Here is a 57,671-nt window from a genome sequence, read left to right as displayed (position 1 = left end):
CTTGAATAGCTGGAGGAACCCCAGTTCCGTTATCTGTGAAAGTAATCCGAACAAAGTTATCTAGGCGATAACTAGAGATTTGAATGGAAAGAGGTCTTTCGCCTCGAGCATCGATAGCATTTTGAAATAAATTTAAAAAAACTTGCACAAGTTCATGACGATCGATATTGACAAGTACACCATCTAATTCCGTAGAAAATTCATAGTCAATAGAAATATTGTGTAAAAAAACTTCACTAGCAAGTAGTTGTTGAATATATTCGCGTAAAAACGTATTGATGGGAAAAGGTTCTCTAGTAAATTCACGTGTTTTTGAAATGGCTAAAAATTTTGTGATAATACTATTTGCACGATCTAGTTCAGGAATGAGTAGACTTTTAAACAATTCTTTATTGGATGGAGAAACGTTATCTTGTAGAAATTGCAAGTATCCACGTACCGTTGTAAGGGGATTTCGTACTTCATGAGCAATCCCAGCTGCGATTCGTCCTGCTAATGAAAATTTTTCTGCATCACGTTCTGTGTTTAAATAATGGAAGACACTAATAACTCTAAAAATCTCTCCGTTATAATCCCGAATAATTCGATTGTTTAAAATACCATAGTTTTTGTCTAACACTTCTTCATTATATATTTCTGTTCCTGTTCTTAATGTTTCAATCGCTTTAATTTGTTCTTCTGGCAAGTTTAGTAATTGTTGAATTGGCTTTCCAATTATATCATTTCGTACTACACCAAAATCATCTGCTGCAGCTTGATTACATAAAGTTATATTTCCTTTACTATCAACAAAGGTGACATGATGTGAAAAAGCATCAAAAATATGAACAAAGTATGTTTCAAGTTGTTCAAATAAAAATAATGAATCGCAAGTAAGTTGAAAATCAGCCTTTTTATTCTCTTTTTGTATGTTTTGAATGGAGTGAGTCGTTCTCGTTTTCTTTATTTGTAAACCAATATGTGGATTTTTGTATGTGAAATGATGTGGTAATTGATTCACAAGCTCTTCATATAACCGCACTTTATTTTCTAGTTCTTCTATTCGTTTTTCATGAGATACAATATCATCGTTTGGAAGCATAAATAAATAACCCCTCAATTTAAAAATTCTTCCATTTAGTATATCATATTTTTATACGGATACTCTTAAAGAAGGGGCTACTTAATGAAATTGATTAGCTGAAATGTCCGGGAAGTGAGTAGAATGGATAGAAGGTGAAGTTAAAAAGGGAGGGATATATTTGCTTTTCATTGGAGTGACAGGGTGGGGAGATCATGATTCTTTATATATAAATCCCTATGAAAATAGAAATAAATTGCGAACTTATAGTGAACATTTTCCCATTGTGGAAGTAGATAGTTCATTTTATGCGATACAACCTGCGCGGAATTATACAAAATGGGCGATGGAAACGCCGAAAGATTTTTCTTTTATAGTAAAAGCCTATCAAGGAATGACAGGACATATGAAAGGGGAAATCCCTTTTTCTACGTTCGATGAGATGTTTGATGTGTATAAACAATCCATTCTTCCTTTAATAGAAACAAATAAATTAAAAATGATTTTATTTCAATATCCACCATGGTTTGATTGTAAAGTGAAAAATGTAGATTTACTTCGATACACGAAAGAAAAAATGGAAGATTTACCATGTGCAATAGAATTTCGAAATCAAACATGGTTTTATCCAGAAATGAGAGATAAGACGTTACAGTTTTTAGAAAAAGAAAACTGGATTCATACAATTTGCGATGAGCCTCAGGCTGGAATAGGATCAGTACCGCTTATATTAGATGCAACAAACTCGGACATGGCGTTAATACGTTTTCATGGCCGAAATGTTCATGGTTGGCTGGATAAAGGAGAAAATTGGAGATCGGTTCGCTGTTTATATCGTTATAATAGTAAAGAATTGGCGGAATGGGTAGAACGATTAGAGCGATTGAAAAAGAAGACGAAGGATATATTTGTATTGTTTAATAATAATTCGGGTGGAGATGCAGCGGATAATGCGAAACAGCTTATGAAAATGATGAACATTACATATGGTGAGCCGAAGCCTGAGCAATTAAATTTGTTTGAATGATGATAAACAAGAAAGGCACTGTACAAACAGGGGGAATGTACAGTGCCTTTCTATATGAAAAAGAGGGGTAACAATGTTACTGAGCGTTTGGTTGATTCATCAATTGTTGGCTTCATAATAAATGATAATGGTTATCATTATCATTGTCAATGGTTTTTCGGAAAATAAGTAAAAAAATTTTTATCCCGCTATTTGCGGCAGTAAAACCCCCACTGATTAAAGTTTCATTTTATATTTTAAATAGTAATAAAAAAAGAACAGCAATTACTGCTGTTCTTTTCCATTGATGATTTGTTGTAAATCAAAAGGAGTTATCGCTTGGATAAATTCCTTTGAGATAAGTGTTTGAACGAGAGTGCTTTCAGAAATTGTAGCACCTGTTTTCTTTTCATAAGATTTCTTTAATAAATCAAGTTTTTCAGCCGTTTCTTTCGGTAATTCAATTGTTAATGTGTTCATAATTTCTCCCCCTTACTATTAGAGTACCACTACAGTATAGGAGAGACAAGACAAGAAAAGAGAATATGAAACATAAAAAAGGTTACCAAATTTACAAATGGTAACCTTTTTATGTATAAGAGTTATTAAGCAATACCGATATACTTTAAAGTTTTGGATGGAGTACTGTGATCAAAGAAGTGTTGTAAAAATGCAATATCAACACCTGATTTGTATGCACAATAGCCCCAAGTTTTTCGAAGTGTATGTGAGCTAATCCCTTCTAATCCAACTTCTTTTGCAGCTTTGTTTAAAATGTACCATGCATGTTGTCTCGTAATAGACTTTGTTCCTTTTTGAGACTTTAATAATGGTTCATTACGTTTCCAAGTTTTACGTTCTTTCATGTAGTCTTCGATTGCGTGCTGTAAGTCTTCATTTACAGCAAACCATTTATGTTTCTTTACTTTTTCATTGTAAAATAAAATGGAATGGCGAACATTTTCGTCTTCATCGATTACATCACTAACTTTTAATTGTAAGATTTCACTTACTTTTAAGCCAGAATTTACAGCTAATACGAATAATAAGCCATCACGTTTCGAAGATTGTAAAAGTATATTTTTGATAGTTTCTAATTGTTTTTCATTTTGAATAGGTTGTCCTGCTTGTTTCATTTCACGCACTCTCCTCTTTTATATGTGTAAAGGAAAGGATTAACTTGTTTCTTACTATAAAGGGAGAGTGTGAATTTCATGTGAACTCCTAGTGAAATTAAGACAAATTATTTGACTTCTTTTACTTTTTGTAAATTAAAATAAAATACAACGCTATTAGTGGTATTATACACGCCGTATTCAGCGTGATGGAGATCTAAAATGTTTTTCACAATGGATAACCCAAGGCCAGTACCTCCAGTATGACGGCTACGAGAAGCGTCTAAACGGTAGAAGCGATCCCAAATTTTTTCAAGGCTTTCTTCTGGAATAGGATTACCTGTGTTTTCAATTTTGATTTTCACTGTATCTTCCGTTTCTATAATAGAGACGTGTATTTTTTCACCATCTGGAGTATATCGAATTGCATTGCTAAGTAAGTTTACAACGACTTGCTCAATACGGCTACGATTTGCTTTAACAAATAGAGAAGAGTCAGCATGGATGTCTACTTGTAAATGTTTTTCCTCCATGCTAAATAATAATTTTGTATAGACTTGTTGAATTAATTCACCAATCGAGAATGTCGACATTTCTAGTTTGTACGTACCTGATTCTAGTTTTGCTAATTCTAACATTTCAACAATGAGCCTGTTCATATTATCTGTCTCTTCCAAAATAACATTTGTATAATATGTCGTATCTTTACTTACGCCATCTTGAATACCTTCAGCGAAGCTACGAATAACACTAAGTGGTGTTTTTAATTCATGAGATACACCAGAAATGAATTCTTTTCTCGTTTTTTCCAATTGACGTTCGCGTTCAATATCTTGTTGTAATTTTGTATTGGCAACATTTAATCGGTCGATTCGATCTTTTAAATTTACAGAGAGTGTATTAATACCACTTGATAACCCGCCAATTTCATCGTCTGCCGTAACAGGTAACTTCTCGCTAAAATCAAAGTTTGCCATTTTTTTTGTAACACGATTTATCTTAATTAATGGTTTAACAATGATTTTTGAGTAGTAGAAGGATAACAAAATAATAACGAGAAACACGATAATTAAGGCATAGACATAATAATCTTTTAAAACGAGCATCGCTTCATTAACAGGTTGTAAAGATGCTATCACAAAAGCGTACTCCTTAGTTTTTCCGTTTTCCATAATAGGCTTTACAAAGACACTGTTTTTTATATTTTCCCCACTATCTAAAATATACGTGTTTAATTGATTTGAATTAGAAGTACCTTGTCTAATAGTGCTTGCAAAATATTCAACAGCTTGTAATGTTTCAAAATCATTTGCAAGGCGAACCTCAGATTTGGAAGGGATATGTAATTTAGATATCACACCGGTAAAACTGATCTGAGACGTAGTTTTATATCGATTTGTGAGTCTATTTTTAGAGGGGTTACCACTAATTGTTTGAAAATCCGAATTGACATTTTCATTTCGCCATCGATTATAATTAGTCGTCAGTTCTAGTGGCGTTATTATATTATCTTGTAAAAATCCCTCTACGTGAATCATGCCCTCTTTTTTTAAGCCTAAATTTTCGAATTTATTATATTCTTCGGGTGTTAAAAGATTATTAAGTGGGATGGAATAGGTTTTATTGTTATTAGGGTTAATTACCTCAATGTAGTAATTGTTTTCACTTTTAATAATGCCGTTAGAATCTAAAAATTGCATTTCAGCATTCGTTTTATCGTGAAATTCTTGTTTTAGCTTTCTGATTTCCTCAAAACTTTTGTCGCTTTTTTCATAATTATCTACGAATTTTTCAAAAGCCGTTTGAACGGTTTTTACTTTTTTATTAATATAAAACTTCTCTAAAAATAGAGATTGTCCAAGGAAAAAAAGGAGAAATATGATTGTAAATAAAGTTGATGTTAATAAAAATAGTTTAAAGACGATGCTTCTGTTCTTCACTGTTTCACCTCGTATGAAAAATACTGTAATATAAATGATTTCTTAATTATAACAAAGGTTACAAAAAAGTAGAGGGGATAAATCTGTCTCTCTCTAAAGTAGTTTTTTATAGAAAGTCACATAAAGAGAAGGTGCAGTGACTATAGAAGTATTTTAGCATAAAAAAGAACTCGCCAGACGTATGACGAGTTCTTTAGTGTACTATTGCTGAATTGCTGCATCTAAAGCGATTTCAATCATTTCGTTAAATGTAGTTTGACGCTCTTCAGATGTAGTTTCTTCACCAGTGAAGATATGGTCGCTTACTGTTAATACAGATAATGCATTTACACCATATTTAGCTGCTAATGTGTAAAGAGCAGTCGTTTCCATCTCTACTGCTAATACACCGTAATCTGCAAGTTTTTTAACCATGTCCATGCTCTCACGATAAAATACATCTGCTGTTAATACGTTACCAACACGAACGTGTAATCCTTTTTCTGTTCCAGCATCGTAGGCTTTCTTTAAAAGATCAAAGTTTGCAGCAGGAGCAAAATCAAAACCCGGGAATGTTAAGCGATTCATATTAGAATCTGTACAAGCCGTCATCGCAATAATAACGTCACGTACCTTAACATCTTTTTGAATTGCACCACATGTCCCAACACGAATTAAATTTTTCACTCCGTAGCTTTGAATTAATTCGTTTACATAAATAGAAATAGAAGGAACACCCATGCCTGTACCTTGAACAGATACACGCTTTCCTTTGTAAGTTCCAGTGAAACCTAACATGCCACGCACGTTATTATAACAAGTAACATCCTCTAAAAATGTTTCAGCAATATATTTTGCACGTAATGGATCACCAGGTAATAGAATAGATTCAGCAATTTCGCCTTGTTTTGCTTCAATATGTACACTCATGAAAAATCCTCCTTATAATGTATTGATAGAAATCAATATCATTTGCATTATACACTACGACTCCTTTCAATTAAAATCTTTTTTATTTGTAATATGTGCAAAAGAGGAGGATTTCATAAATCATAATCTAGAATATATATTTAAGAGGTTTTGCATGGATAAAGAAAATAAAAATGGTAGGTGATATTTTGAAAAATCTTGTCATTGGGCTTATTGCACTAGTACTTATTGTGGCAGGAGGATTTTACATAAAAAAATATCAAGAAACTGTAGAAACGACCGGAGATGTTCAAGAAGTGAAATGGGATGTGAAGAATAAAGAAGGAAATGAAAAAGTCGATATTTCGTTTCAATTGCTAAATAAAATGAATAATGAAGTTCGTGGTGTGAACGATCAAATTCGAGCAGTGATAGTGGATGGGAATTTGAAAAACATACAACAAACGAAGCCTATATTTGCTGGAAATGGATCGTATAAGCTATCTTCAGATGTAGCAAAAGGTGAAGAGCACACGATATTTTTGTATGAAGATGAAAACAAGTCCGTGGAATCATTTTCTAAGCAAGATTTTGGTGAAGAAAAAAAGGAGAAAAACAAGGACAAGAATAAAAAGAAGCTACCTGTCGATACTGTACTTACAAAAAATATAGGAGAGCATCAAGTGTCTCTTTTATTTGGTGCATTACATCCGAATGAGGCAACGACATTAACCTTTCAGTTTCAAGCGAAAAAGGGAGAAAAACTGAAATTAAATTCAGGGAGAGGTGAAGTTAACGCGCTGTATATCGTTGATGAAACGAGGGGACATTTTTTATATGCCATTCCTGTTGATACGGATGAGCAATTACAATATCGTATTACATTTCCAGAAGAAGGAACATATAAAATATGGGGGGATTTCTATATAAATGGTAAGAAGTATGAAAAGGAGTTTAGTATACAAGTGCAAAAACGAAAAAACAGCTAAGTACTTAGCTGTTTTTTCGTTTTCCTATTAATTTTGTTACAGAGAGCATTGTAATTGGTAAAGAATGATTCTTTCGAAATGCTAAATACTTTCCACTCCATGCAGGTTTGTATTTTTCTTTAAAATGTCGTAAACCGCTGAAGCTATATGTGTAACGAACGTTATTAAATATTGCAGCAGCAACTCGTTCAGACCAGAACGATTGCGTTGATAAACCGACATTTGAGAGTGGTGCCATACCAATATTAAAGGAATGGTATTCATTTTCTTTTGCCCAGTGGAATAAGTGGATAAAAATTGCATCCATAATTCCGCTAGGGGCATCTGGATAATAACGCATTAAATCAACAGATAATATGCCACTTTGATATACTGGCATAAAGGTTGTGAATGCAATGATTTTTCCTTCTGCATCAGATAATGTAGCGATAGGGGCACGACTAATATACTCACGATCGAAGTACCCAAGTGAAAATCCTTTCTCTTTTTTTCCGCCGAGCCAAGCATCAGAAACTTTCTTTAATTCCTCGTATAATTCGTCTGAGAATGGTGGCTGATGAATAGAGAATGTATAACCTTCTCGTTCAAAACGGTTGAAAGTGGCTCGCATACCAGCACGTTTCTTTCCTGTTATTGTAAACGTATTTAAATCAACGACAGCCTCTTCACCAAGTTTAAAGAAGTTGTAGCCAAAATCGTGGTATAAGCTCATCCATTTGCTTTCAATTTGATAGAATACGCAAATATACCCAAATCGATCAGCTTCAGTTAAAAATTCTTGCAACACAGTGCGGTAGGAGGATGGATCACCAATTGGATCACCTAGTACAACAAGACGTTTTCCAGTAATTGAAAAGAGAAGAAGTGCTTTTCCGTCACTACTGAAGAAGAACTGTTTATCTCCTAAAAAACCTAAATGACTAAGTACATTCCCGCCATGTTCATCTAAGAAGTTTTCTAACCTTTTATCATTAGCTGGTTGCCCGGGAAATTGACTACGGTAACGATTGGCAATTAGTGAGCCGATAAGTAAAAAAGTAGGAACGAAAAAGGCTGCTGCTAATGCACTTCGTTTAACTTGTGTAATATTTCGAACGACAAAATCAGGTTGGAACGCTTCTTTTGCACCCGCAAATAAAATACCTAAGTTTTTATATAAATATAGCGTAAGTAATAAGAAGATAAATACTTTTACGATATCAGAAAGTGAGACTTCCATTTTCTCGCGTATAAATCTTTTACGAAGCATATACAACACAGCAAGTACGATTAATAAAATAAAGGTTTCTTCAATGTCAATTCCTTTTAGGGTATTAAAGATTGCTGCTCCAATTAAAGAAACAATGGTCATATAGTAAGAACGCTTTGTTCCATAATATATGCCTCGCGAAAGAATCAGGAGGAGAATACCGAATGTTAATGATAAGCTAAAAGAAAATTGAATAAGGTGCTTTGGAGCTAAAATATGTAAGGCGTGAGCTCGATTTATACTAGTCGGTAAAATTGTTGATAGAATAACCATTAAGCCAGCGAATACTGTTAAAGCGGCGGATGCCCATGAACCTAATTTCCCTAAAAAATCACGTTGTAAAGTCCAAATTACACCAGTTGTTTCTAACGCAGGTGCAATAAATGGTTTATCTTCAATTTTTTTTATGGCAGCTCCTGTCATTTCAAAGGCTGCAAAAATGAGACCTAGGCAGAATGGTAAGATGTAATAGACAAGTCGGTATAATAACATAGCAGGTAGTAATACGCCTGTATCAACGCCGTATTGTCCTAGTCCAGTTAAGAAAACAAGGTCAAATGAACCAAGGCCACCAGGAACAAGACTTACGACACCAGCTAAAGCAGCAATTACGTAAACACCTAAAAACTTTTGAAATTCGATATCAATTCCAAACAATATTAAAATGACGTACATAACGATACCGGCAGATACCCACTCGACTAATGAAACTAATGAATATAAAACAGTTGGATTTTTCTCTTCTTCTTCTTCCTCTTGTCCGTCTAGCTGTTTTGTTTTTCTATTTTTAATTTTAGAAAACCCAATATATATAGGAACGAAAAGGGCAAAGAAGATAAGAACAGGCCATAACCACGGTTTTTCGTGCAGAATAAAACTAGTGTCTAATATTCCAATAAGGCCGAGGAATGACAGAATGGCTAATCCATTAATAAAAGCGGTTGTCATCCAAGCAATACTTTTAATAAGTTTTCCATTATCTTTTATATGCGGACGATATAGCATTGTACGTACACCGGCACCAACAAGACCACCAAAACCGATAAATCCATTTAAAGTGTTGGCAATCCATGAGATGCGGAAGATCTTTTGTACAGGTATATCTGCTTTTAAGTAACGAAGCATAACAAAGTCATAAAAGAACATTGTTGAAACGGCAAATGCACCGAGTGTAATCGCTAAAAATACCCCACCAGTTGGAATGTTTTTAATTGTTTCAATTGCTTCTAAAAAAGAAATGCCTGCTAATTCTTTTTTAGCTTGAAAGAAAACAATTGTTAAGACAACAAATGGGAAGATTATTTTCCCGATTTGTAAGAAACGTTTCCATGAAAACGACATAAATACAACTCTCCTTGTGTAAGAAAACTGAGACAATAATATTATTATGACAAACTTCAAGAAAAATAAAAAGGTAAATTCCTGTATAGGGAAGCTATTTTTTATATAGGTTATATTTAAAAGAATATTTTGTTTATTAGAAAATTGAGTTAAGATAAGGTGAAAGAAGGAAGAGAGGGGAAGTAGATGATTATAATAGGTTATGCAGGATATGAGTTAGAAAAAGCAAAACCGAATACATCAGAAGATTTTTTTAATAGATCTGAAGTAACATATATATTAAATAATCAAGAGAAAACCTTTTCTGTCTTATATGTTCGATATTTTGAAGAAATTTTACAAGAAATTATCCCTTTTGAAGGAAATCCAGTTTATAAAGTAGAAGAACAAGACGTATATTTACGAGATATTGTAGCGATCGCTTGTTTAGTGAAAGATAAAGAGCTACGCGCGCAGAAGCGCTTGTATCTCAATGAAGTAACAGACTTTCAACGATACTTTGATGAGGGAACAGTGGTGAAAGTACAAGAAATATTAGCTGAATTACATAAAAATAAAAGAGTAGAAATATCGTAAAACGGCAAAGGAGAGAGAAGCCATGTCTAATTTGATGGTTGAAAATCAAACAGAACAAGTTTCTATATTTTTAGAAGATGTAATTTCCTTGATAACTAATTATGTGAATTATCATACGTTACCTTCTTTATTGGAGGAGACACCAACAGGAAACGAGCAATACTATAAAGGGATATTAGCATCAATAAGAAGACTTCTTGTTTTTTGTGAAGAAGGACTTGATGCATGTTTTGTTTTGTTGAATAGCCAACCATTTCGAAAGACCGCAGCTGAAACAGTTTTATATAAGATTTACCATCAAGTAATTGCAGAGTTTTTTTCGCCAAAGAATGATCATTGGTATGAAAATAGTCGTTCTGCTTATACAGGGAAAAATTCTATTGTTTTTCAGCAAATCCCCCCTGGATCTATAGAACGAATGATGAAGGATTTAGAAGGGAAATTTCAATTGATGCGTGAAGAACTAGAATATTATGAGACAGATTACCAAACAAAAATGTTGCACAAATATTAATTAAGGAAAAGAAGCTAAGGATACTTAGCTTCTTTTCCTTTTGTCCAGTTATATAAGGGATTTTAATTGAATATAGTTAAAGTGGATAGCATCAAGGAGGTGTGACATGAGTCAGCAAGGTGTATTTACAGATTACTTTCATGAAGTAGAAAGCTGGTGTGAAAGTGTTCTTCAAGTATTAGATAGCCGTGCAATGGAAGTGTATGATGTCCATATGCTTGCTTATAAAATTCAAACGTTATTAGAGCGTATGAAAGAGCATGAATACGACACAGATGCCGAGTTTATGTATGAAATAAGTGATGATGTAGAACATATTCAACACCATTTACAGGAAGTATTTATGCAAGAAGGAGAGGAATATGAACTATGTGAAAGAGGGGATAGCGAACGAGCTGTTCCGATTGGGGGGCATACCCTTCCGCCATTACCTTATCCATATAATGCGCTAGAACCGTACATTTCACGAGAAATTATGATGTTACACCATGATAAACACCATCGTAGTTACGTGGAAGGATTAAATAAAGCAGAGAAGATGATGGAAGAAGCGAGAAAAACAAATCAATTTGATTTAATTAAGCATTGGGAAAGAGAAGCGGCTTTTCATGGATCAGGTCATTACTTACACACGATATTTTGGAATAACATGAAAAAAGATGGTGGTGGAAGTCCGAGAGGGGCTTTTTCACAACAAATTGAGCAAGATTTCGGAAGTTTTTTACGTTTTCAAAAGCATTTCACGGAAGCCGCTTCTAAAGTGGAAGGTTCAGGATGGGCAATTCTTGTATGGGTACCCCGTTCAGGAAGGTTAGAAATTTTGCAAAGCACGCTTCATCAATTGTTTACACAGTGGGATACGATACCACTCCTTGTACTGGATGTATGGGAACATGCGTATTATTTACAATATCAAAATCGAAAAGATGAATATATTAAAAATTGGTGGAATGTTGTAAATTGGCCAGATGTAGAAAAGAGATTTGAAAGTGCGAAGCAAATTGAATGGACACCGTATTAGACGCATATCTCATGCGTCTTTTTTAGTGGAGGTGGAAGGAAGATTTCGTTCATATTTTAAAAGGCCAAGCATACACTTGTACAAAAAGTGCCAAAAGGACGTGGGGGGGAAATATGAGACGAATTTGTATAATAATTACGCTAATTATAATGTACGCAAGCGTTATGCCAATTCCTGCATATGCAAAAATGAACGGTGGTGTCAGTGCTCGTAACGCAGTCTTAATGGAACAACAATCCGGTCGTGTGCTATATGGGAAATTAGAACATGAGCCACAAAAAATTGCTAGTATAACAAAAATTATGACAGCATTGTTAGCTGCTGAATCAGGAAAAATGAAAGAATTAGTATCGGTTAGTAATGAAGCGGTACGAGTAGAAGGATCGGCAATTTATTTAAAACCTGGACAAAAAGTTAAGTTAGAAGATTTAGTTTACGGATTAATGCTTAGATCTGGTAATGATGCAGCACAAGTAATTGCTGAAAATGTGGGAGGGAGTATAGAAGGATTTGTATATTTAATGAATGAAAAGGCGAAAGAAATCGGAATGAAAGATACGCATTTCTCAAACCCGCATGGCTTGGATGGGGATGGATCGCATTATTCGTCGGCTTATGACATGGCATTATTAACGAAATATGCAATGGGGAACGAGACCTTTAAGAAAATTTTTGGAACAAAAACGTATAAATCAGATTCTTGGGATTATCCGTGGAAAAATAAACATAAGCTTGTGACATCTTATTATGAATTTGCAACAGGGGGAAAGACAGGTTTTACGAAGAAAGCAGGACGGACGCTTGTCACAACAGCTTCCAAAGATGGACTAGATTTAATTGTCGTAACTTTGAGTGCTTCTAGTGACTGGGATGATCATATGAATTTGTTTGATAAAGGCTTTGAACGCTATAAGCAAGCGAAAGTTTTAGGACAAGGCGCACTCGCTGAAATAAATGAAAAGAAATATGCCAATCATGTTTATACGAAAAATAGTTTTTCTGTACCTTTAACTGAAGAGGAAAGAAAGAGCGTGTTATTGAAAGTTGAGCTCGATAAAAGTGCAAAACTTACGGATGGAGTAAAGATTGGGAAGACAGAAATTTATGTAGGGAACGAGAAAGTTGGAGAACGAAATTTGTTTTACAGTAAACGAAAGTTAGTAGCTACAACGGGAATGTATTGGAATAACGTAAAAGAAATCTTCTCTTACATGATAGGTGTTGGGATAGATGGTTAATCTCGTATGGGCAGCGATGGCAGTTATAGGGATTGTGTATGCCATGATAAATGGAACGATGGAAGAAGTGACCAAAGCAGTGTTTGAAGGGTCAAAAGATGCTGTAACGATTTGTATTGGACTTATTAGTGTTTTAGTATTTTGGCTCGGTTTAATGAAAATTGCTGAGGAAGCTGGATTGTTAAAGAAGTTAGTATCACTTTTTATGCCGATAGTAAAAAGATTATTTCCAGAAATACCGAAGGATCACCCGTCAATGGGATTCATTTTATCAAATATGATGGCGAACTTTTTTGGGTTAGGTAATGCAGCAACACCTTTAGGTATTAAAGCAATGGAACAACTGAAAGAGTTAAATGGTGGAAAGGATTCAGCAAGTCGTTCTATGGTGACGTTTCTAGCATTAAATACTTCAGCGATTACATTAATTCCGACTACTGTCATTTCGATTCGAATGACTTATGAATCAGCAAACCCTACTGAAATCGTTGGCGTAACATTTATAGCACAAGTGTTATCGATGATTGGAGCGATTTGGATTGACCGCTATTTTTACCGGAGAAGGAGTAGAAAGGGGCGGAAAAAATGAGTATTGTAAATACAATTTCATTATGGATAATTCCTTGTGTAATTGGTTTTATCCTTTTGTATGGCACGATAAAGAAAGTTCCAACGTACGAATCGTTCGTTGAGGGCGGAAAAGAAGGGATTCAAATTGCGGTTTCCATTTTGCCGTTTATGGTTGGAATGCTTGTATCTATTTCTATTTTCCGGGCATCAGGTGCTTTAGATGCGATGATATCGGTAATGAAGCCGATGTTAGACTTTATTCATGTACCAGCCGAAATCGTTCCACTTGCACTTATACGTCCGATTTCGGGATCTGCTGGTTTAAGTATTACGACCGACTTAATCGCTACATATGGGCCAGACTCGTTTATTGGTAGGTTAGCTTCAACGATGCAAGGTAGCACAGATACGACTTTTTATATATTAACAGTATACTTTGGGGCTGTCGGTATTAGAAAAATGGGAGATGCATTAAAGGTAGGACTTTTTGCAGATTTAATCGGAATTATTTGTTCAATTGTGTTTGTTTCCCTATTGTTTCGGTAATGCTATTCATTTTTTGCGCTATTTAGCTTATAATACGTATACGACCACTATTAACGTGTAGTTTAATAGTGGTTTTTTTATGCGGTGTTTTTGACAAAATGATGAACTTTTATCGTGGACAACATGAAAAAGTGTAAACAATAATAAAGGGTGAAAACGTGATATGCCTTTAGACGTTTATCATCATTGCTATGTTGTTAAAGATAGGCGAAGTAAATGGCATAAAGCTTAGGCGGTTGCCAAGTCTTTCTAATGTAAGGTAAGATAAATTTGAGGTGAAAAAAAGAAATGGAACGATTACAAAAAGTGATTGCGCAAGCAGGTATTGCATCGAGAAGAAAGGCTGAGGAATTAATTCAGCAAGGGAAAGTGAAAGTTAATGGGAAAATAGTGAAGGAGTTAGGAACAAAAGTAACTCCTCAAGATAAAGTGGAAGTAAATAACATCCCTCTTGAAAAAGAAGAACCTGTTTATTTTTTACTATATAAACCAACTGGTGTAATTTCAAGTGTATCAGATGATAAAGGAAGAAATGTTGTAACAGACTTTTTCCCTGAAATTAGACAACGTTTATTCCCAATCGGACGCTTAGATTATGATACGTCTGGCGTATTATTGATGACAAATGATGGTGAATTTGCAAATGTATTAATGCATCCGAGATATAAAGTTGAAAAAACGTATGTTGCGAAAATTAAAGGGCCATTAACAGGTGAGAAAATTCGCATGTTAGAACGAGGTGTTGCATTAGAAGATGGGAAAACAGCACCAGCACAAGCGAAAATTATTTCTTGGGACAAGCGTAAAGAGATGGCAATTGTACAATTAACGATTCATGAAGGACGTAACCGTCAAGTACGCCGCATGTTTGAAGCGTTAGATTGTAAAGTAATGAAATTAAAACGTGAACGGTATGCCTTTTTAGAAGTGGGTAGTTTGCGTCCTGGCGATGCGAGAGAATTGACACCACATGAGGTGAAACAATTACGTGCATTGGCTTCTACAAAGCCTCGCTAATCTATATTGTGAAACTTTCACCAGTGGAATGCTCCGCTGGTGATTTATTAAAAAATACATATATTTATCACTCGTCGAAGAGAGGGGAGACAACATGAAAAAAAATCGCTTATTATTTCGTGTTATCATTTTGCTCATTTTAAGCGGTGCGGTAGGGTTTACGCTATATCAAGGATTTTTTACTGATAAAGAGAAAATGCAAATTGGAAAAGAAGCACCTAACTTTGTTGTAACTGATTTAGAAGGAAAGAATATTGAATTAAAAGATTTAAAGGGAAAAGGTGTATTTTTAAATTTTTGGGGAACTTGGTGTAAACCTTGTGAAAAAGAAATGCCTTATATGAATGAGTTATATCCGAAATATAAAGAAAAAGGCGTTGAAATTATTGCCTTAGATGCAGATGAAACGGATATCGCAGTGAAGAACTTTGTGCAACAATATGATTTGAAATTCCCAGTTGCAATTGATAAAGGGCAAAAAATCATAGGTACATATGGAGTGGGACCATTACCAACAACCTTTTTAATTGATAAAGAAGGCAAAGTAGTAGAGCAAATTATAGGTGAGCAAACGAAGGAACAATTGGAAGAGTACTTAAAGAAAATCACTCCATAATTAAGAAAGCCTTTACATAAGAGGTGCTTACGTATAGCGCCTTCGCTTTAAAAATTCTGAGTATTGCGGTAACTCTAAGATAGAATATACAATAGTACATATAGATAAAAGGGCGGTGAGAGCTTTGAAAGAAATTAAGTGTGAATGTGGACATGTTAATCCGATAGGAACCATTTTTTGTGAAGCATGTGGGAAACCATTTGAAAGTAATGAAAATATAAAATTATTGGATATGAGATATGAGGGGAGTGCTCGGAGATCTCTCACACATACAAAAACGATAGTCGATAAAATTTGGAGTTTTTTCTCTTCTGTAAAAGTAGGTGTATGGTTAATCGTAATAACTTTAGCTTCATCGGCAATAGGAACTATCTTTCCCCAAGAAATGTACATAACTCCAGGAATCGAACCAGCTGAATATTATAAGACCGAGTATGGATTTTTAGGACAATTATACTACCAATTAGGATTTAATAATTTATATGGATCATGGTGGTACATGATTTTAATTGCTTCCATTGGTATTTCACTTGTTATATGTAGTTTAGACCGTGTCATTCCTCTTTATAAAGCTTTAAAAAAACAAGGGGTGAAAAGACACCCAAGTTTTTTGAAAAGACAGAGAGTGCACGGGACTGGTACGCCGCATGAAGGTGACTTAGAGCGAGTTCAAATTAATTTAAAGAAACGTAATTATAATGTAAAAGTGGAAGACGGGAACGTTTTAGCGGAAAAGGGACGTTTTTCACGTTGGGGTCCATATGTAAACCATATTGGTCTTATTATCTTTCTATTCGGTGCAATGCTACGTTTTTTACCGAGTATGTATGTAGATGAAGCACTTTGGTTACGTGACGGTGAAACGAAAGAAATACCAGGAACAGATGGTCAATACTATTTGAAAAACGAAAAGTTTATCAAGGAAGTTTATGATAAGAGTAAGGATAAAGAAGTTTTTGATGAAGCAATTGATCGTGTTGGTGATAAAATGATTGCGAAAAACTTCCAAACAAATGCTGTATTATATAAAGCGGTAGGAGAAAATATAGCGGGTCAAAAACCAAAATTAGAAAAGGTAAAAGAAGCTGAAATTCGAGTGAATGAGCCACTGAAATTTGATCAATTTGCTGTTTATCAAGTGGATTACAAAGAAAGTGAATTTAAAAGCATGTCTTTCCATTTGCAAAACAAAGAAAATAATCAAAAGTTGGGACCGATTAAAGTAGATTTAGCGAATCCTACAGAAAAATATGATTTAGGAAATGGGTATTCTCTAGAACTATTAAGCTATTTTCCAGATTTTTATTTTGATGAGAATGGAAGGCCGAATACGAAAACAAAATTACCGAATAATCCTGCATTCGTCTTTAAAATGTTTACCCCGGAAACACCAGATGGTGAAGTTAGTTTCGTCGGTATTCAGCAAAACATAGAGCCTGACGGGAATAATAAATATAAAATGTCATTTGCAGGTGTGGAAATGCAAAATGCAACAGCTCTTACAGTAAGAAAAGATTTGACGCTTTGGATTCTCGGTATTGGAGGATTTATATTTATGGTTGGTGTGATTCAAGGTATGTATTGGAACCATCGCCGTATTTGGATACAACGTGTTAATGATGAATGGTGGGTTGCAGGCCATACGAATAAAAATTGGTTCGGCTTAAAAAAAGATATTGAAAGAGTACTAGAAGGAACAGCGATTCCACAACCACACGATAAAATGAATGAAAAAAATTAGTTAAGGTGGGGAAACGATATGGTACAAATAAGTAGTAATTTTCTGTTCGCGGCGTTTATCTTATATTTAATTGCAACTTTATTTTTTGGAGGAGCAATTAAAGAAAAAGGTAACAAGTGGGCAAATATAGGTATAACTATAACAATTTTAGGATTTATTGCACAAATAGTATATTTTGTTACAAGATGGATCGCATCAGGACATGCACCGGTTAGTAACTTTTTTGAATTTGGTACATTTTTTGGCATGATGCTTGTGGGAGCATTTATTGTCATGTATTTTATGTACCGCGTAAGTATAATTGGACTCTTTGCATTACCAGTTGCACTTTTATTAATTGCATATGCGAGTATGTTTCCGAGGGAAATATCTCCGCTTATTCCATCTTTAAAAAGTAATTGGTTACATATTCACGTGACGACTGCAGCAGCAGGACAAGCAATTTTAGCAATTAGTTTTATTACGGGCGTTATGTATTTATTGAAGAATGTAGATCAATCAACGAGAAGCAAACGTACATTTTGGTTAGAGACAGTAGTTTTCACACTTGTTTGTACAGTTGGGTTTATTGGAATAACAACGGTATTTTCTAGTATGAAATACGAAGCGAAGTTTCAATGGATTGATAAAAATGAACAACAAGTTGAAATGAAGTATAATCTCCCTGCTTTAGTTGGACCGCATGAAGGGAAGTTAATGACAGAAAATAAATTAGAGCCAACAGTTGAAGTTCCAGCGATTGTAAATGCGAAAAAATTAAATACTGTTATTTGGTCAGTGTTAGTGGGAACGCTACTTTATATTGTATTAAGACTTGTTTTACGTAAGCGAGTGTCAGCGGCACTTCAGCCGTTAGTAAAGAATACGAATAGTGATTTATTAGATGAAATCGGATATCGTTCTATTGCGATAGGATTCCCGGTGTTTACATTAGGAGCATTAATCTTTGCAATGATCTGGGCTCAAATCGCTTGGACGCGCTTTTGGGGTTGGGATCCAAAAGAAGTTTGGGCGCTTATTACTTGGCTCTTTTATGCTGCGGTATTACATTTACGTTTATCTAAAGGATGGCATGGAGAAAAATCCGCCTGGCTTGCAGTGATTGGTTTTGCAATCATTATGTTTAACTTTATTGTAGTAAACTTAATTATCGCGGGTTTACATTCATATGCATAGAGAAATAAAATAGGAAAGTGTATGTCACTTTCCTATTTTATTTTTGTCAAATTTTCTTCTTTTTTGAGAAAAACATGACAAAGTAGCGGTTGATTCTGTAAAATGATGTCGAGGACCAAATATACTGTTCAAAAAAAATACATAGTTTTGGAAAAAAAATGAACAAACTTTATTATTCTTGTGAAGCATAATATGGGAAGTGGAACGTTAAAAAATGCTTAATTAAACGAGGATAGGTGCAACATTATATTGTAGAAGGGTAGGTGTAAACCGTTGTGGTAAAAGTACGCAGCGGGTAGAAATGGAAAATGAATCAAGAATTTTAATTGTAGACGATGAGGATCGTATTCGTCGTTTATTAAAGATGTATTTAGAAAGAGAGCAATACACAATTGAAGAAGCGGATAATGGTGATACAGCTTTAGAAATGGCGTTACAAAATGATTATGATTTAATCCTACTGGATATTATGATGCCTGGTAAAGATGGTATCGAAGTGTGTAAAGGGATTCGTGAGAAGAAAGCGACGCCAATTATTATGCTGACAGCAAAAGGTGAAGAAGTAAATAGGGTACAAGGGTTTGAAGTTGGAACTGATGATTATATTGTAAAGCCGTTTAGCCCGCGTGAAGTAGTACTTCGTGTGAAAGCGGTATTACGCCGCGCTGTACCAACGACATTCTTTACACAAGATACAACGACGAAAGATGTTACTGTTTTCCCTCATTTAACAATTGATAATGATGCGCACCGCGTTACAGCGGATGGTAATGAAGTAAACTTAACACCGAAAGAATATGAATTACTATTATTCTTAGCGAAATCCCCGGATAAAGTTTTTGACCGTGAGCAATTGTTAAAAGAAGTATGGCAATATGAGTTCTTCGGAGATTTACGTACAGTTGATACGCATGTAAAGCGTTTACGTGAAAAGTTAAGTAAACAATCACCAGATGCAGCGAAAATGATTGTTACCGTTTGGGGCGTAGGTTACAAGTTTGAGGTTGTGAACGACTGATGCTTTGGAGAAGTGTAGTAGGGAAGTTATGGATGACCATATTACTTCTCGTTTCGTTTGTTCTTGGATTTGTTGCTATTTTACTTTCACAGTTTTTTAGAACGTATTATGTTGATATGAGTGAAGCTAGGCTTCAGAAAGTTGCAACAAGTGTCACGGAATTAATTGAAGAAGGTGCCGATGTAAAAACGATTGAGGATATTGCTTACAAATTTTCTGATCCACTTTCAAGGATTATCATTGTAGAAGACGGTAAGGAAATTTCTTCTTCGCCGAAACAAGAAGGATTAGTTACTCTTACAATAGATGATTTGAAAAATGATAAAGAATTAGCAGCTGTTTTTACAGATAAAAAGGATATTAAGAATAATATTAGAAAAGCTTCTAATAGTAGGAAGAATAAAAATACTGAAAATGATATTATGATCGTCGGGAAACCAGTACAGTCAAAAAATCAAAGTGCAGTGTTTGTATATGAATCATTGCAAGTTCCAATACAAGGTATGGAGAGAACGACTGATTTTATTTTCTTATCAGCCGGGATTGCGATTATTTTAACAACTTTCTTTGCATTTTTCTTATCTACTCGAATTACGGCACCGCTTCGTAAAATGCGTGAGGTTGCATTTGAGGTAGCGCGCGGGAAATTTGATACGAAAGCCCCTATGGTGTCGCAGGACGAAATTGGTGAGCTTGCAACTGCTTTAAATCAAATGGGGAAACAGTTGAAGTTTAATATGAATGCCCTGCAGCAAGAAAAAGAACAGTTAGCTAGCATTTTGAGTAGTATGGCAGATGGTGTTGTTACGTTAAATCAAGAAGGTGAAGTCGTTGTTATCAACCCACCGGCAGAACACTTCTTACAAGTTTGGCAAGAAGAAAAAGAAGTAGAGTTAATTAAAAAACTGCCTTCTGAACTTGTTGAACTATTCCATCTCGTTGTAGCAAGTGAGCAACAACAAGTTGTTGAAATTAATTTGCAAAAAGGTAACTACGTAGTTCTTATGACACCGCTTTACAATCAAACAAAAATTCGTGGAGCTGTAGCAGTATTGCGAGATATGACGGAGGAGCGTCGTCTTGAGAAAATGCGTCAAGACTTTATTGCGAATGTATCACATGAACTTCGTACACCGATGGTAATGCTTCAAGGATATAGTGAAGCAATTTTAGATGATATTGTGCAAACGAAAGAAGAAATTAATGAGTTTGTTCAAATTATTTATGATGAATCTGTTCGTTTAGGTAAACTTGTAAATGAGTTATTAGATTTAGCCCGTATGGAAAGTGGACATGTAGAGTTACATATAGGTGAAGTAGATATTCATCCATTTGTCGAAAAAATTGGCCGTAAATTCCAGGGGATTGCAAAGGATAAAGAAGTCCAATTAACAGTGGATTTCCAAAGTCCAATTGAACAATATCCGTTTGATGCAGACCGTATGGAACAGGTACTGACGAATTTAATTGATAATGCAATCCGTCATACAAATGCAGGTGGACATGTTACACTTGTAATTAATACGAAAAATAGTGGCCTTACTTTCGAAGTGCAAGATTCAGGTGCTGGTATTCCAGAAGAAGATATTCCGTTCTTGTTCGATCGATTCTATAAAGCTGATAAAGCGAGAACGCGAGGGAAAAAAGTTGGAACAGGACTCGGGCTTGCGATTGCTAAAAATATTGTTCAAGGTCATGACGGGAAAATTTCTGTATCAAGTGTCGTTGGAGAAGGAACTACATTCTCTGTATATTTACCAAATCGTATAATTTAGATATATATGTTTTTAAAAAGTTGATCATGAATAAAAGCTTTACTGTTTTTTTATTTTTTTGTAAGTGCAATTAAATAAAGAATGGTAGAGTTTTTTTTCTTTAATAATCAGAATGAAAATAAAAAGAGAGGTGTCATAATGAAATGAAACTTTATACAAAAACAGGTGATAAAGGGGAAACGAGTGTCATAGGTGGCCGAGTGGATAAAGATCATATACGTGTAGAAGCTTATGGAACAATTGATGAGGCGAATTCTCATATCGGATATGCCATGTCTAAATTACAAGAGGAATGTTTTCGTAACATTTATAACGAACTTGAAAATATTCAACATGAACTATTTGATTGTGGAGGGGATTTAGCAATAGTAGAGAAGAAAATCCCTTATAAAGTAACGATAGAGATGGTCGAGTATTTAGAGAGACGAATTGATTCGTATACAGAAGAAGCGCCGCCTTTAGAGCGTTTTATTTTACCAGGTGGTAGCGAGATATCGGCTGCACTACACATTGCACGTACAGTTATAAGAAGAGCAGAACGTTGTATAGTGTCATTGCAAAAAGAAGGAGAAACCAATGAAATTGTTCTAAAGTATATAAATAGGTTATCTGATTATTTATTTGCGCTTGCTAGAGTAATAAATGCGCGTTTACAAGTGAAAGATGTGGAGTATAACCGCAGTGCACTTGTTTTTCGTAATAAAGAAGAGAAGGAAGTGGAGTAATCCACTTTCTTTTTTTTGTATACTTTTTTCTGTAATATCCCACAATAGAGAAGGTATGACGGTTATTAGAAAACGGAGGATGTATATGAAAGCGTTAAAATGTGGCGTGGTGATATTGAGTGTATTATTTTTATCTCAATTACATGTTTACGCTGAAGGGAATCAGTGGATATGGCCTGTTGATGGGCAGATAAGTGATTATTTTGGGACAAGATATGGGAAACACTATGGTATTGATATAGCTGCGCCTATTGGAACGCCTGTTGCAGCTATTCAAAATGGTAAGGTGACAAAGTCTTATTTTTCAAGTAGTTATGGAAATGTTGTGTTTATTAAACATGGAGAATATGAGGCTGTTTATGCGCATTTAAATAAGAGATATGTAGTTCAAGGTGATAACATTTCAAAAGGAGAGCTAATTGGAGAGGTAGGGAATACAGGAGAATCGCGAGGAGCGCATTTACATTTAGAATTGCATCAAGGGAGATGGACGATGGAGAAAAGGAATGCGATGAATCCGTTGCTTGTTTTAAATGAACAAAAAAATCAAGTTGTGTCATCATCACTATATATTGTACAAAAAGGTGATACTTTAGTTGGTATTGCCCGGAAATTTAGTATGACAGTTGAGGAAATTAAAGTGAGGAATGGATTGCGACAAGAGCAAATCTATCCGAACCAACAACTATACGTCAAGTAAAGGCAACGTCTCAAAAGCATAACTTTTGAATAAATTTATTTTTTTCTTATTTAAGATTGCGATAGTAAATGAAATTATATCGAACATAGCTCTTATTATATCGACATTTCGACAAGAAATATCGACTAACAATAAAATGCGACAGTAAGAGCAACCTATTCCTAACGAAAAACCGTCCCAAAAGATCTTTTGGGACGGCTTCTTTTACCAAAAAATAAAGACACATATAAATCCAGTAATAGCTAAGTAGCTATATAAGTAAAAGACTTTTGTTCTTGTTTTTTCTTTTGTCCGAAATAGTACGATAGTTGGTTCGATTAGACCAATTGTAAGACAAAGTAAACCAAGAAGCATAAAGCCAATTGAAAGAGAATACAGGGCGATTTGTGGTGCTTGAAATGGAATCATCCATTTTAATAAAAATGCAATAAGTGCAGTGTAACAAATGCAACCGATGTATTTATTCAATGGTGTATCAGAACGGAAACCAGGAAGTTTCTTGGAAAACGGACGGGAAACAACTTCCGTTTGTAAAGATGTATGTTCTTCAATTATTTTTTGAGCTTCTTTTCCTTTTTGGAAAAGGGATAAAATCCAGTTTCGCTCACCTTGGAAAATAAATTGAGAAGTTGTTAAATAGTGATCAACTTTTACCTTATTCCAACTCTTCCATGGATGACGCTCACACAATTTTAATTTACTTTCTGTTTTTTTATCATACTGATAAATACTTATGCCATCTTGGTCAAAAGTAGCGTAGTATGTCTCTCTTGAGAATGTGCCTAGATCAATTGGACAGTAGAAAAGTAATTCTTTTTTCAAATAAAAGTATTCTTTTCTTAAGTTCTTTTTCATTGCTTCTCGAATAGAGTGTCTTTTATCTTTCTTCATGACATTTCCTCCATAACTCAGAAAATGTTCTTATCTTAACAATTCAACATCTTATCACTTTTGACGACATATGACTAGGGGGATTCATAAGAGAAATACCGAATTATAAAAAATATGGGTTGTATTGTAAAATATAGTGATCGTTTCTTTAATTATATAAAATCAATAACTTATTTTTAGTAAGTTACACTTTTTTTGTTCACAATACGATCATGTTGTTGTATAATGAAGTGGAAAATAGAATATCGGTCTATCTTCGGGGCAGGGTGAAAATCCCGACCGGCGGTGATGAACATTTAATAATTTCGTTCTAAGCCCGCGAGCCGTTAAGGCAGGATTTGGTGTGATTCCAAAGCCGACAGTACAGTCTGGATGGGAGAAGATGGAGGTTCAAGCGTTCAAAAAAGATAAGTATTTGAACGTCTGTTTGATGTGCCTTAAAATTCTCCCTTTGTGTAAATCACAAAGGGTTTTTTCGTTCTATGAAAAAATAGGCATAGCAGAACCTTTCCACTTTCCATGAGAAGATCGATGGAAAAGGAGAGAGAAAGATGAAACAAAAAAACAGTGTAGTGCAGATGGTGAGTGTAGCGATGCTAAGTAGTATTGCGTATTTACTAATGATGTTGGATTTTCCATTCCCAGGGCTTCCGCCATTTTTAAAAATTGATTTTAGTGATGTGCCAGCTTTAATTGCGGCGATAATTTTTAGTCCAATTGCAGGTGTAATTGTAGAAGCGATAAAAAATATTTTGCATTACGGAATTCAAGGAAGTTTAACGGGAGTACCAGTAGGAGAAGTAGCAAACTTTATAGCGGGATGTTTATTTATTGGTCCAGCAGCATTCTTATTCCGAAAGTATCGCACAGTAAAAAGTTTAACGACAGGATTAATGCTAGGTACAATTACTATGACAGTTATTATGAGTGTGTTAAACTACTTTATTATTTTACCAGCGTACACTTGGTTTTTAAATTCACCAGCTATGTCTAGTGATATTATGCGACAAACTATTGTAACGGCGATATTACCGTTTAATGTAATTAAAGGAATTGTTGTAACAATTGTATTTGTAGCACTATTTTCACGCTTGAAAGTATGGGTATTTGCAAAAATGAAAAATGCTTAAAAATATTAAACCATTGGCAGCGTAACTGCTAATGGTTTTTTTGTTAGTGAGAATGAAAAAGAGTTCAAAAAATCCCCCTCATAAGTATGAGGGGGATTTTTTGAAGTTAATAAAAGACTATTCGAATTTTAAAGAGTCGCCATCAAATGATTCGTCAGCAACTTTAATTGAGTCAGTTGGACAACCTTCGAATGCATCCATCATATCTTCAATTAATACATCTGGAATTTCAACGATACCTTGGTTATCGTCTAATGTTACAAATGCAATGCCTTCATCATCATAGTCATAAATGTCTGGTGCAGCAGCACCACAAGCACCGCATGCAATACAAGTATCTTTGTCAACGATTGTATATTTTGCCATATTTTTTCCCTCCTGATAATATGTATGTGAAAAGTTCGCCAAAAAATTATAATCTTATTGTAAAACGGTTTTAAAAACTTTTCAACATAAAATTATAATGATAATGCTTATCAATTAGAGTGTCAACTTATTTTTGAATTATTTCATAAGATTTTCAAAATACTTAAATGTTATTTCGTTTGATACAATAGAATATATACAAGCATGTAGTGTGAATATGATAAGTTCAATGAATAGCAGTTAATGTGCAATCGTATTGAAAAAGGAATGAAGTTAGACTGAGAGGTGGAAGCGGTAATGCAGCTACAATATACTTTATTATATTGTTTAAAACAATTGAATGGTGAAAGAACCGTTTCTTCGATTTATTATTTATTAAAAGGAAAGAGATCGTCGCAAACATTACAAGATGGGAATATGTTTCAAATTTCTTTTTTGTTTGGGATTTATAAGTCATTAAATAGAGCTGATTATAATCAAGAAGTTGCAAAGTTGTTACAAACGGATTTAGTTCAAGGTATACATGATAATACATATGTGTTAACGACTGCTGGTAACGTGCAATTAAACAAATGGGAAGGTGACTTTGCCTTTCCGACATATTTAAATGGTTTACACTATGGTGAAATAGGTGAAACATTTTGGAAGAGATTATCATTGATCGTTCAAACCATTTCGAATTTACAACAGGCGAATACGAAATTTATTCCAATTCAACAGGATACAGAAATAATGATGTGGGTGAAACGTTTTCTCACTGGAATACCGTATATGAGAAGTGAATTGGCTAAAAGATTATGGAAGGAAATGCATACTCTTTTACAAAAAAATAATCCAGTAGAGGCGACAATCTTAATATATCGGTTAACTGGGTATAAACGTATTGGGTGTACTTTACAACAATTAGCGGAAATTACGAAACAAGATATATTTCGAGTGTATTTTTTATTTTGGGGTACAATTCATTTCCTTATTCAAGAAGTTCGCAATAAAGAAAATGAGTTTCCATTATTAGCTGAAATTATATCTTATCCAAATGAGAAAGCTGATTTATTTAGTTTATCAACAAAAAAAACATATAATCTTTGGAGACAAGGACGCTCTTTAGAAGAAATAGCAACAATTCGGAATTTGAAGGTTGCCACGATAGAAGACCATTTTGTAGAAATTGCTTTACGAGAAAAAGAATTTTCTATTGAAATGTTTATGGAAAAAGAAAAAATGGAAAAAGTAACAAAAGTAATTGAAGCATTACAAACACGTAAATTGCGTGTGTTGAAGCAAGCGGTTGGAGAGGAAATCTCTTATTTTGAAGTACGTCTTGTATTGGCACGGATGGAGGGTATAAATGAAGCTTGAGGAATATTTATATAAGTGGTTTGGATATTCTGAATTTCGTCCGGGGCAAAAAGGAGTTATTACGGACTTATTGGAAGGAAAAGATGTTGTAGCAATGCTTCCGACTGGAAGGGGAAAGTCAATGTGTTATCAACTTCCGGGGCTTCTGCAAGAGGGTACGGTGCTTGTTGTATCACCATTATTATCTTTAATGGAAGACCAAGTTACGCAATTAAAGTATGTCGTGAAAAATCGAGTTATTGCATTGAATAGTTTTCGGACGTTAATTGAAAAAAGAGAAGCAATGAAAAAGCTATCTTTTTATAAATTTGTTTTCGTATCGCCAGAGATGTTGCAGTCGGAACTTCTAATAAGAGAATTGAAAAAAATTCATATTTCATTATTTGTCGTAGATGAAGCGCATTGTATTTCACAATGGGGCTATGATTTTCGGCCAGATTATAAAAAATTAGATAAAGTAATTGAGAGTATCGGATCTCCGACAGTACTAGCATTAACAGCAACTGCGACAAAGGATGTACTGCGAGATATAGCGGAAAGTTTAAATCTAAAAAATATTGCTGAGCATGTGTACTCAATTGATCGTCCAAATATTGCGATGGAAGTGCAATTTGTGGAAACAATAGAAGAAAAAAAAGAGGCGCTTTTTGAGCATGTAATGTATTTGCAAGGGCCTGGTATTGTTTATTGTTCAAGTAGGGCCTGGACAGAGCGTTTAACCGAGTATTTAAGAGGAAAAGGAATTACAGGTGTAGCTTTTTATCATGGTGGTATGGAACATGAAGAGCGTATGTTAATTCAACAACAGTTTATGAATGACCAGTTGCAAATTGTAATATGTACAAGTGCTTTTGGGATGGGGGTAAATAAGGCGAATACAAGATATATTATTCATTTTCAATATCCGACAAATGTAGCTTCCTATTTACAAGAAATTGGAAGAGCGGGAAGAGATGGAGAATTGAGTATAGCCATTTTATTATGTAGTCCATTGGATCACGATTTGCCAATTTCAATCATTGAAGATGAATTACCAAGTAAATCGCAAATACAATTTTTATTTTCGTTACTACAAGAAAGAATGTTTCAAACGAAAGTATTACCATTAGAAGATGTAGAAGAAATTTGTTATAATGCAGCAAGATTTAATGAACAGTATTGGCGCTTTACACGTTATCATCTCGAACATCTTGGAATCATACAACAGCGAAATCTCATGTTAGAGAGCTTGTCAGATGAAATAATGCACAGATTAATAGCGGAAGTGGAAGTGAGAATGCGTAATAAATATAGTGAGCTAGAAAATATGAAGTCATGGATACAAGTTCAAGGATGTAGACGTGAATATTTATTACAACAATTCGGTTATAGAAAAGAAAAAGAGATAGAAAACTGTTGTGATTACTGTGGTATTACAAAAACGGATTATAAAAAAAGACGAGCGCAACAGTTAGTTTTCGACTATAATTGGGAAACAGAGTTACAAAAGCTTTTCGGCCTAGGAAAGATGGAGGAATGATGAACATTCAAAGGCATAATGTTGAAGATATGAGTCCGAGAGAAATAAGACTGAATCTCTACATAACACAACTAATCATTATTGGTATCGGTTGTTTACTAGCATATATATTATTTCAAGATAAAAGAGAAGTTTATAGTTTATGGAAATGGGAACCGGTTTCTATACTTTTAATAGGTAGCTTGTTAGCGATTTGTATTGTGTTATTAGATTATGTTGCAATGCGAGTGTTTCCAGAATCTTGGTTTGATGATGGTGGCATTAACGATAGAATGTTTCAAGGGATTTCTGTCATGCATTTACTCGTTATCACGTTTATTATTGGCTTTGCGGAAGAGTTTTTATTTAGAGGTGTAGTGCAGACTCATTTCGGAATTGTAATAGCGAGTTTAATTTTTGCTGTGTTACATATTCGGTATATAACGAAGCCTTTTTTGTTTTGTTTCGTCTGCTTTATTAGTTTTGTTTTTGGTTATGTATTCGAGTGGACAGGAAATTTGTTTATAACAATCTTTGCACACTTTCTTGTTGATTTTATAATGGGGCTCCAATTAAGAAAATAAATGGAAGGTGGTGGTGAACAACATGAGAAAACGAATTCCTGATTTTGAAGAGGAGTTAGAAGTTGAGCAAGTGGAAGAAGATGAAAGTTTACCGCCGCGTAGTGAAATTCATAGAAATAAAGAGAACAAACCAAAGTTTAAAATGAATCACATTTTCGTCCGAGTGTTAACATTTTTGTTCATATTGTTACCTATTAGTATCCTATGGTATACGGATAAGTATATACAGGTAAAAAGTGATAGTAATAATGCTGAGAAAAGTGCGTTTGAAGTAATTTTCTTTGATTCCGCTAAGACTGAATCAAAGAAGCAGCCTGAGAAAGTAGCAACTCATGTTGTGAAAGATGGAGAAACTTTAGAAAGTATAGCGAAGCAATATTTCTCAGATGAAGATGGGATAGAAATAATAAAAAAGTATAATGATTTACAAGAAGACGAAGTGAAGGTAGGACAAGAATTGAAAATTCCTATAAAAGATAAGTCCACGAAGTATGAGAGCTAGCTAAATGAGTGATATATAGCTCCACATAAAATTAAGGACTATACTTTACGAGGAGGGAGAGTAAAAAATATATGTCATGGATTATATTATTATGTACTCTCATAAGCATTGGTTTTGTATGTCTTCTTGGAATGTATAAAGAAGCGATGCGTAATACAGTGTTGGAACATACTTTAGTATTCGAAGAATTTCCGGAAAGTTTTCAAAAAGTTAAAGTTTTTTTTATTTCGGATATTCATAGAAGGATCATTTCTAGCTCGCTAATTGAACGAGTGAAAGGAAAAGCAGATATCGTAATTATTGGCGGTGATTTAGCTGAAAAAGGAGTACCTTTATCGCAAATCGCTTTAAATATTCAAAAGTTAAGAGAAATAGCCCCTGTATATTTTGTATGGGGAAATAATGACTATGAAATTGAGTATCACGAATTAGATGCTTTATTAATAGAAAATAATGTGAAGGTATTAGATAATACAAGAGTTGTATTTGAGTCTGAATTAGGAGAGAAAATTTGCTTACTCGGTATCGATGATGTTGGATTAGAACGAGATCGTTTAGATTTAGCGTTGTCTGATTGTAAAGAAGAAGGTTTTCGCATTTTAATTAGTCACAATCCAGATATAATAAAGAAAATGTCTGGTAATGAACAAATTTCGCTCGTATTAAGTGGACATACACATGGAGGCCAGATTCGGTTGTTTCCATCTGAAAAGTATTTAAAGGGTGGCGTATATAAGCATTCTAATACGACTCTCTTTGTTAGTAATGGGTATGGAACAACATTGTTCCCTCTTCGTTTTCGGGCACCTTCCCAAACACATATCATTACGTTATGCGGAGGGAAATAATGCCGAATTCAAATGGAAAATATAATATAAAAGCTGTCTCAAATATACTCGGAATTCAACCGAGTACACTTCGCGCATGGGAAAGACGCTATCATATTATTGCCCCAAAGAGAAATCGTGCGGGGCATCGTTTATATACAGAAGAGCATATTCATATTTTGAAATGGTTAATGAACAAAGTTTCTGAGGGGATGATGATTGGACAAGCAGTTCAGTTATTAGAAGGGAATCGGTTGCAGAACAACGTTCAAAAAGAAAAAATTACTGATACAGAAGTTGTTTTAGTGGACGATATACTACAAGCTTTGTTAGAATTTGATGAAATTACAATTTCTGCATTATTAAACGAGGTTTTTAGTATATATTCAACGGAAAAGGTTGTTGCAAGCATCATTCTTCAAGTGGCAAACAAGTTGTTAACTTTAAAAAGTAATAATGAGATTACAATGTCGCAATTCAAATATGTTGTATCATTCTTACAAACACGTTTAGGAATGATCTATCATAATGCGTCGGTGTATTCTTCCGTTAACAAAGTTTTCGTTTTAGAAAATAATATATTAAAAGGATTTATTTTCGCGACGTATTTACGACTAAAAGGATATCAAACAATGTATATGGGGACAAGTTTAGATGAAGAAGGTATTTTACTAGCTATTGAACAATTACAACCTAAATATTTGTTTATATCTTTTGATGATGAACGAGAACTTGAAGAGGCAGTAGAATTTATTGACTTGTTGCAAGAAAAAAATGAAAACATCTCTGGTGGTTTTATAGGAAGAAAAGGCATTGGAGATCAATTAAATCTTCAAAATATCCTAATTGGTAACACGAAAGAAGAATGGGATGGATGGTTAAAGATGTCGGAATAGTCGTTCGAAAAGAACCATCTATTTTCTATTTCATATAATAAAAATTAGATGCAATGGTTACGTAGGGAGGGTATGAGATGAGACTGGAACGTTTAAATTATAATAAGATTAAAATTTTCCTAACATTTGATGATTTATCTGAACGAGGATTAACGAAAGAAGATTTGTGGAGAAATGCACCGAAAGTACAGCAACTATTCCGTGATATGATGCAAGAAGCAAATACAGAATTAGGGTTTGAAGCGGATGGACCGATTGCTGTTGAAGTATTTTCTCTACAAGCTCAAGGTATGGTTGTAATTGTAACAAAAGAAAATCACGAAGTGGACACAGAAGATGAGTTCCGTGACGAGTTTATTGAAATGCAAGTGACTCTTGATGAAAGTGAACATATACTTTACGAGTTTGCTACATTAGATGATGTAATCAATTTGTCAAATCGCTTATATAACCTTGGTGTAACTGATGGGAAGTTGTATACGTGGGATGATCGTTTTTATCTTTGGATAGAAGAAGAAGAGCAATTTCAATTATTGAAGGCGGATTTTATAGCTATTTTAGCGGAGTACGGTAATCCGTCAACAGCAACAATTTACCGCGTAATGGAATATGGTAAAGAATTAATGGATTCTCAAGCGATTGAACAAATATACAATTACTTTGTGAAAAAACAAAACCTCAGCTAATGTAACGTAGCTTGAGGTTTTATTTTTATTCAGCTGAAAATCTAAAATCTATAAAACGAAGTGTAGGTAACAAGACTAGCCGATCTGTATGTTAAAATGTAATCAGTATTTCTTGATGAAATAATGGTTTTATCGAATGTATTTTGATGAAAATAAAAAATATTTAAATATTTAAGTATTTTACTTTTCTAAAAGCAATAAAAGGACTATAATAATAGTGAAAACGCTTGCAATACAAAATAGTTTGTATATATTTGTTAGCGTTTTCTATTGCATTCCAAATTTAACGGTGTATACTAGGCAATGAAGGTTTACTAAACAAGTGAAATTACAGGGGGTTTACTTACTATGGTAGCCGAAAAGGGAACTCAAACGAAAACACAACAACAAGGGGAACAACATTTTGAATTGTTAAATTCAACACAAATTGTAATTAATGAAGCATTAGAAAAATTGGGTTATCCAAACGAAGTATATGAATTATTGAAAGAACCAATTCGTATGATGACAGTGAAAATTCCAGTTCGTATGGATGACGGGACTGTTAAAATATTTACAGGATATCGTGCACAACATAATGATGCTGTTGGTCCAACGAAAGGTGGAATTCGCTTCCATCCAAACGTAACAGAAAATGAAGTGAAAGCACTTTCTATTTGGATGAGTTTAAAATGTGGTATTGTTGATTTACCATATGGTGGAGGTAAAGGTGGAATCATTTGTGACCCACGTGAGATGTCTTTCCGTGAATTAGAAAGATTAAGCCGCGGTTATGTACGAGCAATTAGCCAAATTGTTGGTCCGACAAAAGATATTCCGGCTCCAGATGTATTTACAAACTCACAAATTATGGCATGGATGATGGATGAGTATAGCCGTATCGATGAATTTAATTCACCAGGATTTATTACAGGTAAACCACTTGTATTAGGTGGATCACACGGACGTGAAACAGCGACTGCAAAAGGTGTAACAATTTGTATTCGTGAAGCTGCGAAAAAACGTGACATTGATATTAAAGGTGCACGCGTTGTTGTTCAAGGATTTGGTAATGCGGGTAGCTTCTTAGCTAAATTTATGCATGATGCAGGCGCGAAAGTAATTGCAATTTCAGATGCTTACGGTGCATTACATGATCCGAATGGATTAGATATTGACTACTTACTAGATCGTCGCGATAGCTTCGGTACTGTAACAAAACTATTTAATAATACAATTTCAAATACAGAACTGTTAGAACTTGATTGCGACATTTTAGTTCCTGCTGCAATTGAGAACCAAATTACAGAAGAAAATGCTGATAAGATTAAAGCGAAAATTGTGGTTGAAGCTGCAAATGGTCCAACTACATTAGAAGCAACAAAAATCTTAACAGATCGTGGTATCTTACTTGTTCCAGACGTATTAGCAAGTGCTGGTGGCGTTACGGTATCTTACTTTGAGTGGGTACAAAATAACCAAGGTTACTACTGGACTGAAGAAGAAGTAGAACAACGTTTAGAAAAAGTAATGGTAAAATCATTCGATTCAATTTATGAAACATCACAAGTTCGTAAAGTGAACATGCGCTTAGCTGCATACATGATTGGTGTTCGTAAAATGGCTGAGGCTAGTCGCTTCAGAGGTTGGGTATAATATATAATGTTTTGAGAAAACGTGATTTCCTTTCGAGGGAATCGCGTTTTTTTGTTGAAGTATTAAATGAGGTGTTGTATATGGGGAATGAAATAATGGAACGAGTAGACCAATTAGAAGAAAAGGTTAAGGTGTTAGAGGGTGAACTTGCAAGAGCTAAGAGAGCCCGAAAAACAAGTGTCGTTCGGGTGTTCGGCGAAGGATTATTGTTTTTAATATTTGGTGCAGTTGTAGTTGGAACAATTATCGCGTTTATATTCACAATTATTACTTGGTTTGGTGAAAAATAGAATAAAAAATAAAAAAAAGAACGCTTGTTCCACACGAACAAACGTGCTATACTTTCCTTAGATAAGCAAAACGGAAATGATTTTAAGGAGAGATAAATGATGAAAATGACAGTAGACCAAAGATTTATGATGCCAGCAGATGTTGTAGAACGAGTGGAAGTATTACGAAACAAACAAAGCAAGCGTGGCACATTATTACAATCGGTAAATAAATTTTTCGGTTTAGATACGAAAGAAGATTGTATTTGGTTTTACGGTTTTTACGGAGTGGCTGTAAGTATTGTATTATTTATGGTATTCACATCAAATATTTTCGATGTTCTCTTCGCATAAGAAATATGCCATAAGGACATTGCCACCGAATACATATATAAGGAAGTAAGGTAATTTTTTAGAGCGGGAGTTGGTAGTAATGGCGATGTTCCCTATAGAGCGTAACTATATTGGGTATGGAAATTCACGACCAGGAATTCCTCTTTCAAAAGTAAGATTTATTGTAAGTCATGACACGGGGAACCCTGGTAGCAATGCGATAGGAAATCGGGATTACTTTAATGAAATACAACCGAAAGCTTCAGCGCATACATTTATTGATGATAAAACAATATTAGAAATTGTCCCTATAAATGAAGTTGCGTACCATGTTCGATACAATGTGCCAACGGATAATGAGTTATTCGGTTATGATGCGAATAAGGCTGCAATTGGGGTTGAACTTTGCTATGGTGGCGACGTAAACTTTTGGGAGGCGTATACTCGTTTTACGTGGTATCACGCTTATTTATGTCAAAATTTCGGTTTAAATCCTAAAAAGGCTATTGTGTCACACAAAACGTTGGATCCTACTCGGAAAATCGATCCTGAGAATGTATTAGGGCAACAAGGAATTAAATTTCAGCAGTTTTTAGCAGATGTCTATCGGATGTATGTTTCGTTTAGATGACAAATATATGAAAAATGAATACAATAAAGATAGATGCCTACTGCTGTAAGTAGGTTTTTTCTTGTTTATATAAATAGAGCAGAGGTAGAAGACTAGGAGTGAACTAAGTATGCAAAAAGAAACAGTTATTATTATCGGAGGCGGTCCATGCGGATTAGCAGCGGCGATTTCGTTGCAAAAAGTGGGGTTAAATCCGTTAGTAATCGAAAAAGGAAACATTGTAAATGCAATTTATAATTATCCAACTCATCAAACATTTTTCTCCTCTAGTGAAAAATTAGAAATTGGTGAAGTTGCTTTTATTACAGAAAATCGTAAGCCATTTCGTAATCAGGCGCTTGCGTATTATCGTGAAGTAGTAAAGCGTAAATCTATACGTGTAAATGCATTTGAACGAGTGGAACAAGTTCAAAAAGATGGTGATGTTTTTAAAGTTGAAACGACGAAGCGTGACGGAAACAAAGAAATATATGTTGCGAAATACATTGTTGTCGCAACTGGATATTATGATAATCCGAATTATATGAATGTACCTGGTGAGAAACTTGAGAAAGTAGCTCATTATTTCAAAGAAGGACACCCTTATTTTGATCGAGATGTCGTTGTAATAGGTGGTAAAAATTCAAGTATAGATGCAGCGTTAGAGCTTGTTAAATCGGGTGCACGTGTAACAGTTCTATACCGTGGTGGGGAATACTCGCCAAGTATTAAGCCGTGGATTTTGCCGGAATTTGAGGCGTTAGTACGAAATGGGACAATTCAAATGCATTTCCATGCGCATGTAAAAGAAATTACTGAGCATACGTTGACGTATACAGTAGATGGTGAGGCAAATACAATTCAAAACGATTTTGTATTTGCTATGACGGGTTACCATCCAGACCACAGCTTCTTAACAAAAATGGGAGTTCGGATTGATGAAGAAACAGGGCGCCCGATTTATATAGAGGGTAGTATGGAAACAAACGCTGAAAATATTTTTATTGCAGGTGTAATTGCTGCGGGGAATAACGCAAATGAAATATTTATCGAGAACGGTAGATTCCATGGAGATGCGATTGCGCAAACCATTGCATCAAGAGAAGAATAAAAAGAAGCTGTCGAAATCTTCGACAGCTTCTTTTTTAATCGTGCATAAACATATGTTGGATTGTTTCGTGAGAGTTTGTGTTTTCTAGTGCGACTAGTAATTTAATTCGCGCCTTTTGAGCGTTTAAACCGTAGGTGAAAACAATGCCCATATCTTTTAATTGTTTTCCGCCACCTTCATAAGAGTATACGTCTTGAACGATACCGTTAAAGCAGCGTGAAACTAATACAATTGGAATGCCTTTTTCTATTAATCGCCCTAGACTAGGAAGTGTTCTTGGAGGTAAATTACCTTGTCCAAGTGCTTCAATAACAATTCCGTCTACTGGTAGTGTTTCGATTGCTGATAATAATGTATCATCCATACCTGCGTATGCTTTTAGAACGACAACGTTTTTAGAAATCTGTCGTACTGTGCATGTTTCGTGATGCACTAAAGCATGATGGAAAACAACACCACGTTTTGTTACCATGCCGATTGGTCCGTACTGTGGACTTTGGAATGTCGCGACATTACTTGTGTGCGTTTTTGTTACATTTGTAGCACAATGTATTTCGTCATTTAATACGACTAGAACGCCTTTTTCAGCAGCTTCATTACTACTAGCAACTTTTACAGCTGATAAGAAATTATATAGACCATCGGCACCTAATTCATTACTAGAACGCATTGCCCCTGTCACAACGATTGGGATAGTTGCTTGAACTGTTAAATCAAGAAAATAAGCTGTCTCTTCTAATGTATCGGTACCATGCGTGATGACTACGCCGTGAATATCGTCTTGTTTTACTCTTTCGTCAATGATGACTTGCAATTGTAGCATTTCGCTAGGAGTCATGTGAGGAGATGGAAGATGGAACACATCTTCGACAATTAAATCAACATCGCCTTCTAAATCAGGAATGAATTTTAAAAGAGGATTCTTTTTACCTGGTTGTACGACCCCAGTTTCTTTATCTTCCTCCATTGCAATTGTTCCACCTGTGTGTAAAACTAGGATTCTTTTCAATGCTTATACCCCTTTCAAGTTGAAAAATACATTTAGAACATAACATGTTTTGAGTAAATTCGACAATGAAAATGTATAAAAGTATGCTTAGAAAATGACAATAAAATAAATTACCTTAAGTGTGCTCCGGTAAGTGGTTATTAGGTTAGGTTTTGTTTATGGAAATTTATGAGAGTGGATGTGTAAGTGTAGAGAGGGAAGGAGTGAGTTTTTTTGAAAAAAGTGGAGAAAATTATAATTCGTATATTACTGATTCAATTTATTTTTCTTTCTGTCGTCCAACTGCTTTTTATACATAAATCTTCAGTGAAATATTTATCGAAAATTGTTTATTACGAAGGTGTCGTCACGAAAAATAAGGCGGAAATCTTACAGGTGAATAAGTAGTTTTCATTTTCTTCTATGATGGATTATGCTACAATTATTGAGGATTTAATGACGTGAGGCAAATGAGAAGAAGCAGGGGGAAAATACCTGCTTTTCGTTTTGTTTTATAAGTGAAAAATGAGGTGTTACAATGGATAAACGAATTTCGATTGCTATAGATGGTCCAGCGGCTGCTGGGAAAAGTACAGTGGCAAAAGTTGTTGCAAAAAAACTTTCATATGTTTACATTGATACAGGCGCAATGTACCGTACTATTACATATGCAGCCCTTGAACAAAAAGTGGATATTGAAAATGAAGAAAAGTTAATGGAAGTTGTAAAAAATGTAAATATTGAATTTCAGCAAGGGGAAAATACACAACTTGTATTTTTAAATGGACAAGATGTTTCTGAAGTGATTCGTACGCCAGATGTGACGAATCGTGTATCTATTGTAGCAAAGCATCGTCTTGTTCGTGAAGAAATGGTACGTCGTCAACAAGGATTAGCTAAAAAAGGCGGCGTAGTAATGGATGGCCGTGATATTGGTACACATGTACTACCGGATGCTGAAGTGAAAATCTTTATGCTTGCTTCTGTAGAAGAAAGAGCGGAAAGAAGACATTTAGAAAATATGAATAAAGGTTTCGATTCTAATTTAGAGCAGTTAAGAGAAGAAATTGCTAGGCGTGATAAATTAGATTCAGAACGCGAAGTTTCTCCTTTGAAAAAAGCTGATGATGCATTGGAATTAGATACAACTTCTTTATCAATTGAAGAAGTTGTCCAAAAAATTATGGGTATTGTTTCAGGAGTATTTGCGAAATAAAGAAAGAGGACTATCCTCTTTCTTTTTTTTTTTTTGAAATGTAAAGGATAAGTGAATTATAAGTCTCTTTTCTTGACAAATGGGCTAATTTGTAAGAAGTTAGTTACATAGGGGAAAAAATGTCAGAATATATTCGCTATTATATTTCAAATCATACTTTCTTCAAGATGATTTTGCTGTATACTATTTATATAGATTTAATATAGTTTCTTGTGAACTGTATTGAAACAGAATATGTGATGATAAATTCTTAAACATGCAAATGAAAACATTTGTTTTCATTTCGTATATACATAAAAATGCTTTGTCAATTCTGTAGGGAGGTATTTCCATGGTAGAGAAAATGAATGAAGAAGTTATGAATTCAAAAGAATTACAAGTTGGTGACGTTGTTACAGGTTCTGTAACGAAAGTTGAAGAGAAACAAGTTCTTGTAAATGTTGGATACAAAACAGATGGCGTAATTCCGATTAGTGAATTAGCTAACGTTCATATTGAAAAAGCAAGCGATGTTGTAGAATTAGATCAAACACTTGAATTGAAAATTATTAAATTAGAAGATGATGATCTTGTTTTATCTAAGAGAGCTGTTGACGCAGAAAAAGCGTGGGTAGAATTACAAGAAAAATTTAATTCTGGTCATGTATTTGATGTTATTGTAAAAGATATCGTGAATGGTGGGTTAGTTGTGGACCTTGGTGTTCGTGGTTTTATCCCAGCTTCACTTGTAGAAGTACATTATGTAGAAGACTTTGCTGACTATAAAGGAAAAACATTAGCGGTGAAAATTGTTGAATTAGACCGTGAAAAAAATCGTGTTATTCTTTCACATAAAGCGGTAGTAGAACTAGAACTAGATTCTAAGAAAAAAGAAGCAATCTCTTCGTTAAAAGAAGGGGACATTGTTGAAGGAACAGTACAACGATTAACGGATTTTGGTGCTTTCGTTAACGTTGGTGGTGTGGACGGTTTAGTTCACATTTCACAAATTTCACACGAACGTGTAGAGCAACCTTCTGAGGTATTAGAGCAAGGTCAAAAGGTAAAGGTAAAAGTGTTATCTGTTGATGCTGATACGCAACGTATTTCTTTATCAATTAAAGCAGCTCAGCCAGGACCTTGGGAAAATGTTGCTGGCGAAATAAAAGCTGGAGATATTCGTGAGGGAGTAGTAAAACGCCTTGTTACATTCGGTGCGTTTGTTGAAATTTTACCTGGTGTTGAAGGGCTTGTACATGTATCTCAAATTGCAAATCGTCACGTGAAAAATCCAAATGAAGTATTGGAAATGGGACAAGAAGTAAAAGTGAAAGTACTTGAAGTCCATGTAGCAGAAAAACGTATTTCTTTAAGCATAAAAGAAACGCTTGAAGAAAATAATGTAACAGAAGATTATAGCCAATATGAGCCAAATGCTGATTCGGCTACTTTCCAGTTAAGTGATATTATTGGTGAACAACTGAAAAAATTAAAGAAATAATGAGGGGTACAAGTGGTAAGGGCAAAACGTAAATTAGATCATATTGAATATGCTCTTTCTACTGGTCAGTCTCGTACGCATGGCTTTCATGATATTGATTTTGTGCATCAAAGCTTGCCAAATTCAAGTTATGACACTATAACATGTGAAACAAAAATCGGCGAACTTTCACTAAGTTCGCCGATTTTTATCAATGCGATGACTGGTGGTGGAGGAGAGCAAACATTACATGTTAATGAGCAATTAGCATATGTAGCGAAACATCATAACCTTGCTATGGCTGTAGGATCGCAAATGGCAGCTTTAAAAGATGAAAGTGAATCGGCTTCGTATAAAGTTGTTAGGAAAGTAAATCCGAATGGGATTTTTTTCGCAAACTTAGGAAGTGAGGCAACTGTCGAACAGGCAGAGCGTGCCGTTGATATGATTGAAGCGAATGCACTGCAAATTCATTTAAATGTCATACAGGAGTTAACGATGCCAGAAGGAGACCGTGATTTTACTGGTGTACTTCAGCGGATTGAGAAAATAGTTTTAAAAAGTAAAGTACCTGTCATCGTAAAAGAAGTCGGTTTTGGAATGAGTAAGGAAACAGTACAACAGTTAGCGAATATAGGTATAACAGCAATTGATATTGGCGGACAAGGTGGTACGAATTTTGCTGCTGTTGAAAATGAAAGAAGACAGCGAATGCTTTCTTATTTTAATAACTGGGGCATACAAACAGCTACCTCGATTATTGAAGCAACCTCTACAAATAATAACCTCTCTTTTATTGCATCTGGGGGTATACAAACAGCACTTGACGTGGCGAAGGCAATCGCATTAGGAGCGAATACAACTGCGTTTGCTGGATACTTTTTACGTATTTTAATGCAAGATGGCGTTGAGAATTTAGTGGATGAAATTGATCTTTTACATACAGATTTAAAATTTATTATGACAGCTCTTGGCGTGAAGACGATAGAAGAGTTACAATCTGTACCTCTTGTTGTAAAAGGTGAAACGTACCATTGGTTAGCGCAGCGAGGGATTGACACTGCACATTATAGTAGGCGATGAAAAATCAACTATCCGGTTGATTTTTTTGCGTTTTATTTTCGTAAAATGAAGAGGGAGGGCGAGAAGTTATCGTTCTATATAATTCTATAAATGGAAAAAAAGAGAGAATTTACATTATAATAAAAGTATATATAAATATCGTGCGGAAAAACATGGTAAAAGTAAGAAAGTATTCTTCTCTATATAGCTGGTTAGCGATAAAACAAGATAAGAGATTGCTATTTAATAGTCAAAAGAAACAAGGAAAAATTTACGATAATTTAGGGGATGAGGATGTTAATAAAAAAGGAGATAATGTATCTTCAAATAGTAAAAATACAATAGGACGCATTACATATAATAGTGAAGATGTTAACATCCATGCACGAAATATAAGAGAAGATACAGCGGTTTCTGGATATAATAAAAAGGTTGAAATTTCATTAACTTCAAATGTAAGAGAAGGAGATTCTAGTTCAACAACAGCACAATCAGCAATTAAAACGGCGAATATTGCAATCGCAGTCGGGAATAAATTGTATAGGAATCCAACGGTGAATGCAGGAAGTGGAATAGAAGCACTAATTTTGCCAAGGGAATTAGGAGAAGACAAAAATCCATCGGAAGATTCGTATGCAATTTATTATTTTAATATACCAAATGAAGTGAGTTTAAGTAATGCTGAAGTAGTATTACTTTCTGATCAAGGATATACCATTGTGAGTAGGGAAATTAAAGGAGAAAAAGAAGATATTGTAGGTGCGAAAAAAGAGGTTGAGCGAAAGTTAAATGAGATAGGAGAGACAGATTATGTACGTGTAGAGGTAAAGAGTAAAAATCCTTCTCTACATACGTATTATGTTATTACATATTCTAAAAAACCAACAGGTGTAGTTACGATTGATGCCTCGTTGAGTGATAGGGTTTATAATGCGAAAACAAAAGAATTATATTACGAGTAGAAATAAATAAAATAATTGTGTAAAAAGACGGTTTCGTACAATATCGAAACCGTCTTTTTGTATTGCCTATTTGAGGGCAACTTGATTGGTGTGAGCTAATAATCAGTGGGGATGGATACCCCCCCACTGAGGTTTCACTTTATTCAATGCTGATTCTGCTTTCGAGCTTGCTCCGGTGTATCAAGACTTGTTGCACCGGGATATTGAAGTGATTGGTCGCGATCAGATTCAACGCGGCGTGATTCTCTTAGTTTTCGTTCTTGGCGATCTTTACCCATTGTGAGTTACACCTCCTTATTAAAAGTTTTGCTGTTATGAGAAAAACTATGCACAAAGAAAAGGAGGATTAACTTTCATAAAAAGTTCCCATAATGGAAATCATAGGAGGTGAAATGATGGATGGGAGTACTTTTTATTTTGTTGCTTGGATAGGGTGGATTGCCGTGACCTTTTTTATGAAAAAGGAATCTATTCGTTGGAAGATAAGTGCTTGTATATTAATTTTTATTATTTGTTCTCCGTTAAATGTGACGATTGCTTCTTTCACGATATCGGTAAATGCCCTTTTGCTTTGTATTATTTCTTTTGTAGGTATCGCGTTATATTCTATTTGGAAAAAATTATATACCTTACTTTCGGCACTTATTATTGCAATGTTATATACAAGTTTTCATTTGTTAGAAGTATATGATCCAATTTGGATTGTGGTTGATAGGTTGTTGCTGTTAAGTGGTGCACTTGTGTATGCATCGGTTTTATTGCACGGGGATCGCATATTACGATTATGCTCCTTATATATAGGGATGTTACAAGGAGAATTATTGGTGACGCTGATTTTTCGTAAATTACATTTTCCTTATGAATACGGCAGTTTAGCTTTTTTAGATATTGCTGCTGTTTCCACTTTATTTATGGCGATTTTACTTTGGATTACAAAGGCATCGGTATATATGGAACAATTTAAGAGGAAAACACGTAAAAGAAAGGCGAGGGTAATACATGACTGAATATACACCAGCTATTTTATGTGGCGTAATTGCAGGTACAATAACTAGGTTGTTAATGCTTCGTACCGATACGAGGCAATATCCGACGAGGCTTCACGGGAAAATTATTCATATCGCGATGGGATTAATTGCGGCTGCCTTAGGAGCAATTGCGATTCCGTCTGTTTTGAAAAAAGATTTCTCTGCAATTACATTTCTTACGTTAGCAGCGACGCAATTTCGTGATGTGCGCAATATGGAAAGAAATACGCTTCAACAATTAGATGGATATGAGCTCGTACCACGTGGTAATACATACATTGAAGGAATTGCATTAGTATTTGAAAGTCGTAACTACTTGGCGATGTTAACGTCGTTTGTAACAACGTTTGCGTATATAGGATTCGATTCATGGATTGCCGGGGTAATTACTGGTATAGTAAGTTTTTTCATTGCGAAAAAATTAATGTCAGGTAAAAGACTTCATGACCTTGTAGAAATAGAGAACGTTCCACTTCGTTTTGAAGGAGCGGGACTTTATATTGATAATATTTACATTATGAATATTGGATTGCCAGCAAGGCAAGAAGAAATTATGAAATATGGAATGGGATTTATTTTAAAACCGAAATCGATAGATGCGATGGTTACAATCTCAAACTTAGGACAACGGCAAGCTATTTTACATGATGTTTCGGTTGCTTTAGGAATATATAGAGATTCTGGAACGCCGGCACTTGTACCGTTAGCGAAGCGTGATTTAGAGGATGGGAGAGTTGGGATTTTTGTTCTGCCGCAAGATCAAGATGCAGAAAAAGCGATAGGGGTAATCGGAAATGTACCAACATTAGAGAGTGCTGTTCATATGTCATCAGAAGCTCCGAAAGGAAGGGGAGATAAGAGATGATGTTAGAAAGTGTTATTCTCGCAGTCATTACAACAACGCCAGAGAAATTTGCAGGTGGTGCCCCTTTATTTATTTGCGAGTCGACAGAGGAACTGGAATTTGTTGCAAATAATTTAGAGGCTATTTTAGATGGTATTGCACATCGCTTACAAGATAATGTATATATTATTGTGAAACATTAGTAACGTGTGGTATAATGTGAGGTGTTTTGATACGTTGAGAAATATTCTGGAATGCAAATCCCTTCTTGCACAAAGAAGGGTTTTTTACATAATAAACAGAAGCAAGTTGAAAGGATGAAAGTATATGCCGAAACCAGTAATAGCGATAGTAGGCCGCCCGAACGTAGGGAAATCTACTATTTTCAATAGAATTGTTGGAGAAAGAGTTTCAATCGTAGAAGATATACCAGGTATAACGCGAGACCGTATTTATAGTGCGGGAGAATGGTTAAATCATGAGTTTAACATTATTGATACAGGTGGAATTGATATTGGAGACGAGCCGTTCTTGACACAAATTCGTCAACAGGCGGAAGTAGCGATTGATGAAGCAGATGTTATCATTTTTATGACGAATGGTCGCGATGGTGTAACTGCAGCAGATGAAGAAGTTGCTAAAATTTTATACCGTTCTAAAAAACCAATTGTACTTGCGGTAAATAAGGTTGATAATCCAGACATGCGTAGTGATATTTATGATTTTTATGCATTAGGATTTGGCGAGCCATTCCCGATTTCAGGTACACACGGTTTAGGACTTGGTGATTTGTTAGATGAAGCTGCAAATCATTTTCCAAAGATTGAAGAAGAAGCGTATGACGATGAAACAATCCGTTTCTCTTTAATTGGACGTCCAAACGTAGGGAAATCATCACTTGTAAATGCACTTCTTGGTCAAGAACGTGTAATTGTAAGTAATATAGCGGGAACGACACGTGATGCTGTTGATACACCATATAGTAAAGATGATCAAGATTATGTAATCATCGATACAGCTGGTATGCGTAAAAAAGGGAAAGTATACGAAAGTACAGAAAAGTATAGTGTACTTCGTGCACTTAGAGCGATTGAACGTTCTGACGTTGTTTTAGTCGTTTTAGACGGAGAAGAAGGAATTATTGAGCAAGATAAAAAAATCGCTGGATATGCTCATGATTCAGGACGAGCTGTTATTATCGTTGTAAACAAATGGGATGCAGTGAAAAAAGATGAAAAAACAATGAAAGCATTTGAAGAAAACATCCGTGCTCATTTCCAATTTTTAGAGTATGCACCGATTGTATTCTTATCTGCGAAAACGAAAAAGCGTACACAAACGTTATTACCGGTTATCAATGAGGTAAATGAAAGCCATAGCATCCGTGTACAAACGAATGTATTAAATGATGTAATTATGGATGCGGTAGCGATGAATCCAACGCCGACACATAATGGTAGCCGTCTGAAAATCTTCTATGCGACACAGGTTGCGGTAAAACCACCAACATTTGTTATATTTGTAAACGATACAGAATTAATGCACTTTTCATATGAGCGCTTCTTAAAGAACCGTTTACGTGAAGCGTTCGGTTTTGTAGGAACGCCGATTCACATTATCGCTAGAGCAAGAGACTAATGGAGAGGATGTGATTTTATGACAAAAATCACAGTAATAGGAGCAGGTAGCTGGGGAACAGCGTTAGCGATGGTATTAGCTGACAATGGGCATGATGTACGTATTTGGGGAAACCGTCCTGAACTCATGAATGAAATTAATACGAAGCGTGAGAACAGTAGATATCTTCCAGGGATTACATTGCCAAGCACAATCGTAGCCTATTCTTCTTTAGAAGAAGCATTAGTAGATGTAAATACAGTACTGCTAGTAGTACCGACGAAAGCGTACCGAGACGTATTGCAAGAGATGAAAGAAATTGTTACAGAGCCAATTACTTGGATTCATGCAAGTAAAGGAATCGAACCAGGTACGTCAAAACGTATTTCGGAAGTGATTGAGGAAGAAATTCCAGAGAGCTTGATTAAGGATGTTGTTGTACTATCTGGGCCGAGTCACGCTGAAGAAGTTGGATTGCGTCAAGCGACAACTGTTACGTCTGCAGCAAAGCGTATGGAAGCGGCTGAGGGAGTACAAGATTTGTTTATGAATAGCTATTTCCGTGTATATACAAACCCAGATATCGTTGGAGTTGAACTTGGTGGTGCTTTAAAAAATATTATTGCACTAGCTGCGGGGATATCTGACGGGCTTGGATTAGGTGATAATGCGAAAGCGGCATTAATGACACGTGGTTTAACAGAGATTGCTCGTTTAGGAAGAAAAATGGGCGGAAATCCGTTAACGTTTGCTGGTCTAACTGGTATGGGAGACTTAATTGTAACTTGTACAAGTGTGCATAGCCGAAATTGGCGCGCTGGAAATATGCTTGGAAAAGGGCACTCTTTAGAAGAAGTGCTAGAAAGTATGGGTATGGTTGTAGAAGGTGTAAGAACAACGAAAGCTGCTCATGAATTGGCAGAGAAAATGGAAGTTGAAATGCCGATTACAGCTGCTTTATATGACGTGCTGTTCAATGGGAATAATGTGAAAGATGCAGTAGGCTCATTGATGGGACGTGTTCGAAAACATGAAGTTGAAGCGATACCTGATTTGTTATAAAGAAAGCGGTAGAAGTACATTTCGTACTTCTACCGTTTTTTATTTTTTATGGGTCTTTTCACCAATTTTTCATCTCTGCATAGGATGAAGAGTAACTTGAGGAGAGGGTGAAAAGAATGGATAACAACATTTTTAATAACATTGAAAAAGAAGCGAAAGTGAACAAAGAAGATATTTTTAAATTAGCGTCGTCTGTTCAAAATGCGAACTTACGTGATGAGACAGTGCTTCGCCAATTGATTCATCAAGTTGCTCTAATGGCAGGACGCGAAGTGCCGAAAGAGCAAGAGGATCAAATTGTAAAAGCGATTATTAACAATAATATGCCGGCGGATTTTGGTTCGTTAAGTAAAATGTTTAAAAAATAAATTATGAGAAACAAAGAGTTTAGAGAATGCATATGATAGTTATGAAAGAATGGGAATAGAGCTGTTAAGGGCATATTTGGTCAACCGAAGCGCATCATTTCGTGCTTCGGTTTTATTATTTTAAATAAAAATCATCAATTCACAGAAAAATGATGATTTTTATTTGTTTAAAGATTTTAATTTGTTAAAATAGTATAAAAATAGATTGAAAGTAAAGGGGTGTATATATGTCGGAAGGACTTATGAAAATGTGGTTTGCTTTAGGGGCAATTGGATTTATGTTTCTTGCAGTAAGTTTTATTTTATTGAGTAGGCATAAAATGAAGAATAAATTTTTGAAAGGGATTACAGCTTTAGTAGCGTACACCCTCATGATTGTATCGGGAATTGTTATTTTCCTTGTTGTATTTAGTGGCCCTATTGAGCAATAAAGGATGTGTAGTCGGTAAATGTTACAAAAGCAACAGTCCATACTAGCATGAAAAGGTGATTGTCAGTGAAAAAAATCCATATTATTTTAATATTTTGTTGCATGAGCATTTTAACAGGGTGTATGTATCCAAGAGAAAATATGAAACAAAGTGCTATTCCTTATGAAGACCAGTTGCAAGTTGTACAAAAAGCCATTAATACATATAAGGAGCAAACGGATGGTTTATTACCAATTAAGACGCGTGATATGAGTACGCCGATTTATCAGAAGTATCCAATTGATTTTCAAAAAATTGCTCCAAGGTACATACAAGAGGCACCAGGGAATGCGTATGAAAGTGGTGGAGTATATCAATATGTATTAATAGATGTTGAAAAAAATCCGACAGTAAAGTTAATTGATGTGAGAATGGCGGAACAAATTCAAGAAGTGGCATTGAAGCTAAGAATGTATCGTGATGAACATCAATATCCACCTTTTAAAAAAGTGATCACAGATGGTGTTTATGAATTAGACTTCAAAAAACTAGGATATAAAGATGTACCACAAGTGACAAGTCCGTACTCAGGAAAAGGTCTCCCTCTTGTAATTAATGAAAAAGGAGAATTGTTTGTTGATTATAGAATCGACTTATATGAAGCGTTGAAAAAAAATGAAGGACAATTTAAAGAAGGTGAAGATATCCGGAGTATACTATCGAAGGATTCCCCGTTTGTTCCTGCATATTCTTTGCCGTACACAGTAAAAAATGGAGAACCAATTTTTTTAAAATCATAAGTCATGAACCTTTCTTTTAGTGAATAAGTTCTAGAAGAAAGGTTTTTTATGTTATACAACTTGCGATGCAAACAAAAGGTATTTTTAAATAGTCATATGAAATTGGACAAAATTATATGATATATTGTCCGAACTTCTAGAATACCATTATATTATATCAGATATTATAGGCAACATTAGAGAAGGTATTAGTTGACTATAAACGTGGAATTATTCCCAAAAATATTGAGGGAGGGAATCACTTGGAAAAGGTAGATATTTTTAAAGATATTGCGGAACGCACAGGCGGTGATATTTATTTTGGAGTTGTAGGAGCTGTTCGAACAGGGAAATCAACATTTATTAAAAAATTTATGGAACTTGTTGTTATTCCCAATATTGAAAATGAGTCAGACCGTCAAAGAGCGCAGGATGAACTGCCTCAAAGTGCTGCTGGTCGTACAATAATGACGACGGAACCGAAGTTTGTTCCAAACCAAGCGGTTTCTATCGAAGTAGATGAAGGTCTTGAAGTGAATATTCGATTAGTAGATTGTGTTGGATATACGGTTCCAGGAGCAAAAGGCTATGAAGATGAGAATGGTCCGCGCATGATTAATACTCCTTGGTATGAAGAGCCTATTCCATTCCATGAAGCTGCAGAAATCGGAACACGTAAAGTAATTCAAGAGCATTCAACAATTGGTGTCGTTATTACAACAGATGGAACAATTGGTGAAATTCCAAGAAGAGATTATATAGAGGCAGAAGAACGCGTTGTAAATGAGTTAAAAGAAGTAGGAAAGCCTTTCATTATGATTATCAATACTGTACAGCCATACCATCCAGATACGGAGCAGTTACGTCAAAGTTTATCAGAAGAATATGATATCCCAGTAATTGCGATGAGTGTAGAGAGTTTAAGAGAAACAGATGTGTATAACGTACTGCGAGAAGCATTATTCGAGTTCCCGGTTTTAGAAGTGAATGTAAACCTTCCGAGCTGGGTAATGGTACTAAATGAAGGGCATTGGTTACGCCAAAGTTATCAGGAAGCGGTTCAAGAGACTGTAAAGGATATAAAACGTCTTCGTGATGTGGACCGTGTCGTTTGGCAGTTTAGTCAATATGAATTTATTGATCGAGCGAGTCTAGCTGGCATCGATATGGGGCAAGGTGTGGCAGAGATTGATTTATATGCGCCAGATGAATTGTATGATCAAATTTTAAAAGAAGTAGTAGGAGTAGAGATTCGAGGGAAAGATCATTTATTAAAGCTTATGCTCGATTTATCTCATGCGAAAACAGAATATGACCAAGTGGCGGATGCCTTGCGGATGGTAAAACAAACCGGATATGGAGTAGCAGCGCCTGCATTAGCTGATATGAGCTTAGATGAACCGGAAATTATTCGTCACGGCTCAAGGTTCGGTGTTAAATTAAAAGCGGTTGCGCCGTCTATTCATATGATTAAAGTGGATGTAGAATCAACATTTGAACCAATTATCGGTACTGAAAAACAAAGTGAAGAACTAGTTCGTTACTTGATGCAAGATTTTGAAGATGACCCGCTATCAATTTGGAATTCTGATATATTTGGGCGCTCTCTTAGCTCTATTGTTAGAGAAGGAATTCAAGCGAAGTTATCTCTAATGCCAGAAAACGCTCGTTATAAATTAAAAGAAACGCTAGAAAGAATTATTAATGAAGGATCTGGCGGATTAATTGCGATTATATTATAAGAAAAAAATCCCTCTAATTGTAGAGGGATTTTTTTCTTTTTGAGTACGTAATAGAAAAATAAACAGTCATTATCTAATATTTTGTTGTAAATTGTCAAGTTTCATCAGAATTTCACATTTTTAGAGTAACAATTTCCTTAAAAATATTGAATTATAAAGGAGAATCGTATAATATAGGCGTTGATAATGATTTATCTACATCTTTGTAGTATAGAATTTGTAAAAATTGCCTACAAATGAAAGTAAGACTCATTTTATGATCATTATACAGTCTTATCTTTGGGAGGAGGTGAATGGCATGAACAAGACAGATTTAATCAATGCTGTTGCAGAAGCAAGTTCCCTTTCTAAAAAGGACGCAACAAAAGCAGTGGACGCTGTTTTTGATTCTATCTTAGAAGCTTTAAAACAAGGTGATAAAGTACAACTAATCGGATTCGGTAACTTCGAAGTTCGTGAGCGTGCGGCTCGTAAAGGTCGTAACCCACAAACAGGTGAGGAGATTGAAATCGCTGCAAGTAAAGTACCTGCATTCAAACCTGGTAAAGCGTTAAAAGATGCGGTTAAATAATCCTTACATATTAACAGGGAAGAAGAGTTTCCTTTTTGGAAACTCTTCTTTTTGCTTTTAAAAACATAAATATGCTAGAATGTGTTCGTATCACTTTTAGGTTTTTCGGGAGGGCTAGCGGATGGCAAAAGTTAATTTAGAACAAATTGAACATGCAGTACGTCTTATTTTAGAGGCAATCGGAGATGACCCAAATCGCGAGGGAGTACTTGATACACCGAAACGTGTTGCGAAAATGTACGCAGAAGTATTCTCAGGAATGCATGAGGATCCGAAAGAGCATTTACACAAAGTATTCGGAGAAGACCACGAAGAGCTTGTGCTAGTAAAAGATATACCATTCTATTCGATGTGTGAGCATCATCTTGTTCCGTTTTATGGAGTTGCTCACGTTGCATATATTCCGCAAGGTGGAAAAGTAACGGGACTAAGTAAATTAGCTCGTACTGTAGACACAATTGCGCGTCGTCCGCAACTACAAGAACGTATTACATCAACAGTAGCTAACTCTATTATGGAAGTACTAGAGCCGCATGGTGTAATGGTAGTAGTAGAAGCAGAGCATATGTGTATGACGATGCGTGGTGTGAAAAAGCCTGGTGCGAAAACAGTAACGACTGCAGTGCGCGGCGTGTTAGAAAATGATGCAGCAGCACGTAGTGAAATTTTATCGTTTATTAAGACGAATTAAAGAAGAGCGGGAAACTGCTTTTCTTTTTTTTATATACAAAAAAATGATATAGTTTTAATGTTAAAGAGCAAGAATATAAAGGTTGAAAATTACTTCTGCCTTTTGTGTAAATGAATGTTTGTAGTTGTTAGAGACGAAGATAACTTGTATGAATAAAAGTTGAGGCTTTATTCGGTGGCAGTTTGGCAGAAGTAGCCAAGTTTTGATTATAGAAAATAGAATGTATGTGTTATAATAAATTTTATGAATTAGAAAACAAGGGTGATTTTTTGTGTGTGACATCTACGGAGGGTATGCGGGTATTAAAGAGAAATTGATGGAGAAATTACGCCATCCTTATTTTATAAACTATATTGAAGAACCATTTATTGATGAAGAAAAAATAGCGCTGTTATACGGTGCATTAAAAAGTGCAAATATACATAAAGAACAAATTGATCATTATGTCGTAACGATTATGCTTGTACAAATTGCTCTTGATACACATGAAAAAGTATCAAATAAAGCAAACGAAGAGACGAGTGGATTCCATAAGCGTCGTCAATTGACAGTTCTTGCAGGGGATTATTATAGTGGTCTATACTATTACTTATTGTCAATGAATTGTGATATTATCTTAATTCGTGCACTTGCTGAAGGAATTAAGGAGATTAATGAACATAAAATTATGCTGTATCAAAAAGCACATGTGACGATTCAAGACATAATGGAAAGTGTAGTAATAATTGAATCTGCGCTTTTGCAAAAAACATGTGATCATTTTCAGTTATCTAATTGGAAATCATATATAACTTATGTGTTAGGAAAAAATCGTCTTCAAAAAGAGTGTCAATTGTATGCTGATAAACAAAATTCACCTGTTTTTCAAGCAGTCCAAAAAATCTCATTGGATGATGATAAAAATTTGGAAACAGTTATTAATGAATGGCTTATGGAAATGAGAAAGCAAGAAGAAAATTTTTTAGAGAATCATACAGAAGTTAATGAGATAATTTCTATGTTAAGAGATAAATCAAGGACATAAGCAACTTTACATTGGAAGAAGGTACGAGCATGCAACAATCAAAAGAAGAAAGAGTACATGACGTATTTGAGAAAATTTCTGATAAATACGATGTGATGAATTCTGTAATTAGTTTTCAAAGGCATAAGGCATGGCGCAAAGAAACGATGCGAATTATGGATGTGAAACCCGGGAGTAAGGCACTTGACGTATGCTGCGGGACGGCAGATTGGACAATTGCACTAGCGGGAGCTGTAGGTGAAGATGGGAAGGTTTACGGTTTAGACTTTAGCGAAAATATGCTAGCTGTCGGTAAACAAAAGGTAGAAGCTTTAGAATTAAAGCAAGTAGAACTTATGCATGGAAATGCAATGGAACTTCCTTATGAAGATAATACGTTTGATTATGTAACGATTGGTTTTGGGTTACGTAACGTTCCGGATTACATGCAAGTATTAAAAGAAATGACGCGTGTAGTAAAGCCTGGTGGAAAAGTAATTTGCCTGGAAACATCTCAACCAACGATGATAGGTTTTCGTCAAGGATATGTCTTATACTTTAAATATATCATGCCGTTATTTGGAAAGATGTTTGCGAAAAGTTATAAAGAATATTCATGGCTTCAGGAATCTGCTAGTACATTCCCAGGGATGAAAGAGTTAGCACGTATGTTTGAAGAAGCTGGGCTTAAGAATGTGCAAGTGAAACCATTTACTTTTGGTGTAGCAGCTATGCATTTAGGTATTAAACCAGAATCAAAATAGAAAATAGAAAAAAGACGTTTTAGGTTAAGGTGAACAATATGAAGTTACAACTTATGTACTCTTTTTTACGATCGGATATTAATGTTATAGAAAAAGAATTGAAGAAGACAGTTGCTTCTGAGCAGCCGTTAGTAGAAGAAGCGGCATTACAGCTTATTGAAGCAGGTGGGAAGCGGATTCGCCCTGTTTTTGTTTTGCTTGCAGGGAAATTTGGGGATTATAAGTTAGATGCAATTAAGCATGTTGCGGTTGCATTAGAACTTATTCATATGGCTTCGCTTGTTCACGATGATGTCATTGATGCTGCGTTTTTACGACGCGGTAGCGCAACAGTGAATGCGAAATGGGGAGATCGTATTGCAATGTATACAGGAGACTACTTGTTTGCAAAGTCTCTTGAATGTATAACAAATATAGAAATTCCAGATGCACATCAAGCGTTGTCTCATACAATTTTAGAAGTTTGTAAAGGTGAAATCGAACAAATTAAAGATAAGTATAACTATGATCAAAATTTAAGAACGTATTTAAGAAGGATAAAACGAAAAACAGCATTGTTAATCGCCGCAAGTTGTCAGTTGGGAGCGATTGCTGCTGGTGCTAATCGTGATACTGTAAATCGTCTATTTTGGTACGGATATTTTGTTGGTATGTCTTATCAAATTATTGATGATATTTTAGATTTCGTATCGACAGAAGAGAAGCTTGGAAAGCCTGCTGGTGGTGATTTATTACAAGGTAACATTACATTACCTGTTTTGTATGCCATGGAAGATCCAGTTCTTCGTCAAAAAATTACATCTGTGCATGAAAATACAACAGCAAGTGAAATGAAAGAAATTATTGATGATATTAAAGCGAGCGAAGCTATTGATAAAGCATTTTCGTTTAGTGAACGTTATTTACATAAAGCATTAGAAATAATAAAACCACTCCCTCGTGGACAGGCGAAGTATGCGTTGCAAAATGTCGCAAAGTATATTGGACAACGAAAATTTTAGTGTTTTGTCTAAAAAATAAAATAATCTCTCTATTTCAAAACTATTGCGCAATTGTGATAAGGGTGTTAATATGTGTGTGGGGATATACAATTACATACATAATTCAGAAGTGGAGAGATTTTTTATGGAAAAAACATTTCTAATGGTAAAACCAGACGGTGTACAACGTGCCTTCATTGGGGAAATTGTAGCTCGTTTTGAGAAAAAGGGCTTTCAATTAGTTGGTGCAAAATTAATGCAAGTTACTCCGGAAATTGCTGAACAACACTACGGTGAGCATAAAGAAAGACCTTTCTTTGGTGAATTAGTAGACTTTATTACATCTGGTCCTGTATTCGCAATGGTATGGCAAGGTGAAGGTGTAGTAGATACAGCACGCAATATGATGGGTAAAACACGACCACATGAAGCTGCTCCTGGAACAATTCGTGGAGATTTCGGTGTAACTGTTGCGAAAAACATTATCCACGGTTCGGATTCTTTAGAAAGTGCAGAACGCGAGATTGCTATTTTCTTTAAGGAAGAAGAATTAGTAGACTACTCAAAATTAATGAATCAATGGATTTACTAATTATTTTGAAATAATTTGTAAACGCTTTAATAACTGTGATAATAGTAAAAAGTGCGAGAAGAATAGGGGTATTCTTCTTGCACTTTTTTTATTTCGATCAGTTACGAAGTTAGGACTGTTATGATATATTGGTATGTAAAGTAAAAGGTCTACTATTATGAAAATAATCGAACAATTATAAGTAGTGAAAGCAAACATTCGATTTACTATATAATTTCTTTGTATTTTAAAGAGTGATGGAAGGTAATATAGCTGCTTTATGTAGCGGGATAAATACATATGCGAAAAGAGGAATAACGTATGCGATATATTACAGCTGGTGAATCCCATGGTCCGCAACTTACGACAATTTTAGAAGGTGTTCCGGCAGGGTTATCTTTAGTAGCGAATGATATAAATGAAGAATTAGCTAGAAGACAAAAAGGATATGGACGCGGTAGACGCATGCAAATTGAGAAAGACCAAGTGCAAATTGTAAGTGGTGTTAGGCATGGGAAGACGATGGGGTCACCGATTGCACTTGTTGTTGAAAATCGTGATTTTACACATTGGACAAAGGTTATGGGTGCAGAGCCGTTAACTGAGCAGGAAGAGAAAGAAATGAAAAGGCAAGTTACGAAACCTAGACCTGGACACGCAGATTTAAATGGTGCGATTAAATATGGTCATAGAGATATGAGGAATGTATTAGAGCGTTCTTCAGCACGTGAAACGACAGTTCGTGTTGCAGCTGGTGCAGTTGCAAAAAAAATATTAGCGGAATTAGGTATACAAGTAGCGGGACATGTTATCGAGATTGGTGGTGTACAGGCAGCAAATATTAAATATAACTCTATTGTGGAATTACAAAGTACTACAGAAGCATCTCCTGTACGTTGTTTAGATGAAGAGGCCGGTAAAAAGATGATGCAAGCAATTGATGATGCGAAGGCAAATGGTGATTCTATCGGTGGTATTGTTGAAGTAGTTGTAGAAGGAATGCCAATTGGAGTAGGTAGCTATGTACATTATGATAGAAAATTAGATGCAAAATTAGCAGCGGCAATTATGAGTATTAACGCTTTTAAAGGTGTTGAAATTGGAATTGGTTTTGAAGCAGCACATAGACCTGGAAGTGAAGTGCATGATGAAATCCTTTGGGATGAAGTGCAAGGTTACAGAAGAAAAACGAACAATGCAGGTGGATTAGAAGGTGGCATGACAACTGGTATGCCGGTTGTTGTGCGCGGTGTTATGAAACCGATACCGACATTATATAAACCGCTTCAAAGTGTTGATATTGATACGAAAGAACCTTTTACAGCGAGTATTGAACGTTCAGATAGTTGTGCAGTGCCAGCAGCTAGCGTTGTGGCTGAAGCTGTTGTGGCTTGGGAGCTCGCAACAGCTTTAATTGAACAATTTGGATTAGATCGTATCGATCTTATACGTGAAAATATTGAGAAACATAATGAATATGCGAGGGGATTTTAATGGAGAACATACATATTCAAACGAAATCAAAAGAATATGATGTACATGTTGGAAGGGAGGCGTTGTCACACTTAACAACGCTTATTCAAAAAATGAATCCTGCAGTATCTAACATAATGATCATTTCTGATGAAGCTGTTGCATCACTGCATTTACAGACAGTTGTTGATGCATTGCAAGTAGAGCAAAAAGTATTTTCGTTTGTTGTACCGAGTGGCGAAAAAGAGAAGTCTTTTGAAAATTTCTATGAGGCTCACACTTCGGCTCTTGAAAATAAATTAGATAGAAATTCTTTAATCATCGCACTTGGAGGCGGGATGATTGGAGATTTGGCTGGATTTGTTGCCGCGTCGTTTATGCGTGGTATTCGCTTTGTCCAAGTGCCAACGACTTTATTAGCTCACGATAGCGCAGTAGGCGGGAAAGTAGCAATTAACCATCCACTAGGAAAAAATATGATTGGAGCATTTCATCAGCCAGAAGCTGTTGTATATCATACGCCATTTTTACATTCACTTCCTGAAAAAGAGTGGCGATCAGGTTATGCAGAAGTGATAAAGCATGCTCTTATTGGTGATGTAGAGCTATATCATTGGTTAAAAGAAGAAGTGCAGACGTTAACGGATCTTCGTGATGAAAAGTTAATTCATATATTAACGAAGGCGATTCCTGTGAAAGCGAATATTGTGTCGCAAGATGAAACAGAAAAAGGTGTACGTGCCCATTTGAATTTTGGGCATACGTTAGGACATGCTCTTGAAAAAGAGTTAGGATATGGGAATATTACTCACGGTGATGGAGTAGCGGTTGGCATGCTATTTGCTATGTTTTTAAGTGAGCAAGTGTACAAAGTTGATCTTTCTTATGAAGAAATGAAGCAGTGGTTCTTGAAATACGGTTATCCAAAAATGCCAAGTGACTTGAATGTAGAACGTCTCGTTCAGTTGATGAAACAAGATAAAAAAGCAAATGCTGGAACAATTCATATGGTGCTTATGCAGGAATATGGGGGAGTGAATGTCGTATCTATTTCAGATGAGACTGTTCATATTGCGTTAGAAGCATTTCAAAAGGATATGGTGTAAAAAGTCATAGAACAGGTATGAAATGCATATTTAAAGGTATTCTCGTAATGGTGACGGTTATGATTAAAGATGACAGTAAGACATTATAAATCATATCAATGACTGGGGGAAGAAAAGTGAGAGTAAAAGAGCAATTGTTAACTTTGAGAGCATATGTACCTGGGAAAAATATTGAGGAAGTAAAAAGAGAATACGGATTATCAAAAATTGTAAAACTAGCATCGAATGAAAATCCGTTTGGCTGCTCTGCGCGTGTGACAGAAGCATTAACTTCGTTAGCTAATCAATATGCACTCTATCCGGACGGGGCGGCATTTGAGCTTCGTGAGAAAGTAGCAGAGCATTTAGGTGTAAAAGCGGAACAACTTTTATTTGGTAGTGGGCTAGATGAAGTCATTCAAATGATTAGTCGTGCTTTGCTACATAATGGAACAAATGTTGTAATGGCGAACCCTACGTTCTCGCAATACCATCACCATGCTGTTATTGAAGGAGCAGAAGTTCGTGAAGTACCACTTAAAGATGGCATTCACGATTTAGATGCAATGTTACAACAAGTAGATGAGAAAACGAAGATTGTATGGGTTTGTAATCCGAATAATCCGACAGGTACATATGTAGAAAAACAAAAATTACTTTCATTTTTAGAATCAGTTCCAAAGTCAGCGCTCGTTATTATGGACGAAGCATATTATGAATATGCTGGGGCAGAAGATTATCCGCAAACATTACCTCTTCTTGAAAAGTACGAAAATCTTATGGTGCTACGCACATTCTCAAAAGCATATGGATTAGCTGCTTTTCGTATTGGATATGCGATTGGTGATGCAAAGCTTATTGGGCAGCTAGAGGTAGCAAGACTACCATTTAACACATCAACTATCGCCCAAGCGGTAGCATTAGCGGCAATAGAGGATCAACAGTTTTTACAAGAGTGTGTGAAGAAAAATGCCGGAGGATTAAATCAATATTATGCATTTTGTAAGGAATATAACGTATTCTACTATCCATCTCAAACGAATTTCATTTTCTTGAAACTTGGTATACCTGGTAATGAAGCTTTCGAACGATTAATGAAAAAAGGATATATCGTTCGTTCTGGTGCAGCATTTGGTATGCATGATGGTATTCGTATTACTGTTGGATTAAAAGAAGAAAATGATGAGATTATTGAATTACTTACGGAACTTGTAAAAGAACAAGTGAAGAAAGAAGAAACGTATTCTTAAGAAATGGTGGAGGCTCCTGTTACAGGAGCCTTTTTCATTTGAACTGCAATAAGGGGAGTTGTTTGCACGTTCAAGAAAGAAAACGTTACAATAGAAGTAGACGTATAAGAAGAACTATTGTACATATAACTTATTTAAAATGTGAGGAGGATACAGTTTGAAACTAGTAGGACGAAAAAATAGTTTGAATGGGAAAATTGTTGTTCCAGGAGATAAATCTATTTCGCA

General features: G+C 35.2%; 63 protein-coding genes and 1 riboswitch (2 of these 64 only partly in view). Of the genes, 53 read left to right on the top strand and 10 right to left on the bottom strand.

The features are described from left to right. Nucleotides 1–1,081: the 5' portion of an ATP-binding protein gene (locus tag MKX66_RS12335; protein ID WP_002030719.1), read on the bottom strand. Its footprint begins 170 nt before the window's first position; 1,081 of the gene's 1,251 nt are visible here — the first part of the coding sequence; the start codon lies at nt 1,079–1,081; its stop codon lies off the left edge, out of view. 160 nt (nt 1,082–1,241) lie between these two features. Here MKX66_RS12335 and MKX66_RS12330 point away from each other — a divergent pair, with 160 nt between their 5' ends. Continuing rightward, nucleotides 1,242–2,087, top strand: a complete 846-nt coding sequence (locus MKX66_RS12330; RefSeq protein WP_033708932.1) for a DUF72 domain-containing protein — start codon at nt 1,242–1,244, stop codon at nt 2,085–2,087. A 264-nt stretch (nt 2,088–2,351) separates the two neighbouring features. Here MKX66_RS12330 and MKX66_RS12325 read toward each other — a convergent pair whose 3' ends face one another. The 4 genes from MKX66_RS12325 to deoD form a co-directional block, all read right to left on the bottom strand. Further along, nucleotides 2,352–2,546, bottom strand: a complete 195-nt coding sequence (locus MKX66_RS12325; RefSeq protein WP_002011737.1) for a DUF3924 family protein — start codon at nt 2,544–2,546, stop codon at nt 2,352–2,354. Between the two features lie 125 nt (nt 2,547–2,671). Continuing rightward, nucleotides 2,672–3,202, bottom strand: coding sequence for a tyrosine-type recombinase/integrase (locus MKX66_RS12320; protein WP_000806230.1), 531 nt, complete (start codon nt 3,200–3,202; stop codon nt 2,672–2,674). A 107-nt stretch (nt 3,203–3,309) separates the two neighbouring features. Continuing rightward, a complete protein-coding gene (locus tag MKX66_RS12315; protein WP_002141011.1) occupies nt 3,310–5,121 on the bottom strand; it encodes a sensor histidine kinase in 1,812 nt (603 codons plus the stop codon). Nucleotides 5,122–5,322: 201 nt separating this feature from the next. Then, nucleotides 5,323–6,030, bottom strand: a complete 708-nt coding sequence (gene deoD, locus MKX66_RS12310; protein WP_000110704.1) for a purine-nucleoside phosphorylase — start codon at nt 6,028–6,030, stop codon at nt 5,323–5,325. Between the two features lie 173 nt (nt 6,031–6,203). Here deoD and MKX66_RS12305 point away from each other — a divergent pair, with 173 nt between their 5' ends. After that, on the top strand, nt 6,204–6,998 hold the full coding sequence (locus MKX66_RS12305; protein ID WP_002141012.1) for a hypothetical protein: 795 nt from the start codon (nt 6,204–6,206) through the stop codon (nt 6,996–6,998). Nucleotides 6,999–7,002: 4 nt separating this feature from the next. Here the strand turns inward: MKX66_RS12305 and mprF are convergent, their stop codons facing one another. Then, nucleotides 7,003–9,588, bottom strand: coding sequence for a bifunctional lysylphosphatidylglycerol flippase/synthetase MprF (gene mprF / locus MKX66_RS12300; RefSeq protein WP_002030726.1), 2,586 nt, complete (start codon nt 9,586–9,588; stop codon nt 7,003–7,005). Between the two features lie 186 nt (nt 9,589–9,774). On the opposite strand from mprF, the gene MKX66_RS12295 reads away from it, so the two are divergent. From MKX66_RS12295 to MKX66_RS12230, 14 genes are all read left to right on the top strand, one after another. Further along, nucleotides 9,775–10,164, top strand: a complete 390-nt coding sequence (locus MKX66_RS12295; protein ID WP_341086270.1) for a hypothetical protein — start codon at nt 9,775–9,777, stop codon at nt 10,162–10,164. A 22-nt stretch (nt 10,165–10,186) separates the two neighbouring features. Then, nucleotides 10,187–10,678, top strand: coding sequence for a YpuI family protein (locus MKX66_RS12290; RefSeq protein ID WP_002086668.1), 492 nt, complete (start codon nt 10,187–10,189; stop codon nt 10,676–10,678). Between the two features lie 106 nt (nt 10,679–10,784). After that, nucleotides 10,785–11,699: a superoxide dismutase gene (locus tag MKX66_RS12285; RefSeq protein ID WP_002030730.1), complete on the top strand. Its 915-nt coding sequence runs from the start codon at nt 10,785–10,787 to the stop codon at nt 11,697–11,699. A 113-nt stretch (nt 11,700–11,812) separates the two neighbouring features. After that, a complete protein-coding gene (locus MKX66_RS12280; protein WP_002086664.1) occupies nt 11,813–12,937 on the top strand; it encodes a D-alanyl-D-alanine carboxypeptidase family protein in 1,125 nt (374 codons plus the stop codon). Continuing rightward, a complete protein-coding gene (gene spmA / locus MKX66_RS12275; RefSeq protein ID WP_002086662.1) occupies nt 12,930–13,526 on the top strand; it encodes a spore maturation protein SpmA in 597 nt (198 codons plus the stop codon). Before MKX66_RS12280 ends, spmA begins: the two co-directional genes overlap by 8 nt. Next, nucleotides 13,523–14,053: a spore maturation protein SpmB gene (gene spmB, locus MKX66_RS12270; RefSeq protein ID WP_341086267.1), complete on the top strand. Its 531-nt coding sequence runs from the start codon at nt 13,523–13,525 to the stop codon at nt 14,051–14,053. Before spmA ends, spmB begins: the two co-directional genes overlap by 4 nt. Nucleotides 14,054–14,341: 288 nt before the next feature. Next, the gene (rluB, locus tag MKX66_RS12265) at nt 14,342–15,070 is read left to right on the top strand and encodes a 23S rRNA pseudouridine(2605) synthase RluB (RefSeq protein WP_002030733.1); all 729 of its coding nucleotides are present in this window, start codon (nt 14,342–14,344) and stop codon (nt 15,068–15,070) included. 94 nt (nt 15,071–15,164) lie between these two features. Further along, nucleotides 15,165–15,686 carry a thiol-disulfide oxidoreductase ResA gene (gene resA, locus MKX66_RS12260; RefSeq protein WP_002030735.1) on the top strand — a complete coding sequence of 174 codons (522 nt, stop codon included), beginning with the start codon at nt 15,165–15,167 and terminating at the stop codon, nt 15,684–15,686. 124 nt (nt 15,687–15,810) lie between these two features. Then, on the top strand, nt 15,811–17,427 hold the full coding sequence (gene resB, locus MKX66_RS12255) for a cytochrome c biogenesis protein ResB (RefSeq protein ID WP_002135242.1): 1,617 nt from the start codon (nt 15,811–15,813) through the stop codon (nt 17,425–17,427). An 18-nt stretch (nt 17,428–17,445) separates the two neighbouring features. Next, nucleotides 17,446–18,603 carry a cytochrome c biogenesis protein ResC gene (resC, locus tag MKX66_RS12250; protein WP_326996378.1) on the top strand — a complete coding sequence of 386 codons (1,158 nt, stop codon included), beginning with the start codon at nt 17,446–17,448 and terminating at the stop codon, nt 18,601–18,603. A 301-nt stretch (nt 18,604–18,904) separates the two neighbouring features. Continuing rightward, nucleotides 18,905–19,621 carry a DNA-binding response regulator ResD gene (gene resD, locus MKX66_RS12245; RefSeq protein WP_002011758.1) on the top strand — a complete coding sequence of 239 codons (717 nt, stop codon included), beginning with the start codon at nt 18,905–18,907 and terminating at the stop codon, nt 19,619–19,621. Further along, on the top strand, nt 19,621–21,396 hold the full coding sequence (gene resE, locus MKX66_RS12240; RefSeq protein ID WP_341086263.1) for a sensor histidine kinase ResE: 1,776 nt from the start codon (nt 19,621–19,623) through the stop codon (nt 21,394–21,396). Before resD ends, resE begins: the two co-directional genes overlap by 1 nt. Nucleotides 21,397–21,539: 143 nt before the next feature. Next, nucleotides 21,540–22,121: a cob(I)yrinic acid a,c-diamide adenosyltransferase gene (locus MKX66_RS12235; RefSeq protein WP_002086651.1), complete on the top strand. Its 582-nt coding sequence runs from the start codon at nt 21,540–21,542 to the stop codon at nt 22,119–22,121. 85 nt (nt 22,122–22,206) lie between these two features. Then, nucleotides 22,207–22,821, top strand: coding sequence for a peptidoglycan DD-metalloendopeptidase family protein (locus MKX66_RS12230; RefSeq protein ID WP_341086261.1), 615 nt, complete (start codon nt 22,207–22,209; stop codon nt 22,819–22,821). Between the two features lie 204 nt (nt 22,822–23,025). On the opposite strand, the gene MKX66_RS12225 is transcribed toward MKX66_RS12230, so the two are convergent. Beyond that, a complete protein-coding gene (locus MKX66_RS12225) occupies nt 23,026–23,712 on the bottom strand; it encodes a hypothetical protein (protein WP_002030740.1) in 687 nt (228 codons plus the stop codon). Nucleotides 23,713–23,960: 248 nt separating this feature from the next. After that, nucleotides 23,961–24,100: riboswitch (FMN riboswitch) on the top strand. Nucleotides 24,101–24,263: 163 nt separating this feature from the next. Here MKX66_RS12225 and MKX66_RS12220 point away from each other — a divergent pair. Continuing rightward, nucleotides 24,264–24,842: an ECF transporter S component gene (locus MKX66_RS12220; protein ID WP_002011769.1), complete on the top strand. Its 579-nt coding sequence runs from the start codon at nt 24,264–24,266 to the stop codon at nt 24,840–24,842. 117 nt (nt 24,843–24,959) lie between these two features. Here the strand turns inward: MKX66_RS12220 and MKX66_RS12215 are convergent, their stop codons facing one another. Continuing rightward, on the bottom strand, nt 24,960–25,208 hold the full coding sequence (locus MKX66_RS12215) for a ferredoxin (RefSeq protein ID WP_001151994.1): 249 nt from the start codon (nt 25,206–25,208) through the stop codon (nt 24,960–24,962). A 297-nt stretch (nt 25,209–25,505) separates the two neighbouring features. Between MKX66_RS12215 and MKX66_RS12210 the strand changes: the two genes are divergently transcribed. From MKX66_RS12210 to MKX66_RS12155, 12 genes are all read left to right on the top strand, one after another. Next, entirely contained in the window at nt 25,506–26,567 is a 1,062-nt protein-coding gene (locus MKX66_RS12210) for a helix-turn-helix domain-containing protein (protein WP_341086259.1), read from the top strand. After that, nucleotides 26,557–28,086, top strand: a complete 1,530-nt coding sequence (locus MKX66_RS12205; RefSeq protein ID WP_002086642.1) for a RecQ family ATP-dependent DNA helicase — start codon at nt 26,557–26,559, stop codon at nt 28,084–28,086. Before MKX66_RS12210 ends, MKX66_RS12205 begins: the two co-directional genes overlap by 11 nt. Next, entirely contained in the window at nt 28,086–28,649 is a 564-nt protein-coding gene (locus MKX66_RS12200; RefSeq protein WP_002064506.1) for a CPBP family intramembrane glutamic endopeptidase, read from the top strand. Before MKX66_RS12205 ends, MKX66_RS12200 begins: the two co-directional genes overlap by 1 nt. A 22-nt stretch (nt 28,650–28,671) precedes the next feature. After that, entirely contained in the window at nt 28,672–29,151 is a 480-nt protein-coding gene (locus MKX66_RS12195; protein ID WP_002126396.1) for a LysM peptidoglycan-binding domain-containing protein, read from the top strand. 71 nt (nt 29,152–29,222) lie between these two features. After that, entirely contained in the window at nt 29,223–29,999 is a 777-nt protein-coding gene (locus MKX66_RS12190) for a metallophosphoesterase (protein WP_002141026.1), read from the top strand. Continuing rightward, complete coding sequence (locus MKX66_RS12185) at nt 29,999–30,874, top strand: MerR family transcriptional regulator (protein ID WP_002166076.1); 876 nt, start codon at nt 29,999–30,001, stop codon at nt 30,872–30,874. Before MKX66_RS12190 ends, MKX66_RS12185 begins: the two co-directional genes overlap by 1 nt. 77 nt (nt 30,875–30,951) lie before the next feature. Further along, complete coding sequence (locus MKX66_RS12180; RefSeq protein WP_002011786.1) at nt 30,952–31,560, top strand: genetic competence negative regulator; 609 nt, start codon at nt 30,952–30,954, stop codon at nt 31,558–31,560. Nucleotides 31,561–31,908: 348 nt separating this feature from the next. Next, nucleotides 31,909–33,195, top strand: a complete 1,287-nt coding sequence (gudB, locus tag MKX66_RS12175; protein WP_000225168.1) for an NAD-specific glutamate dehydrogenase — start codon at nt 31,909–31,911, stop codon at nt 33,193–33,195. 80 nt (nt 33,196–33,275) lie between these two features. After that, a complete protein-coding gene (locus MKX66_RS12170) occupies nt 33,276–33,485 on the top strand; it encodes a hypothetical protein (protein ID WP_341086257.1) in 210 nt (69 codons plus the stop codon). Between the two features lie 96 nt (nt 33,486–33,581). Next, a complete protein-coding gene (locus tag MKX66_RS12165; protein WP_002011789.1) occupies nt 33,582–33,818 on the top strand; it encodes a DUF3961 domain-containing protein in 237 nt (78 codons plus the stop codon). Between the two features lie 79 nt (nt 33,819–33,897). Beyond that, nucleotides 33,898–34,428, top strand: a complete 531-nt coding sequence (locus MKX66_RS12160; RefSeq protein WP_002011791.1) for a peptidoglycan recognition protein family protein — start codon at nt 33,898–33,900, stop codon at nt 34,426–34,428. Between the two features lie 109 nt (nt 34,429–34,537). Beyond that, nucleotides 34,538–35,518, top strand: a complete 981-nt coding sequence (locus MKX66_RS12155) for a YpdA family putative bacillithiol disulfide reductase (protein WP_002030753.1) — start codon at nt 34,538–34,540, stop codon at nt 35,516–35,518. Between the two features lie 34 nt (nt 35,519–35,552). On the opposite strand, the gene ansA is transcribed toward MKX66_RS12155, so the two are convergent. Next, nucleotides 35,553–36,527 (bottom strand): asparaginase, encoded by a 975-nt coding sequence (ansA, locus tag MKX66_RS12150; RefSeq protein WP_002030754.1) that lies wholly within the window; start codon nt 36,525–36,527, stop codon nt 35,553–35,555. 213 nt (nt 36,528–36,740) lie between these two features. Here ansA and MKX66_RS12145 point away from each other — a divergent pair, with 213 nt between their 5' ends. The 5 genes from MKX66_RS12145 to MKX66_RS12125 all read left to right on the top strand — a co-directional run bounded on the left by MKX66_RS12145 (nt 36,741) and on the right by MKX66_RS12125 (nt 41,205). Beyond that, nucleotides 36,741–36,914 carry a DUF5359 family protein gene (locus MKX66_RS12145; RefSeq protein ID WP_002135263.1) on the top strand — a complete coding sequence of 58 codons (174 nt, stop codon included), beginning with the start codon at nt 36,741–36,743 and terminating at the stop codon, nt 36,912–36,914. A 130-nt stretch (nt 36,915–37,044) separates the two neighbouring features. Next, complete coding sequence (cmk, locus tag MKX66_RS12140) at nt 37,045–37,722, top strand: (d)CMP kinase (protein ID WP_002011798.1); 678 nt, start codon at nt 37,045–37,047, stop codon at nt 37,720–37,722. A gap of 331 nt (nt 37,723–38,053) precedes the next feature. Next, complete coding sequence (gene rpsA, locus MKX66_RS12135) at nt 38,054–39,202, top strand: 30S ribosomal protein S1 (RefSeq protein WP_002126412.1); 1,149 nt, start codon at nt 38,054–38,056, stop codon at nt 39,200–39,202. A gap of 12 nt (nt 39,203–39,214) precedes the next feature. After that, nucleotides 39,215–40,264: a type 2 isopentenyl-diphosphate Delta-isomerase gene (fni, locus tag MKX66_RS12130; protein ID WP_215591002.1), complete on the top strand. Its 1,050-nt coding sequence runs from the start codon at nt 39,215–39,217 to the stop codon at nt 40,262–40,264. 152 nt (nt 40,265–40,416) lie between these two features. Further along, nucleotides 40,417–41,205, top strand: coding sequence for a hypothetical protein (locus MKX66_RS12125; RefSeq protein ID WP_341086255.1), 789 nt, complete (start codon nt 40,417–40,419; stop codon nt 41,203–41,205). A gap of 143 nt (nt 41,206–41,348) precedes the next feature. Here MKX66_RS12125 and MKX66_RS12120 read toward each other — a convergent pair whose 3' ends face one another. Further along, a complete protein-coding gene (locus MKX66_RS12120) occupies nt 41,349–41,483 on the bottom strand; it encodes a YpzI family protein (RefSeq protein WP_000513901.1) in 135 nt (44 codons plus the stop codon). Nucleotides 41,484–41,600: 117 nt separating this feature from the next. On the opposite strand from MKX66_RS12120, the gene MKX66_RS12115 reads away from it, so the two are divergent. From MKX66_RS12115 to aroA, 19 genes are all read left to right on the top strand, one after another. Continuing rightward, the gene (locus MKX66_RS12115; protein ID WP_341087644.1) at nt 41,601–42,212 is read left to right on the top strand and encodes a YphA family membrane protein; all 612 of its coding nucleotides are present in this window, start codon (nt 41,601–41,603) and stop codon (nt 42,210–42,212) included. After that, complete coding sequence (locus MKX66_RS12110) at nt 42,205–43,098, top strand: YIEGIA family protein (RefSeq protein WP_341086252.1); 894 nt, start codon at nt 42,205–42,207, stop codon at nt 43,096–43,098. Before MKX66_RS12115 ends, MKX66_RS12110 begins: the two co-directional genes overlap by 8 nt. After that, the gene (locus tag MKX66_RS12105; protein WP_002086624.1) at nt 43,095–43,280 is read left to right on the top strand and encodes a capping complex subunit for YIEGIA; all 186 of its coding nucleotides are present in this window, start codon (nt 43,095–43,097) and stop codon (nt 43,278–43,280) included. Before MKX66_RS12110 ends, MKX66_RS12105 begins: the two co-directional genes overlap by 4 nt. A 124-nt stretch (nt 43,281–43,404) precedes the next feature. Then, nucleotides 43,405–44,715, top strand: coding sequence for a ribosome biogenesis GTPase Der (gene der, locus MKX66_RS12100; RefSeq protein ID WP_002011811.1), 1,311 nt, complete (start codon nt 43,405–43,407; stop codon nt 44,713–44,715). 18 nt (nt 44,716–44,733) lie between these two features. Continuing rightward, nucleotides 44,734–45,756: an NAD(P)H-dependent glycerol-3-phosphate dehydrogenase gene (locus MKX66_RS12095; RefSeq protein WP_002011813.1), complete on the top strand. Its 1,023-nt coding sequence runs from the start codon at nt 44,734–44,736 to the stop codon at nt 45,754–45,756. 116 nt (nt 45,757–45,872) lie between these two features. Next, on the top strand, nt 45,873–46,124 hold the full coding sequence (locus tag MKX66_RS12090; RefSeq protein WP_000369753.1) for a stage VI sporulation protein F: 252 nt from the start codon (nt 45,873–45,875) through the stop codon (nt 46,122–46,124). A 227-nt stretch (nt 46,125–46,351) separates the two neighbouring features. Beyond that, the gene (locus MKX66_RS12085) at nt 46,352–46,555 is read left to right on the top strand and encodes a DUF2768 domain-containing protein (RefSeq protein WP_002011815.1); all 204 of its coding nucleotides are present in this window, start codon (nt 46,352–46,354) and stop codon (nt 46,553–46,555) included. A gap of 65 nt (nt 46,556–46,620) precedes the next feature. Further along, nucleotides 46,621–47,334: a hypothetical protein gene (locus MKX66_RS12080; RefSeq protein ID WP_002126422.1), complete on the top strand. Its 714-nt coding sequence runs from the start codon at nt 46,621–46,623 to the stop codon at nt 47,332–47,334. 242 nt (nt 47,335–47,576) lie between these two features. Further along, entirely contained in the window at nt 47,577–49,055 is a 1,479-nt protein-coding gene (spoIVA, locus tag MKX66_RS12075; RefSeq protein WP_000416521.1) for a stage IV sporulation protein A, read from the top strand. 298 nt (nt 49,056–49,353) lie between these two features. Beyond that, nucleotides 49,354–49,626 carry an HU family DNA-binding protein gene (locus tag MKX66_RS12070; RefSeq protein ID WP_001043860.1) on the top strand — a complete coding sequence of 91 codons (273 nt, stop codon included), beginning with the start codon at nt 49,354–49,356 and terminating at the stop codon, nt 49,624–49,626. A gap of 121 nt (nt 49,627–49,747) precedes the next feature. Then, nucleotides 49,748–50,317 (top strand): GTP cyclohydrolase I FolE, encoded by a 570-nt coding sequence (folE, locus tag MKX66_RS12065; protein WP_002011819.1) that lies wholly within the window; start codon nt 49,748–49,750, stop codon nt 50,315–50,317. Nucleotides 50,318–50,588: 271 nt separating this feature from the next. Then, nucleotides 50,589–51,341: a heptaprenyl diphosphate synthase component 1 gene (locus MKX66_RS12060; protein ID WP_326996382.1), complete on the top strand. Its 753-nt coding sequence runs from the start codon at nt 50,589–50,591 to the stop codon at nt 51,339–51,341. 29 nt (nt 51,342–51,370) lie between these two features. Continuing rightward, nucleotides 51,371–52,084: a 2-heptaprenyl-1,4-naphthoquinone methyltransferase gene (gene menG, locus MKX66_RS12055; RefSeq protein ID WP_002086620.1), complete on the top strand. Its 714-nt coding sequence runs from the start codon at nt 51,371–51,373 to the stop codon at nt 52,082–52,084. 38 nt (nt 52,085–52,122) lie between these two features. Beyond that, nucleotides 52,123–53,085 (top strand): heptaprenyl diphosphate synthase component II, encoded by a 963-nt coding sequence (hepT, locus tag MKX66_RS12050; protein WP_341086250.1) that lies wholly within the window; start codon nt 52,123–52,125, stop codon nt 53,083–53,085. 124 nt (nt 53,086–53,209) lie between these two features. Continuing rightward, entirely contained in the window at nt 53,210–53,656 is a 447-nt protein-coding gene (ndk, locus tag MKX66_RS12045) for a nucleoside-diphosphate kinase (RefSeq protein ID WP_000415879.1), read from the top strand. 300 nt (nt 53,657–53,956) lie between these two features. After that, nucleotides 53,957–55,129 (top strand): chorismate synthase, encoded by a 1,173-nt coding sequence (gene aroC / locus MKX66_RS12040; protein ID WP_002030766.1) that lies wholly within the window; start codon nt 53,957–53,959, stop codon nt 55,127–55,129. Beyond that, the gene (gene aroB / locus MKX66_RS12035) at nt 55,129–56,214 is read left to right on the top strand and encodes a 3-dehydroquinate synthase (RefSeq protein ID WP_002011826.1); all 1,086 of its coding nucleotides are present in this window, start codon (nt 55,129–55,131) and stop codon (nt 56,212–56,214) included. Before aroC ends, aroB begins: the two co-directional genes overlap by 1 nt. A gap of 116 nt (nt 56,215–56,330) precedes the next feature. After that, on the top strand, nt 56,331–57,443 hold the full coding sequence (hisC, locus tag MKX66_RS12030) for a histidinol-phosphate transaminase (RefSeq protein ID WP_002188988.1): 1,113 nt from the start codon (nt 56,331–56,333) through the stop codon (nt 57,441–57,443). Nucleotides 57,444–57,600: 157 nt separating this feature from the next. Beyond that, on the top strand, nt 57,601–57,671 hold the beginning of the coding sequence (gene aroA, locus MKX66_RS12025; protein ID WP_215591005.1) for a 3-phosphoshikimate 1-carboxyvinyltransferase. It continues 1,204 nt past the right edge of the window; 71 of the gene's 1,275 nt are visible here — the first part of the coding sequence; the start codon lies at nt 57,601–57,603; the stop codon falls past the right edge of the window.

The organism is Bacillus sp. FSL R9-9530, assembly GCF_038008145.1.
GTDB lineage: Bacteria > Bacillota > Bacilli > Bacillales > Bacillaceae_G > Bacillus_A > Bacillus_A mycoides.
The sequence above is the reverse complement of the archived record's forward strand: the minus strand, read 5'-3'. Positions and strand labels throughout refer to the sequence as shown.

Bases quoted from the DNA above. Each gene is read 5' to 3' on its own strand.
- spmB (WP_341086267.1), top strand. From the start codon at position 13,523: ATGAGTATTGTAAATACAATTTCATTATGGATAATTCCTTGTGTAATT.
- MKX66_RS12160 (WP_002011791.1), top strand. From the start codon at position 33,898: ATGGCGATGTTCCCTATAGAGCGTAACTATATTGGGTATGGAAATTCA.
- resE (WP_341086263.1), top strand. From the start codon at position 19,621: ATGCTTTGGAGAAGTGTAGTAGGGAAGTTATGGATGACCATATTACTT.
- MKX66_RS12305 (WP_002141012.1), top strand. From the start codon at position 6,204: ATGGTAGGTGATATTTTGAAAAATCTTGTCATTGGGCTTATTGCACTA.
- rluB (WP_002030733.1), top strand. From the start codon at position 14,342: ATGGAACGATTACAAAAAGTGATTGCGCAAGCAGGTATTGCATCGAGA.
- MKX66_RS12115 (WP_341087644.1), top strand. From the start codon at position 41,601: ATGGATGGGAGTACTTTTTATTTTGTTGCTTGGATAGGGTGGATTGCC.
- MKX66_RS12235 (WP_002086651.1), top strand. From the start codon at position 21,540: ATGAAACTTTATACAAAAACAGGTGATAAAGGGGAAACGAGTGTCATA.
- MKX66_RS12225 (WP_002030740.1), bottom strand. From the start codon at position 23,712: ATGAAGAAAGATAAAAGACACTCTATTCGAGAAGCAATGAAAAAGAAC.
- mprF (WP_002030726.1), bottom strand. From the start codon at position 9,588: ATGTCGTTTTCATGGAAACGTTTCTTACAAATCGGGAAAATAATCTTC.
- hepT (WP_341086250.1), top strand. From the start codon at position 52,123: ATGAAGTTACAACTTATGTACTCTTTTTTACGATCGGATATTAATGTT.
- spmA (WP_002086662.1), top strand. From the start codon at position 12,930: ATGGTTAATCTCGTATGGGCAGCGATGGCAGTTATAGGGATTGTGTAT.
- MKX66_RS12105 (WP_002086624.1), top strand. From the start codon at position 43,095: ATGATGTTAGAAAGTGTTATTCTCGCAGTCATTACAACAACGCCAGAG.
- MKX66_RS12205 (WP_002086642.1), top strand. From the start codon at position 26,557: ATGAAGCTTGAGGAATATTTATATAAGTGGTTTGGATATTCTGAATTT.
- ndk (WP_000415879.1), top strand. From the start codon at position 53,210: ATGGAAAAAACATTTCTAATGGTAAAACCAGACGGTGTACAACGTGCC.
- MKX66_RS12180 (WP_002011786.1), top strand. From the start codon at position 30,952: ATGAGACTGGAACGTTTAAATTATAATAAGATTAAAATTTTCCTAACA.
- MKX66_RS12110 (WP_341086252.1), top strand. From the start codon at position 42,205: ATGACTGAATATACACCAGCTATTTTATGTGGCGTAATTGCAGGTACA.
- MKX66_RS12095 (WP_002011813.1), top strand. From the start codon at position 44,734: ATGACAAAAATCACAGTAATAGGAGCAGGTAGCTGGGGAACAGCGTTA.
- MKX66_RS12325 (WP_002011737.1), bottom strand. From the start codon at position 2,546: ATGAACACATTAACAATTGAATTACCGAAAGAAACGGCTGAAAAACTT.
- resD (WP_002011758.1), top strand. From the start codon at position 18,905: ATGGAAAATGAATCAAGAATTTTAATTGTAGACGATGAGGATCGTATT.
- MKX66_RS12215 (WP_001151994.1), bottom strand. From the start codon at position 25,208: ATGGCAAAATATACAATCGTTGACAAAGATACTTGTATTGCATGCGGT.
- MKX66_RS12220 (WP_002011769.1), top strand. From the start codon at position 24,264: ATGAAACAAAAAAACAGTGTAGTGCAGATGGTGAGTGTAGCGATGCTA.
- MKX66_RS12090 (WP_000369753.1), top strand. From the start codon at position 45,873: ATGGATAACAACATTTTTAATAACATTGAAAAAGAAGCGAAAGTGAAC.
- MKX66_RS12200 (WP_002064506.1), top strand. From the start codon at position 28,086: ATGAACATTCAAAGGCATAATGTTGAAGATATGAGTCCGAGAGAAATA.
- resA (WP_002030735.1), top strand. From the start codon at position 15,165: ATGAAAAAAAATCGCTTATTATTTCGTGTTATCATTTTGCTCATTTTA.
- menG (WP_002086620.1), top strand. From the start codon at position 51,371: ATGCAACAATCAAAAGAAGAAAGAGTACATGACGTATTTGAGAAAATT.
- MKX66_RS12230 (WP_341086261.1), top strand. From the start codon at position 22,207: ATGAAAGCGTTAAAATGTGGCGTGGTGATATTGAGTGTATTATTTTTA.
- MKX66_RS12190 (WP_002141026.1), top strand. From the start codon at position 29,223: ATGTCATGGATTATATTATTATGTACTCTCATAAGCATTGGTTTTGTA.
- der (WP_002011811.1), top strand. From the start codon at position 43,405: ATGCCGAAACCAGTAATAGCGATAGTAGGCCGCCCGAACGTAGGGAAA.
- MKX66_RS12125 (WP_341086255.1), top strand. From the start codon at position 40,417: ATGGTAAAAGTAAGAAAGTATTCTTCTCTATATAGCTGGTTAGCGATA.
- rpsA (WP_002126412.1), top strand. From the start codon at position 38,054: ATGGTAGAGAAAATGAATGAAGAAGTTATGAATTCAAAAGAATTACAA.
- MKX66_RS12155 (WP_002030753.1), top strand. From the start codon at position 34,538: ATGCAAAAAGAAACAGTTATTATTATCGGAGGCGGTCCATGCGGATTA.
- deoD (WP_000110704.1), bottom strand. From the start codon at position 6,030: ATGAGTGTACATATTGAAGCAAAACAAGGCGAAATTGCTGAATCTATT.
- aroC (WP_002030766.1), top strand. From the start codon at position 53,957: ATGCGATATATTACAGCTGGTGAATCCCATGGTCCGCAACTTACGACA.
- MKX66_RS12320 (WP_000806230.1), bottom strand. From the start codon at position 3,202: ATGAAACAAGCAGGACAACCTATTCAAAATGAAAAACAATTAGAAACT.
- folE (WP_002011819.1), top strand. From the start codon at position 49,748: ATGGCAAAAGTTAATTTAGAACAAATTGAACATGCAGTACGTCTTATT.
- MKX66_RS12165 (WP_002011789.1), top strand. From the start codon at position 33,582: ATGATGAAAATGACAGTAGACCAAAGATTTATGATGCCAGCAGATGTT.
- resC (WP_326996378.1), top strand. From the start codon at position 17,446: ATGGTACAAATAAGTAGTAATTTTCTGTTCGCGGCGTTTATCTTATAT.
- MKX66_RS12085 (WP_002011815.1), top strand. From the start codon at position 46,352: ATGTCGGAAGGACTTATGAAAATGTGGTTTGCTTTAGGGGCAATTGGA.
- cmk (WP_002011798.1), top strand. From the start codon at position 37,045: ATGGATAAACGAATTTCGATTGCTATAGATGGTCCAGCGGCTGCTGGG.
- gudB (WP_000225168.1), top strand. From the start codon at position 31,909: ATGGTAGCCGAAAAGGGAACTCAAACGAAAACACAACAACAAGGGGAA.
- MKX66_RS12120 (WP_000513901.1), bottom strand. From the start codon at position 41,483: ATGGGTAAAGATCGCCAAGAACGAAAACTAAGAGAATCACGCCGCGTT.
- aroB (WP_002011826.1), top strand. From the start codon at position 55,129: ATGGAGAACATACATATTCAAACGAAATCAAAAGAATATGATGTACAT.
- MKX66_RS12170 (WP_341086257.1), top strand. From the start codon at position 33,276: ATGGGGAATGAAATAATGGAACGAGTAGACCAATTAGAAGAAAAGGTT.
- MKX66_RS12295 (WP_341086270.1), top strand. From the start codon at position 9,775: ATGATTATAATAGGTTATGCAGGATATGAGTTAGAAAAAGCAAAACCG.
- MKX66_RS12195 (WP_002126396.1), top strand. From the start codon at position 28,672: ATGAGAAAACGAATTCCTGATTTTGAAGAGGAGTTAGAAGTTGAGCAA.
- MKX66_RS12070 (WP_001043860.1), top strand. From the start codon at position 49,354: ATGAACAAGACAGATTTAATCAATGCTGTTGCAGAAGCAAGTTCCCTT.
- MKX66_RS12185 (WP_002166076.1), top strand. From the start codon at position 29,999: ATGCCGAATTCAAATGGAAAATATAATATAAAAGCTGTCTCAAATATA.
- MKX66_RS12210 (WP_341086259.1), top strand. From the start codon at position 25,506: ATGCAGCTACAATATACTTTATTATATTGTTTAAAACAATTGAATGGT.
- MKX66_RS12290 (WP_002086668.1), top strand. From the start codon at position 10,187: ATGTCTAATTTGATGGTTGAAAATCAAACAGAACAAGTTTCTATATTT.
- MKX66_RS12280 (WP_002086664.1), top strand. From the start codon at position 11,813: ATGAGACGAATTTGTATAATAATTACGCTAATTATAATGTACGCAAGC.
- MKX66_RS12285 (WP_002030730.1), top strand. From the start codon at position 10,785: ATGAGTCAGCAAGGTGTATTTACAGATTACTTTCATGAAGTAGAAAGC.